Here is a 57,671-nt window from a genome sequence, read left to right as displayed (position 1 = left end):
GACGGAATCCGGTGGCCGTGACCACGGTGGTCGCGGGGCGGGCGAATTCGATGTCGTAAGGGTCCCGAAGGGCCACGAGCACGAGGGGGACGCCCAGTGCCTCCAGGGTTTTCAACAACCGGCGGTTCCCGGGTTGCAAGTGCGCGTCGTAGCAGAAAAAAACAACGGCGTCCGACCGGTTCGCCGCCGCGCGGGCGCGGGCGATGTCTTCGCGGCCGGGATCGATGGGCAGAAGGCGAAGGCGGGGGGCGGGGGGAAAGAGATCCGCCGGGTTTTGCAGTTCGGATTCAATGAAAATATTTTTCGCCAGGGGGCGCAGCCGAGGGAACAGGATCAGTGTTCTTGATGTCGCGGGCACCGGCAAGGGCGCGCGCCCGGGCCGTGTTCGGAGCCCGGCCCGTGCCACACGGTCCGCCAGGGCGACGCCGCCCCGCTCCGGGCGGGGCGTGCCGGGGGCGAAGCGCGGACGATGGGCGCCCCGGAGGGCGTCGATCCGCCCAACGGACCTTTCCAGATCGGCGGTTTTGATCTCCCCGGACCGCAGCGCCGCGGCGAGCGAGGAATAAACGTTCCGTTGCCAACCCGCCCGGTGGCAGCAGAGGAGGAGGTCGTGGCCGGCGCGGGCGGCGCGGACGGCCGAAGGGCCGGGACCGCCGAACCGCTTGAGAGCGCCCATTTCCAAATCGTCCGAAGCGATCACGCCGCGGAACCCCAATTCGCTTCGCAGGAGATCGTGCGTTAACCGTCTGGAAAAAGTGACCGGAATCCGCTCGCCGCCCGTGAGGCGGGGGTAGAGCGGGTGGGAGGTCATGACCAGATCGACCCCCGCGCGCAGGGCGGCCCGAAAAGGCGCGAGGGGACGACGGCGGAGCTCCGCCCAGCCCGTGTCGATGACGGGAAGGTCGAGATGGGGGTCCCGGGTGGCCGGGCCCAAACCGGGAAAGTGTTTGGCGCAGGCGCTCACGCCCTCGGCCTGAAGGGCCCGGATGCGGGCGGCGGCCAGGGCCCCGACGCGGCGCGGGTCGCGGCCGTAGGAGCGGATGCCGATGTTGGGGCTGAAGGCGTCCGTCAACACGTCGACGGTGGGGGAAAAGTTCACGTCGATCCCCAGCCGGCGGAGCTCCCGGCCCTCCACGCGCCCTTCGGCCCGCGCCCAATCCGCCCGCCCGGCGTTTCCGAAGGCCAAATTGTCGGGGAAAACGGTCACCCCTCCGCCGAACATGACGACGCGGCCGCCCTCGTGGTCGACGGTGACCAACAGACGCCGTTCCACGGCTTCTTCCAGGTCGCGGATCAAGGCGCGGATTTGCGCGGGGGAGCGGTAATTGATGCGGTAAAGGATGAGTCCGGAGGCGCCCGTGTCCCGGAAGAGGCGTTTGTCCGCGTCGGTCACGGTGGGGCCGGGGATTCCGAACACCAGGGTTCGGCCGATCAGCGCGCGCGTTGTGTCCACAAGATCTCCGTCTCAATAATTGATATTCTCACGCCATGAACGACCGCGATTACGGCCGAATTCCCACCGAACGCCCGCACGCGGGGTCTCGCGACCTGGACCGTCTGTCCCCTTCGCGGTTGTTCGACCTGATGAACGCCCAGGACGCCGCTGTCGTGCGGGCCGTCCGCCGCGCCAAGCGCGGTGTGCTCCGCGCCGTGGACATCGTGGTGGATCGTTTGTCCCGCGGGGGGCGCCTTTACCTTGTCGGCGCCGGCACCAGCGGCCGCCTCTGTGTTCTGGAAGCCGCCGAATGCCCGCCGACCTTCAACACGCCGCCGCGTCAAATCCAGGCCGTCATGGCCGGCGGGCGGTCCAGCGTTTTTCGTTCCCGGGAGGGGGCCGAGGACGATCCCGCCCCGGTCCGACGGTTGTTCGATCGCGTTTTGACCCCGCGCGACGCGGTGGTCGCGGTGGCGGCCAGCGGCGTCACCGCCCACGCCCGGGCCGCCCTGGCGGCGGCGCGCCGGAAAAAAGCGGCGGCCGTTTTCCTCACCGGAAACCCCGGCGCGCGGCCCCCCGCCGACGCGCGGGTGGTGTTCGCCACCGGTCCGGAGATCCTCACGGGGTCGACCCGACTCAAAGCCGGCACGGCGACCAAGATGATACTAAACATGCTGACGACGATGTCCATGGTGCGGCTCGGCAAGGTGCACGGCCAGTGGATGGTGGATTTGCAGCCGCGATCGCGCAAATTGGCGGCGCGGGGGCGGCGGTTGATCGTCGATTTGGGAGGGGCGACGCCGGCGCGGGCGGCGGCCTTGCTCCGTCAAGCGGGCGGGCGCACCAAAACCGCCATCCTCATGGCCGGACGAAGCGTGTCGCGGTCCGTGGCCGAAAAACGCCTTAAGGCCGCGGGGGGCCGTTTGCGGGAGGCGATGCGATGAACCGCCGAATCGCGGCGTTAACGGTCTTCCTGTTGGCGGGGGTTCTCCGCGCCGAGGTCAAGACCGGGCTGGATGTTTTGAAGGAACAAAATTTCGGACCCCTGCTGGGAAAACGGGTGGGGGTTCTCGTCAACCACACGGCCCAGGACCGCGACGGACGCCCCCTGGTGGACCTGCTGATGGAGGCCCCGGGCGTGACCCTGGTGGCGGTGTTCACCCCGGAGCATGGGTTGACGGGAAAGATGGAACACGGCGCGCCGGTCCCCGATTCGGTGTACCCGGGCACGGAAATCCCGGTGCACAGTCTTTATGGCGAGACGAAACGCCCGACCGCCGAGCAGATGAAAGACATCGATGTCTTGGTCTGCGATTTGCCGGACATCGGCACGCGCTTTTACACCTACGCGACCAGCATGGGTTACGCCCTGGAGGAAACCGCCCGCGGCGGCAAGGAGTTCGTGTTGCTCGACCGCCCGAACCCCCTGGGGGGAATGGCGATGGAAGGGTTGGTCCTTTCCTCCGAGGTCCGGCATTTCACGGCGTATTTTTCCGTTCCCACGCGGCACGGTTTGACGCTGGGCGAACTGGCCCGCTGGCACAATGAAAAAGCCGCTTTGAACGCGCGCCTGCTGGTCGTGCCCATGGAGGGGTGGCGGAGGTCCATGCTCTGGCCCCAAACGGAGATGCCTTTTTTGGCCCCCTCGCCCAACATTCCCACGCCCCGCGCCGCCCTTTTGTACAGCGGAATCGGGGCTTTTGAATCCACGAACGTGTCCGTGGGGCGGGGCACCCACACCCCCTTCGAAGTGTTCGGAGCCCCCTGGATGCGCAACATCACCGTTGCCCGCACGCTCTCGCGCCAACGATTGCCGGGACTGCGTTTTAAGCCCGTGACGTTCCGCCCGACGTCCGACCGTTATAAAGGCCAGGTGTGTTACGGTGTTCAGATCGTCGTGACGGACACGCGGCGCGCCCGGCCGGTGGACCTCTTCGTGCACGCCGCCTGCGCCCTGCGGGACTCTTCCCCCAAAGATTTCAAACCCCGGTGGGACGAAATGCCCCGGGTGGTGGGAACCCCGGAATGGAAGGATTGGTTCCTCTCGGGCGAGAAACCGGAACGGTTGTTGGAACGCGCCCGCGCGACCATTGATGTTTTTCGGATCGAGCGCTTGGGCATTTTGTTGTATTGATGAGCGGCGCGCGGGTGGTCTGGGGGGACTTGGCGGTTCTGGGCGCTCTCTTGGCCGTCACGGTGGGTCTGGGATTGTGGTTTCGGCGCCGTCAAACGTCCACGGACGAATTCTTCCTGGGCAACCGCCGGGTCCCGGGGTGGGCGGCCGCCCTTTCCTTCGTCGCCACCGAAGTGAGCGCCGTGACGATCATTTCGGTGCCCGCCACCGCCTACATGGAAAACTGGGAATACCTCCAGTTTTTCATCGGTTCGGCCGCGGCCCGTGTCGTGATCGCCTATTTGTTCATTCCCGCCTTTTACCGGTTTCATTGCACCACCATTTACCAATTCTTGGCGGCGCGTTTCGGGGTGCCCACACAGGTCGCGGCTTCTTGCTTTTTCTTCGTCACGCGGTTGTTGGGGTCCGGGGTGCGCCTCATGGCGGCGTGCCTGGCGCTTTCGGTGTTGTTGGGCGTGGACATCCGTTGGGTGATCGTCGTCTTCATCGCGGTGGGCGTTCTCTACATGGGGGCCGGGGGAATGCGCGCGGTCGTTTGGACCAACGTGCTGCAGGCGATTGTTTTCATCGGCGGCGGCCTGGCGGCGGTGATTTTCATAACGGGCCGTGTCGACGGGGGGGCGGCGGGGTTGTTGCGCGCGGCGACCGAGGGCGGCCGCTTGGCGGTGTTCGACCCGGGCCCGTCCTCCGGCGCGCCCGGGTTTTGGGCGGCGTTTTGGAAAAACCCGAACATCTGGTGGGTGGCGATATTGAACGGATTTTTCGGTTCCATGGCGGCCTTCGGAACCGATCAGGATTTGATGCAGCGTCTGTTGACCGTGGAAACGCGCCGAACCAGCCAACGGACCATGCTGGCGACCATCGGTCTGAGTTTGGGCGTGCTTTTGATTTACCTCTCGGTCGGCACGGCTTTGTATGGTTTTTTCACCACCCACCCCGGCTTGGCCCTGCCCGAAAAACTTGACGCGATCTTCCCGTTTTTTATCGGGGCCCACACCCCGACCTTGCTCAAAGGCGTCCTGGTCGCCGCCATCGTATTGGCCGGCATCGATTCCCCGCTGGCCTCTCTGGCGACCTCTTTCGTGACCGATGTCTACCGCCCCTGGCGGGCCCGTCGGGGGCTTTCGGTCGATGACGCGGCGCTCCTTCGCTTGTCCCGCCTTTGCGTGGGGGTGTTCGGCGTCCTTTTGGCCCTCTTGGCCTGGGCCTTCAGTCACGGGAAAAACATTCTGTGGCTGGCCTTTAAAATCGGGGGTGTCACCTTCGGCGCCCTGTTGGGGATTTTTCTGTTGGGCCTTTTGACGCAGCGCGGACGCAACCGGGGAAACATTTTGGCCATGTCGTTGAGCGCCGCGATCAATGCGGTGCTTTTGATCCTGTCGGAAGCCGGTCGAATCCCTCTCGGGTGGAGCTGGTTGGTGATTCTGGGAACGCTCGTGACTTTGGGGGTGGGCGCTTTGTGGCCCGCGCGCCGGTGATCACGCATTTCGTTGCCCTGATCGACGGGTTAAGCGGCAACCCCTGGGCGCTGCCGGTTTTCGTTGGTCTCTATGTGGCGGCTTGTTTTGTGGCGCCGGTGAGCCCTTTCCCCGTCGCGGGGGGAGTGTTGTTCGGCTTCGGGTGGGGATTGGTCATCAATTTGGCGGCCGTGCTCGCCGGAGCCAGCGGGCCCTTCTGGTTCGCTCGGCGGTTGGGGCACCGGCCCATGGCGGCCCTCCTTCGTCGATGGGGGAATCGCGGATGGGTGGGACTCCTTCGGCATCCCGGCCCCGGTCCCTTCGTCCTCCTGCGGTGGGTCGGTTTCCCGCCCTTTGTGATCATGAATTACTTGGCGGGGCTTTCGCAAATGACGTGGCGGCGGTTTTTGTGGACCAGTTTGGTCGGTCTTTTCCCGTGGACTTTTCTGATGACTTATTTCTCGGGGACGTTTTGGAGCATTTTGCGGGAGGCGGGCATCGCCGGATTCCGTCAAGCGGTGGTGGACCACCTGGGTCCCCTTCTGGCGGGGTTGGCGGTTCTGGCCTCGACCGCGTTGCTGGGGTTGTGGGCGCGACGGCGCCTCGGTTTAAGAAATCGCTGACGGCGCGCGGAGGCTGAGCAGGAAGCGCTCGGCTTCCTCCCCCAACCGGTCGAGGTGGCCGGGCGTCGCCGCGACGGAGAGCATGAACAAGTCGTTCCCTTGGTTCACGAAGACGATGCGGTGCCGAAGCGGAAGGGTTTGGATCGGGTCCTCGTAAATCAATTCAAAGGCGTCCCGACCGTCCGGGTAGCGGAACGGGCGTCTCTCCAGAATCAAGGTGCGGTCGCTTTTCGGCAAACGGAAAAGGAATCGATCGGCCCAGTCCCGGACGTCGGTCTTCCCGTCCCCGGGTTTCCGGGTCACGCTGAAAATCATGCTCTGGCTGAGCATGGACGGTTTAAAACTCAAAGTGATGGATTGGTCGGCGAGTTCGTTGACCGTCACCCAGCGGGTCGGGTGTTCCACGCGCCACCCCGCCGTGGGGTCCGTGTATACCGCGAATACCCCGTTGACTTGGAACGAACGCCGCCACAACACATTGTACCCCACAGCGCCCAACGATTCGTTGACGCTCACCAAAGAAAGCAACAAACCCAAAAAGGCCATCGGGCGGCCGAGATAGACGCGCGGGTACAGCGTGGCCCGCTGCGCCACCCAGAGGGCGGCCAAGGCCCCCACGGCGCCCAGAAGGATGGCCGCGCGGGGGCCGAACGCGACACGGGCGAGGATCGCGCCCCCGCCCAAGGCGAGCGCCCCAAAAGCGTACAAGGGCGGAAGGCGCGACCCAGCGCGATCCGCCCAAAGAGGTTTTCTTCGGTTTTTTGATCATGGCCTTATTCTATAGCAAGAAGCGGCCGCTGTCAAAAACAAAATTGAATTTTGTGGGGGAAGGGATCGCTTGTGGGGGGGCGCTCGATTTGCTAAATTCTCGACGGAATGCCATCGCCCTTGTTGACCAAACTCGCTGAAAAAGTCCGGCAGGCGACCGGAGAAATCCATCATTTGCGCAAGGAGCGGGAGCGGCTGCAGGCCGAACTGACATTGATGGGCGACGAGAGCCGCCGGGCCCGGCGCCTTTTGCGCGAACACGGGGAGTTGATCGAGGAGCGGGAACGCCTGCGGTCCCGGCTTGAGAAGATTTTGGACAAGCTGGATCGGCTCAAAATCGCGTGAATCCTCTCGTCAAAGACAAAATCCGGGTCAACATTTTCGGGATGGTGTACGAGCTCGATCCCGGGAACCTCACCCCGTTGGAAGCCAACCAGTTGGCCGCTTACGTCGATCAGAAAATGAAGGAAATTTCCGATAAACTCGGATTGGTGGACACCCAGAAAATCGCCGTGCTCGCGGCCCTCAACATCGCTTTCGAACTGGGGTCCCGCCAAAAGGCCAACGCCCAGGAGTTGCCCCCGGTGGACGAAGCCAAACTCAAAAGCCTTTTGGAGACGCTCGAAAAAGCGTTGGCGTGATGGACCTGTTCCAGGCCGCCGCGCCGGAAAGCATCGGGGACCACACCCCTTTGGCCGCACGCATGGCGCCGCGCGATTGGGGGGAATTCGCCGGGCAAGCCGACCTGGTGGCCCCCGGCGGTTTGTTGCGCCGGGCGGTGGAGGCGGACCGGCTGGGCTCCGCCATTTTTTTCGGCCCGCCGGGTTGCGGCAAGACGGCCCTCGCCCGCCTCGTGGCCGCCAAAACCCAAGCCCACGTGGAGCAAACCAACGCCGTCACCATCGGGGTGCCGGACATCCGCAAAATCCTCGCGGCGGCGGCCGACCGCAAACGGGCGCGGGGGCGGCGCACGTTGCTCATCCTCGACGAGATCCACCATTTCAACCGCACCCAACAGGACGCGCTGTTGCCCGACGTCGAGCGGGGGTTGGTGACCCTGATCGGCCTCACGACGGAAAACCCCTTTTTTTACGTCAACGCCGCCCTTATTTCCCGTTCCACGGTGTACGCCTTTAACGCCTTGGGCAAGGAAGACCTTCGCGGTCTGCTGCGCCGCGCCTTGGCCGACCCCGAGCGCGGCTTGGGCGCAAAGAACGCCGTGTTGGACCCCGACGCCGAAGACCATTTGCTCGCCGTTTCGGACGGGGACGCCCGGCGGCTCCTCAACGCTTTGGAACTCGCCGTCCTGACCACGACGACGGAAAAAGGGGCGGTGCGCGTTTCGCGGACGGCCGCCGAAGCCTCGACCCAGCGGCGGGCCCTCCGGTACGATAAATCGTCCGACGAGCACTACGACACGGTGTCCGCGTTCATCAAATCCCTCCGGGGATCCGACCCGGACGCGGCTCTGTATTGGATGGCCAAAATGCTGGCCGCCGGCGAGGACCCCCGCTTCGTCGCCCGGCGGCTCTTGATTTGCGCTTCGGAGGATGTGGGCAACGCCGATCCGCGGGCGCTCTTGATCGCCAACGCCGCCTTTGAAACCGTGGAAAAAGTGGGCATGCCCGAGGCGCGGATCCCCTTGGCCCAGGCGGCCGTGTACGTGGCCGTGGCCCCCAAATCCAACACGTCCTACGTGGCCATCGACCGGGCGCTCGCCGAGGTGGAACGGGGCCCGCGCCGCGAGGTGCCGCTTCCGTTGCGCGACGCGAACCGCGACGGCGAGGCGCTCGGCCACGGCGCCGGGTACAAGTATCCCCACGATTTCCCGGGACGATTCACCCCTCAGGAATACATGCCGCAATGGTCCCGTTTTTGGGAACCGGGGGACCTGGGCGATGAGAAACGGTTGAAGGAGCGTTACGAAGCCCTTTGGCCGGAACGGAAAAAAACATGATCGATTCGGATCTCCTGCGCCAAAAACATTTTTTACGATTGCATTTCATCGCCTTGAACCGGGACCGGCCCGTCGGTCTGCGTCGCCGGGACGCCCGCCGGGCGGCGCGCCGTTTGATGGCCCGGCCGGAGTGGCGACGGGCCGAAACGGTGGGACTCTTTTTGTCGCTGCCCCACGAAATCGACACCGCGCCCTTGATCCGCGCCGGCCGGGCCGCGGGAAAAACCATCGCCGTGCCGGTGGTCGCTCCGGAAACGCGCGGGATGCGTTTCGCCCGTCTGCCGAAAAGCCAAGGCGCGCTGCGCAAGAACGCGCACGGGGTTTGGGAACCCCGCGATCCCGAATGGGTCGAACGGCCGGATCTGTTGGTCGTGCCCGGGGCGGCCTTCACGAAGGGGGGGGAGCGCTTGGGCGCCGGCGGGGGGTATTTTGATCGTTACCTGTCCGAGACCCCCCGTTTGAAAACCCTCGGCTATTGTTTTGATCACCAACTCGCGGTGCGTTTGCCGGGCGCGGTCCACGACCGTCGGGTGAACGCCGTGGTCACCCCCGGGCGCGTTTTCGCCCGCCGATAACTGTTAGAATCGCAAGACTTTTCTAAACACTTCCCGGAGGACACAATGAATTCATGGATGCGCCTGCACCTGGTTGGCATGGGCCTGTTGACGGTCTGGGCCTGCAAGACCGTTCCCTTCAATCCCGCCACGAGCTCCGACGCCACCCCGCCCCGAATCGATCTGCGCGTCGACGCGTCGACCGTCACCGTCATCGTTTCCTCCGCGCCCCCGTCACGGCGCGAGGTGACGTCGTTGGTGGCCCATTTCGAGGTGTCGGCCCGGACCTCCGGTCGCGCGGGCGACATCACGGGGCAGGAAGTCCCCATCGAATCCTTGATCGAAGTGTCCGCCCTTTCGGCCGACGACGAGACGGGCATCCAAAAGCTCCAGTTGTTCGTGAACCGGTCGGTAACCTTCCGCGCGTCCAACGGGGCCTTGACCACGCATTTGTTCCCGTCGAAGGAAATCGGAACCATCGACCGGCCGTCCGCGACCGGGGCCGTCCCGACCGCGGGGATATTGGCGATCAAAACCAGCATCGGGGAACAGCGGCGGTTCGAAAGGACGAACACGCAGGGGCAAATGGAGACCGTCGTGGGCACCGGCGTGGTTCTGACTTATTACGCGGAGACCAAGAACTTCAACGGCCAAACGACCCAGAGCAACAGCATCACTTTCCGCAGCGGACTGTTGCAATAATAGAACCAAACCTATAACTAAGAAAAAGGCGGGCGGCCCGTGAGGGCCGCCCGCCTTTTGTTTTTAAGGGTTCGGATTAGTAGTGGAGGTTGAGACCGAGGGAGAGGAACGACACCCGGTCTTTTTGGTCGTACCGGGAACCTCCGTTGGTGGATACGGTTTGGGTCGGCCAAACCGCGCCCAGGTATTCCACCCTCAGGGAATAGCGGTCCGAAACCCGGTGTTCCAAGCCCACCCCATAAGCCAGGCCGAGGTTCTTGTTGTAAAACGTCGGCGTGCTGGAGCCGTTGCTGGGATTTCCATTGGCGATGAGGGAGTGCCTGATGTCACCCCGCGCCAAGCCCGCCGTCAGGTAGGCCAGCGCGTTGTCCACCGCGAGGCCCGCACGACCTCGCAGGGTCACGAGATGACGGAGCGCATCGGTTTTTTCCAGTACGGGGGGGAGGTTTCCCATATCGGTGTTGATGTAAACGTGGCCGGGGCGGTAATCCAATTCCCAGCCAATGACGGAGTTCCCTTTTTGGTTGTTATAGCCCCATTGAAGACCGCCGTTCAATTTGGACCGCCGTTGATCGACAGTGCCGCCGAACCAATCGTATTCCACATCGGTCCAGGCGGTCCGCAGGGTGGCAACGCTGGCGGTCGCGCCGACGTAGGGGCCGCTCCATTCTTGGGCTATCGCGGGGGCCGTTGACAGCGCCGCGATCGCGAGTGCTTTCAAAACGCTTTTCATGTGTGTTCTCCTCATGAGATTAATCGAATCCGCGACCATCGCCGTCGCTTAGAAGTGGAAATTCAATCCCAGGGACGCGCTGTCCAGGGATTCGGAAATTTCCATTTGGTAACCGTCTTGGTTGCGGTTTTTCGCGCCGGGAATTTCGGCGTGCAACCATTCCAGCCGGGCCGATAGCCGTTTCGACAATCGATGCTCCAAGCCGAACCCGTAGGCGAGGCCGAGGCGGTTGTTGTCGAGGCCGTACCAGCTGTCGGTGACGTCCCCGTCTTCAATCCAGTCGTGGTTCACGTCGGCCCGCGCCGCGCCCACGGTGCCGTAGAGAAGGCTTTCGTCCGCCGCCAGGCCGGCCCGAAGGCGCAAGGTCATGAGGGATTTCAATTCGTCGGTCTTGTACACGTCGTTGTCATACCGGGTCGAGCGTTTGGCTCCCGAGCGGTAATCCAGTTCGACCCCGTACACCACGCGATCGTATTGCCGGTTGTAACCGATTTGAGCCCCGGGAAGGATTTTGTCCTTCGCGTGGTTCAAGGAATGGCCATACCAATCGTAGTTGATGTCGGTCCATATTGTCCCGTAGGTCGCCGCGCCGAACTGGGCCCCCACGTAGAATCCGTTCCAATCCGATGCGGACAACGTCAGGGGAAGAACCCCCGCCGCGGCCGCTAAAATCAAAGCCAATCGTTTCATTGACATTCTCCTTTTCGTGGTCGAATCCGTCACGGCCGGTGGCCTTTTAGAAGTGGTAATTGAGGCCAACGCCGATGTGGGACAGGGTGTTGGAGACTTCGTAGTCGTACGAGAGACCGGCGGGAGGCCCGTCGACTCGGCGGGTGACCGAAGGGATGCGGGTGGCCAGATACTCCCCGCGCAGGGAAAGGCGGGCGCCGATTTTCCGTTCGTAACCGAACCCGTAGACCACGCCGATTTTGTAATTGCCGAACTTCGACCGGTTCGGGAGATCCTGCCAAGTGTGCCAGCTGTAGGCGCGGGCGGCGCCCAACGTGCCGTACAACAACCCTTCGTCGATGGCGAGCCCGAAACGGGTCCGCAACGTTATCAAGGATTTCAGTTCGTCTTTCAATTCCAGGCCATTCAGGTCGGAAAATTTTTCGATGTGTCCGGACCGGTAATCGACTTCGAGCCCGAGCACGGTTGCCCCCGATTGGAAATTCAAGCCCACCTGGCCGCCCAGGCTTTGCCCTGAACTGTGGGCACGAAAAGTGCCGCGGTTCCAGTAATCATCCTGATCGTACCAATCGCTCGCCATGGTCGTGACCCCGCCGTTGACGCCGGCGTACAAGCCGCTCCAATCCCCGGCGAAGCTGTGCGCTCCGGTCAGGGCCAAAAGGCACCCAAGCAACCATTTGCCTCTCATTCGATGGATCCTCCTCGTGTTTGGTGAAATCTTCCCAATGTGGAGAAGATATTGCGTGCGACGTTACCAGATGTTAAAGCCGATAGGCAAACGCATTCCGCGCAAGGGGTTTCTCTTTCCCTGGGTTTGCTATAATTACCCGTCTTAAATACCGAGGGGGACGGGTGCGCATTCTGTTCGTGGGGGACATTTTCGGGCGGCCGGGGCGCGAGGCCGTGGCGCATTTCGTCCCCGCCATTCGCCGCGAAGCCGGGGTGGATTTCGCCATCGGCAACGCGGAGAACGCGGCCGGAGGCCGGGGGTTGACCGAGCCGACCGCCAAGGCCCTTTTCGCCGCCGGGTTGGACGTCTTGACCCTGGGGAACCATACCTGGGACCGGCCCGAAACCGAACCGCTTTTAAAGGACCCGCGCGTGCTCCGTCCGGCCAACTACGCCCCGGGCGTGCCGGGGCGGGGACGGGGGCTGTACCCGGTGGGCGAAAAGAAGATCGCGGTGATGCAGTTGATGGGCCGCCACGGGATGGACGACATCGATTGCCCGTTCCGGACGGCGGACGCTTTGCTGAAGGACGCCGCCGCCGATGCCACGATCGTGGATTTTCACGCCGAGGCCTCCAGCGAAAAGCAGGCCATGGGGTGGTATCTGGACGGTCGCGTGGGGGCTGTTTTGGGGACCCACACCCACGTGCAGACCGCGGACGAACGGGTCCTTCCCAAGGGCACGGCGTACATCGGGGACGTGGGCATGGCCGGCCCCCGGGACAGCGTGATCGGCGGGCAAAAGGACGCGGCGTTGAAACGCTTTTTGACGGGCATTCGGGTGAGGTTGGAAGTGGCCGAGGGCGACGCCCTCTTTTGCGCGGTTTTGGTGGATCTCGAAAACGGCCGGGCCCGGGCCATCGAGCGCATTCAAAAAAGTTTTCCCAGGACGAGAGCTTGAATCAAACCGATTTGTTGAACGTCCTGCGCCGCTGGGGCGTGCGCGTGGACCGGGCCTTGAATAAAGTGTTGCCCCGCGAGCGCACCCCTCCCGCGGTGATCCACAAAGCGATGCGCTATTCCGTGTTCGCCGGGGGGAAACGGTTGCGGCCGTTCCTGTGCTTGACCGCCGCCGAGATCTGCGGCGGCCGGCCCGAAAGCGCGATGCCCACGGCGTGCGCTTTGGAGGTGTTGCACACCTACTCCCTGGTCCATGACGATCTTCCGGCCATGGACGACGACGATTTGCGCCGGGGACGGCCCACGAACCACAAAGTCTTCGGCGAGGGCATGGCCATCCTGGCCGGGGACGCCTTATTGACCCACGCGTTTCGGTTGATGGCCGAAAACGCCCGGGTGCCGGGCGTTTCGGCCGCCCGCGCGGTGGAGGTCGTGCGCGTCGTGGCCGAGGCGGCGGGCTCCCTCGGCATGGTGGGCGGGCAGGCGGTGGATTTGGCCTCGGCCGACGGGGCGACGCGGGGGGGGGGCCGCGCCCGCGTTTTGGATTTCATTCACCGCCGGAAAACCGGCGCCCTGATCAAGGCCAGCCTCGACGCGGGGGCGGTCTTGGCCGGGGGGACCTCAAAACAGCGGCGGGCCCTCGCGACCTACGGCGAACAGATCGGTTTGGCCTTTCAAATCGCCGACGACGTTCTCGATATCGTCGGCAACAAAAAACTTTTGGGCAAACGCGGGTCGGACCGGGACAACGGCAAGTTGACCTTCCCGGCGGTGTACGGTCTGGAGGAATCCCGCCGCCGGGCCGCCCGCGCGGTGGCCCGGGCGAAGGACGCCCTTTCTCTTTTTGGAAAAAAAGCGGAAACGCTCTCGGCCCTGGCCGACTACATCATCGAACGCGATCGTTGACCGCGCAAAGGAAAAGGACACGTCATGACCCTTCTTGACCAAGTGAACGGACCGGCGGATATAAAAAAAATCCCTCTCGATAAGCTGCCCGAGCTGGCCAAAGACGTTCGGGAAAAAATCATCGAGGTGACCTCCCAGGTCGGGGGGCATTTGGGCGCGGGGTTGGGCACGGTGGAGCTCGCCATCGCGTTGCACTACGTGTTCGACTCCCCGACGGACAAGATGGTTTGGGACACGGGGCACCAGGCCTATCCCCACAAGCTTCTGACGGGCCGCCGCGACCGCTTTCACACGCTGCGCCAGTTCGGCGGGATCTCCGGGTTCCTGACGCGCAACGAATCCGAGCACGACCACTTCGGCGCGGGGCACGCTTCGACGGCGATTTCCGCGGCCGTGGGGTTCGCCGCGGCGCGGGACGTTTTGAAACAGGACCACCACGTGATCGCGCTGGTCAACGACGGCTCCCTCACCGGGGGCATGGCCTTCGAGGGGTTGCAGAACGCCGGGCAGTTGGCCACCAACATATTGGTCATTCTGAACGACAACCAGATGTTCATTTCCCACCGGGTGGGCGCCTTCGGCGCGTTCCTGGCGAAGCTGACGACCCTGGGCATGGTCCGCCGGGCCGAGGAAAAAGTGGAAAAACTTTTGACCCGGATGAGTTACTACGGCGCGTACCTCCTGCGTTTGGCCAAGCGCGTGAAAGTGTTCCTGTTCCCCGGGGTGCTGTTCGAGGAAATGGGGTTCGGTTACCTCGGGCCCGTGGACGGGCACGATCTCCCGCAACTGATTGAAGTGTTGAAAGCCGTGAAACAATTGAAGGGCCCCCACGTGTTGCACGTGGTCACGAAGAAGGGGCGCGGCTACGAAAAGGCGGAAGCCGAGCCCATCAAGTACCACGGGGTCACGCGTTTCAATCCGGAAACGGGCGAGATGATGAAAGGAACCCCGGGGGCTCCCTCCTACACCCAGGTGTTCGGGGAGACGTTGGTCAAGCTCGCCAAGGAAGACACCAAGATCGTGGCCATCACGGCCGCCATGCCCGAAGGCACGGGGTTGGATGTGTTCCGCAAAGAACTGCCCAAGCGATTCTACGACGTGGGACTGGGCGAACAGCACGCGGTGACCTTCGCCGCCGGTCTGGCCTGCGGGGGGGTGAAGCCCGTGGTGGCCATTTATTCCAGTTTCCTTCAACGCGGCTACGACCAAATGATCCACGACGTCTGCCTGCAAAAACTGCCGGTGGTGTTCTGCTTGGACCGGGCCGGCCTGGTGGGCGACGACGGCCCCACGCACCACGGGGCCTACGACATTTCTTACACGCGCATGATGCCCCACCTGACGATCATGGCGCCCAAGGACGAGAACGAGCTTCAACACATGCTGAAGACGGCCTTGAATATGCCGGGCCCCTCCGTCATCCGTTACCCCCGGGGCGCGGGCGTGGGCGTGCCCATGGACAACACCCAAAAGCTTTTGCCCATCGGCAAAGGGGAGGTCCTGCGGGAGGGCGCCGACGCCACCCTGTTGGCCTTTGGCCAGCCCGTCCAAGTTTGTTTGGAGGCGGCCGAGCAGTTGGGCCGCGAAGGGCTGCGCGTCGGGGTGGTCAACGCGCGCTTCGCCAAGCCCATCGATCGGGATTTCATTTTGGAGACCGCGCGCCGGTCGCCGCTTTTGATCACCGTGGAGGAAAACACCTTCATCGGCGGGTTCGGCGACGCCGTGCGCGAGGCCCTCGAGGGGGACAATGTCCCCGTGCGGACCATCGCCCTGCCGGACAGTTTCGTCGAGCACGGCACCCAGGCCAAACTGCGCGACAAGGTGGGCCTCTCCGCCGCGAAAATCGCGGAGCGGGTCAAGGAGTTGCACCGGCAGCGGTTGGCGGTTAAGTAAACGAACCTGGAAAAAATTCGGCTGGACCAATTGTTGGTTCAACGGGGATTGGCGGAGACCGGAGCCCGGGCGCAGGCGTTGATCCTGGCTGGAAAAATCCGGGCCCCGGGCGTGAAAAAACTGAAACCCGGGGAGAAAGTGGCGACGGACCAACCCCTGGAGTTGATCGAGGATTTGCCCTACGTGTCCCGGGGCGGGTTGAAAATGCGGGCCGCCCTCGACGCCTTCGGCGTCGATCCGAAGGGCCGGGTGTGCGTCGACATCGGCGCGTCGACCGGCGGGTTCACCGATTGTTTGCTTCAAGCCGGGGCGAAAAAAGTCTTGGCCGTGGACGTGGGGCACGGCCAACTGCATTGGAAGCTGCGCAACGACCCCCGCGTGGTCAACCGCGAAAAGTGCCACGCGCTGAAATTGTCCCGGGCGGACGTCGACGCCTTCGCGGAGGGCGATCGGGCGGGGCTGGTGACGGTGGACGTCTCGTTCATCTCCCTGGAAAAAGTGCTGCCGGCCCTGGCGGCCCTGTTCGACGCGGGCACGGAGTTCATCGTCCTGGTCAAGCCCCAGTTCGAAGCGGGGCCGAAAGACGCCCCCAAAGGGGTGGTGCGGGACCCGGCGGTGCGGGAACGCGTGCGGCGGGAAACGACGGCCCGGGCGTTGGCGGCGGGATTCGCCGTGCGGGGCGACATCGACTGCCCGGTGCTGGGGCCCGAGGGCAACCGGGAAATGCTAATGCGTCTGGTGAGACAATGACCGAACCTTTTGATCCGAAGACCATCGAGCCCAAATGGCAGCGCCGTTGGGAGGAGTCCCGCGCCTTCCGCGCCGCCGAAGACCCGGCCAAACCGAAGCTCTACATTTTGGACATGTTCCCCTACCCGTCGGCCGCGGGGCTTCACGTGGGCCACCCCGAGGGTTACACCGCCACGGACATCCTTTCCCGCCTCAAACGCATGCAGGGCTTCAACGTGCTTCACCCCATGGGTTGGGACGCCTTCGGGCTGCCCGCCGAGAACCACGCCATCGCCACGGGCCAACACCCCCGCGCCGTGACCCAGGCCAACGTGGCCAACTTCCGACGGCAAATCAAAGCGCTGGGTTTCTCCTACGACTGGGACCGGGAAATCGACACCACCGACCCCGCCTATTACCAATGGACCCAGTGGATCTTCCTCCAACTTTTTAAAAGGGGATTGGCCGTTGAAGGCGTCGCGCCCATCAACTTTTGCCCGTCGTGCAAAACCGGCCTCGCCAACGAAGAGGTGCACCAAGGGGCCTGCGAGCGTTGCGGCACGGCCGTCGAACGACGGAATCTGCGCCAATGGATTTTGAAAATCACGGCCTACGCCGACCGTCTGTTGAGCGACTTGGCAGGTTTGGATTGGCCCGAGTCCACCTTGGCCATGCAACGGAACTGGATCGGGCGCTCCGAAGGGGCCGAAGTGAAATTCACGGGGGCCTCGCCGACCGCCGCCGTGGGTAAAGCGATGACGGTATTCACCACCCGTCCGGACACGCTCTTCGGGGCCACCTACATGGTGTTGGCCCCCGAGCACCCCGATGTGGACGCCTTCACGACCCCCGACCGGAAAACCGCGGTCGACGCCTACCGCCAGGCGGCGCGCCACAAGTCCGATTTGGAGCGCACCGACTTGGCCAAGGACAAAACGGGGGTGTTCACGGGCGGAACGGTGACGAACCCCGTGAACGGGGAAAAGATCCCCGTCTGGGTGGCCGACTATGTTTTGATCAGCTACGGCACGGGGGCCATCATGGCGGTGCCGGCCCACGATCAACGGGATTTCGAGTTCGCCAGAAAATTTGAGATCCCGATCCGAGTGGTTGTGGCTCCGGCGAGGGCCGGTCCCCCGCTTCCGGAAACAATGAAGGAAGCTTTTGACATCGAAGGCGTCGCCGTGAACAGCGGGGCCTTCGACGGTTTGACGACGGCGGAGTTTCGAAGAAAGATCACGGCCTGGTTGGCGGAACGCGGCGCGGGGCGGGCCGCGGTCAATTACCGTTTGCGGGATTGGGTGTTCTCGCGGCAACGTTATTGGGGCGAGCCCATCCCCATCGTGCATTGCGCGCGTTGCGGCGCGGTGCCGGTGCCGGAAGACCAACTGCCGGTGCGCCTGCCCGAGGTGCAAAAATACGAGCCGACGGGCACGGGCGAATCCCCCTTGGCCGCGGTCGAAAGTTGGGTCCAAACCACCTGCCCGACCTGCGGCGCCGCGGCCCGTCGGGAAACGAACACCATGCCCCAGTGGGCGGGCTCCTGCTGGTACTACCTCCGTTACCTCGATCCCCGCAACGCGCAAGCCGCCTGGTCGGCGGCGGCGGAGCGTTTTTGGATGGGAACGACGGGCGTGGACCTCTACGTCGGCGGCGCGGAGCACGCCGTGCTGCACCTGTTGTATTCCCGGTTTTGGCACAAAGTGCTGTTTGATCTGGGTCTTGTTTCGACGAAGGAGCCCTTCCAAAAGCTGCGGCACCAGGGCATGATTCTCTCCTACAGTTACCGGGACGCCCTGGGCGCCTACCACGGCTATGACGAGATCGATTTCGCGGGGGCCGCGCCCAAGTTGAAAGCCACGGGCGAGGTTCTGACGGAACTGAAGGAAAAGATGTCCAAATCCAAAAAGAACGTCATCAGCCCCGACGATGTCATCGGTCCACACGGCGCGGACGCCATGCGCCTTTACGAAATGTTCATGGGCGATTTCGAAGCGGAAAAGCCCTGGGACATGCGCACGGTGGAAGGCGTGACCCGCTTTCTTCAAAAAGCGTGGCGGGCGCTGGACGCGGCGACGGCGGCGGGGGACCCCCACGCGCGCCTGCGCCACCGCACCATCCGGGCGGTGACGGAACGGGTGGAGAACTTCAAATTCAACACGGCGATTTCCGCGCTCATGGAGTACGTGAACGCCCTCGCGGGCGGCGCGACGGCGGCGGATCGGGAAACCCTGGCGTTGCTGCTTTGCCCCTTCGCGCCGCACCTGGCGGAGGAAATGTGGGAACGCCTGGGGAAGAAGAGCCTCGCGTCGCTCGCGCCCTGGCCCCGGCACGACCCGTCTTTGGTCACGGAAGACCGCGTGGAGATCCCTGTGCAGATCAATGGAAAATTGAAGGACCGTTTGACGGTGGCCGTGAACGCGCCCCCGGCCGAGGTGCTGGCCGCGGCACGGGCCTTGCCGAAAATACGGGAGTCCCTCCAATCGCAAAAAGTCATCAAAGAGATCCACGTACCGGGCCGCATGGTGAGCTTTGTGACGGCCCCCATCAACGGAAACGGAGGCGACAAATGAAAAGATCCGTCGGCGTGTGGGCGGTGGCGGCCGGGTGGGCCCTCGCGGGATGCGGGGAGATGGCCGGTTATTCGGGCGGGGCGAACATCACGCTGCCCCCGCACATTCAGCGGGTGAGTTTACGGCCCTTCCAAAACCGGACCCAGTTTTTCGGTCTCGAGGACAAACTGCGCCTGCGCGTGGAGCAGGAATTCATCCGCGACGGCCGGTTGCCCTACGTGAGCACCGAAGCCACGGCCGACGGCATCGTGGAGGGGGAAATCGTCAATTACATCCGCCAAGTCACGACCTACGACGCCGCCAACCAACCTCTGGAATACCGCCTGTGGGTGATCATGGACGTGCGGTTCCTCGATCGGGTGGAAAAACGCATTCTCTGGGAGGAAAAGCGTTTGGAGGGGGATTACATTTACGTGGTGGAGACCCAACCCGCCGGGTTGACCGAAGAGGAAGCCCGCGAACGCCTGTGGGATTTGTTCGCCCGGGACATCGTGAAGCGGACCCTGGAGGGGTTCGGATCGGTCACGGGGGCGAGCGCCCGCAAAGTGCCCGAGAAAACCATTCCCGCCCCGGACGCGTCCTCCCCGGTTCCCGCGCCCCCGGAAGAAACGGACGTTCCTTCCCCGCCGCCGTATTGACCCTGTGATGGCTTTTAAAACCGACGCCGACGCCGGCGCCCTGGCGCGCGGCTGGGACAAGGGGGACTTCCACCGGGTTTACCTTTTCGCCGGGCCCGACACCCTCGCCCGCGATGAGACTTTCGAAAGACTCAAAACGGCGTTTTTGGGCGCGGACGGGGTCATGAACCTGGATTTGTTCGACGGCAACGAAGCCGACGCCGGAAAAATCCTGTCGGCGGCGGCGACGTTGCCGTTTTTCGGCGGTCGGCGGATGGTCGCCGTCCGGCGGGCGGACGGGCTCGGCACGGCGGACATGAACCGACTGGCCGACGGGGTCGACGGCCTTCCCGCCAGCAATTGCCTGGTCCTGCTGTGGGACGAACGGCCCGATCAGCGGACGGTTTTGGTCCAGGCCGTGAAAGGGGCCGGGGCCGTGGCGGTGTTTTGGCCTCCCTTTGAAAACCAATTGCCCCAGTGGGTGGCCGACCGGGCCGGGCGCTTCAAAAAACGCATGGACCGCGCGGCCGCGGACGCCCTGTTGGACGCCGTGGGCCCGTCCTTGCCCGATCTCTACCAGGAAATCGGGAAATTGGCCCTCTACGTCAAGGACCGGCCCGCCATCTCCGTCGAAGACGTCGGGGCCCTGCGCGGCGAGCGGGTGAGTTTCCAATTTATGGAGTGGGAGCGCGCCCTGTGGCGGCGCGACCGCAAAAAATCCCTCGGGGTCTTGACCGCGCAAAAGGAGCGGGGGGATTCGGTGGAGGGGTTGTTGCCCCAGGTGGTGCGGGCCGTTCAGAAAATTTGGATGGCGAAAGCGTTGTTCCTGGAGAAAAAAGGGGACGACCGGGCCATTTTTGAAACCCTGCGGGTCAAATCCCTCGATGTGCAGCGGGACCTGCGGGCGGCGGTGTCGCGGTGGTCCTGGGACGAACTCCTCGGCGCCACGGACGCGCTGGTCGAAGCGGACCACGTCCTGAAGACGGGGCGCAGCGATCCCGACGCGGATTTAACGCGCTTGGTGCTGTCCCTGACGAAGTCCGAGTTGTCCGATTAAGCGGAGAGGACTTTGCGCGCCGCGACGGAGAGCCGGGCGATCTTGCGGGCCGCGTTGGCCGGGTGGACGGTGTGACGGTTGCCCATCTTCTTCCACGAGGACATCGCCTTGGGCAAAAGGGTCTTCACCTGGGCGGCGTCCTTGGCCGCGATGGCGGCCCGGAGCTGCTTGGTCAGATCCCGCGTCACGGTTTTGGCCGCAACGTTCGCCCAACGACGGCGGTTCGCTTTACGCACTTCTTTAAGAGAGGACGTGTGACGTCCGGTTTTCAGCTTTGCCATAGGGCGAAAGTTTAACTTTTTCGGAACGGGGTCGTCAATTGAAGAATGCGCATCGGAGGGGCGGTTCGTGACGCCGCCCAAAATCCTTCGTCAGGCGGGCACGGTGTCCTTCGCGACGTTGTTGTCGCGTGTGCTGGGCTACGTCCGGGACGCGCTGGTGGCGGCCGCCTTCGGCGGCGGGGGGCTCACCGACGCCTTCTACGCCGCGTTCCGCATTCCCAACCTTCTGCGGCGCCTCTTGGGGGAGGGCCCTCTCACCGCGGCTTTCGTTCCTCTCTTTACCCACCGGCTGGAGACCGGCGAGGGGGGGGAGGCGCGTCGATTTTTCCAAACCCTTTTTTCCACCCTGGGTTTGTTGCTCACGGGATTGGTGATCCTGGGGATCGTGTTCGCCCCCCAGTTGGTCGGGGTGGTGGCCTGGGGTTTTCGGACGGACCCCGAGAAATTCGATTTGACGGTCCGACTCACCCGGGTGATGTTCCCCTTTGTCCTTTTTGTCTGCCTGGCGGCCGTCTCTTCGGGGGCGTTGAACGCCCTCGGGCATTTCTTCGTGCCGGCGCTGGCGCCCGCCATGTTGTCGGTGGCGGAAATCGCCTTCATCTTTTTCCTCTTCAAGCTTTGGACCAATCCCCTGGACGGATTGGCCGTGAGCGCTTTGGTGGGCGGCGTCCTGCACTTCGCCGTGTTGCTCCCCCTTCTGCACCGGGAGAAAATGCCCCTGCGCTGGCATTGGGAACCCCGGCACCCCGAGGTCCGGCGGGTGGGGTTGGCCCTTTTGCCGGCGGTGTGGGGGTTGTCGGTGGATCAAATCAGCGCTTTCATCGACACGCTCTGCGCCAGTTTCCTGATGGAAGGCTCGGTGACGGCCCTTTACAACTCCAACCGGTTGATGCAATTGCCCTTGGCCCTGTTCGGCATCGCCATGTCCACGGCGGCCTTGCCGTCGTTGTCGGCCAGTCTTGCCCGGGGCGACGCGCGGGAAACGAAAGAGACCTTGAACCTCTCCCTGCGGCTGGTTTTTTTCACCGTGGTGCCGGCCATGGTCGGGTTGATCGCTTTGGGCACGCCCATCGTCCAAATCCTTTTTGAACACGGCCGGTTCACGCCGCGGGCGACCGCGCTCACCGCCTCCGCCCTCGCCGGTTACGCCCTGGGTCTGCCGGCCTACGCGGCGGTGAAAGTCTTGGCGAGCGCTTTTTACGCCATGAAAGACACCCGGACGCCGGTTCGGGTGGCCAACATCAGCATGGGCGTGAACATCGCCGGCAACCTGATGTTGATGGGGCCCTGGGGGGTGGGGGGTCTGGCCTTCGCCACGGCGATCGCGTCGGTCGTCAACGCCGCGCTCCTCTTTTGGTTGTTGCGCCGGCGTTTGGGCTTATTGGGAGGGCGTCGATTGGCCCTGTCCTTGGCTCGCGCGGCGGCGGCCTCCCTTTTCATGGGCTTGGCCGCCTGGGCCTGGACCCGGTGGGGTTTCGGCCCCCTGGCGCTGCGCGTGACGGTGGCCGTGGCCGGCGGCGCCGCCCTGTATTTCGCCCTGGCCCGTCTCCTCCGGTCCGAGGAGAGCGTTCATTTGACGGGTTTGTTCCGTCGCGCGTGACCGACGCCTTCGCCCGTTCGCCGGACCGCCTGCCCCACCGGCCGGGGGTGTATTTGATGCGCGACGCGGCCGCGCGCATCGTTTACGTCGGCAAGGCGATCGACCTGCGAAAACGGGTCGCGAATTACTTCCGGTCGGACCTCGAACCCAAAATCCGCGCCCTCATGGCCGAGGTGCGCCACATCGATTACATCGCCACCCAGAGCGAGCGCGAAGCCCTGGTGGTGGAACAGCGCCTCATTCAGCGCCACCAGCCCCTGTACAACACCATGTGGAAGGACGGGAAGTCCTACCCTTTTGTGAAGTTGACGGTCGGTGAGGATTTTCCCCGGTTGCGTTGGACCCGTCGGCGTTTGCGGGACGGCGCGTTGTATTACGGGCCCTACCCCAACGTCCGCGGCGTGCGGGGCCTGTTGGATTGGGTGTGGAAGACCCGGTTGTTCCCTTTGCGGCCCTGCGATTTGGAGATTCACGAAGGCCGCCCGCGGGACTACGACGAGGTCCGCTCCTGCCTCTATCTTCACACGCGGCAATGCCCGGCGCCGTGCCTCGGGCGGATCGGCAAGGCCGACTACGCGCGGTCGGTGGCGCAGGCGCGGCTTTTTTTCGAGGGGAAAAACGCGCCGCTCCGCCGGGCTTGGCAGGGGGCGATGCGGGCGGCGTCCCGCCGCATGGAATTCGAGGCCGCCGCGCGCCTGCGGGACAACCTGGCGGCCCTGGACCACATGAACGAGCGCGTCACGTTCCGCGCGCTGCGCGAGGAGGACGTGCGGGGGCGCCTGCAAACCAGCCAGGCCCTGCAAGCCCTCCAGGCCGCCCTGGGCCTGCCCCGACCCCCCGCGCGCATCGAGTGCTTCGATATTTCCCACGCGCAGGGCGCGGCGACCGTGGCGTCGATGGTGGTGTTCGAAAACGGCCGTCCGTTGAAGAGCCATTACCGGAAATTCAAGATCAACACCGTGGCGGGGGTGGACGACTTCAAATCCATGGCCGAGGTGGTGGCCCGCCGCTACCGCCGGGTCCGCGACGAGGGCGCTGCCTGGCCCGACTTGATTTTGATCGACGGGGCCCGGGCCAGTTGAACGCGGCCCGGCGGGCCCTGTCGGGGGTGACGGCGCGCCCGGTGCCCCTGGCGTCCCTGGCGAAACGGGACGAGGAGGTGTTTTTGCCGGACCGGACCGAGCCGGTGCGCCTGCCCAAAGATTCGCCGGCCCTGCAAATTCTCCAGCACGCCCGGGACGAGGCGCACCGTTTCGCCGTGGGTTTTCACCGCTCCCGCCGCGACAAAATCATTTTTCAAGGAGACCCCCATGCCTCTGCCTAAAAAAATCACGGACGCGATGCGCTCCCACCCCGCGTTTTACCAGGCCGTTTGGAAAGCCTGCGCCGAGATCCCCGCCGGGGAAGTGCGCACCTACGGCTGGCTCGCCGCGCGGATCGGCCGCCCCGGCGCGGCGCGGGCCGTGGGCACCGCCCTGGGGGCCAACCCTTTCGCGCCGGTCGTGCCCTGCCACCGGGTGGTCCGATCGGACGGGGGGATGGGGGGGTATTCGGGGCCTGGGGGCGTGGGGACGAAACGACGTTTGCTCGCGAAAGAAGGGTGGGCATCTGCTAAAATATCGCGCTCATGATTCAATCCATCCTTAAACTCTTCATTGGAACCCAGAACCAGCGAACGCTCAAAACCATCGCGCCGCTGGTGGCGTTGGTCAACGCCCGGGCGGCGGAGACCGAGGCCCTCGACGACGCCGCGCTCAAGGCCAAGACGCCCGAATTCCGCGAGCGTTTGGCGCGGGGGGAAACGCTGGACGACCTTTTGCCCGAGGCCTTCGCCGTCGCCCGCGAAGCGGCCAAACGGGCCATCGGGTTGCGCCCCTACGACGTGCAGATCATCGGCGGCATCGTCCTCCACCAGGGAAAAATTTCCGAGATGAAAACGGGCGAGGGCAAAACCCTCGTCGCCACGCTGCCCGTCTATTTGAACGCGCTCGCCGGCCGGGGCGTGCACGTGGTCACGGTGAACGACTACCTCGCCAAGCGCGACCGCCAGTGGATGGGCCCGGTCTACGAATTCCTCGGCTTGACGGTCGGCCACGTCCAGCACGACATGCGCAACGACGACCGCCGCCGGTCCTACGCTTCCGACGTCACCTACGTCACCAACAACGAGCTGGGGTTCGATTACTTGCGCGACAACCTGGTGCGCGACGCCCGCCACCGGGTGCTCCGCCCCTTCAATTTCGCGATCGTCGACGAGGTCGATTCGATCCTCGTCGACGAAGCCCGCACGCCCCTCATCATTTCCGGCCCCGGCGAGGCGTCCAGCCAGCGCTACCAAATCGTCAACCGCCTGATTCCCCAGCTCAAGGGCCGGATGATCACCGAGTCGGAGGAGATCGCGGCCAAGTACAAGGGCATCGATTTGGGCGTCGGCTTCGATTACATCGTCGATGAAAAAGCCCACAGCGCGATCTTGACGGAGCAGGGGACCGTGAAATGCGAACACCTCCTCGGCGTGCGCAGCCTCTACGACGATATTTCGGGCGAATGGGTGCACCACATCACGCAGGCCATTCGCGCCCACAAGCTTTATCAGAAAGACGTGGACTACGTCGTGAAGGACGGCGAGGTGGTCATCGTCGATGAATTCACCGGCCGCTTGATGCCGGGCCGCCGCTGGTCGGACGGACTGCACCAGGCGGTGGAGGCCAGGGAAGGCATTCGCGTCGCCGAGGAGAACCAGACCCTCGCCACCATCACGTTCCAAAACTTTTTCAAGTTGTTCAAGAAATTGGCGGGCATGACGGGCACGGCCATGACCGAGGCCAAGGAATTTTGGGAAATTTACAAGCTGGACGTGGTGTCCATCCCGCCCAACCGGTCGGTCACCCGGTTGGACCACGCCGACCGCGTTTACCGCAGCGAGCGGGAAAAGGTCAGCGCCATCATCGACGAAGTGGAAGATTGCTGGCGGCGCGGGCAACCGATCCTGGTTGGAACGCGGTCCATCGAGAAATCGGAGCGGCTTTCCGCCGCCCTCCGTCAAAAGGGCGTTCCCCACAGCGTTTTGAACGCCAAATACCACGAGCAGGAAGCCCAGATCATCGCCCAGGCCGGGCGCAAGGGGGCCGTCACCATCGCCACCAACATGGCGGGTCGCGGCACCGACATCATTTTGGGGGGCACGCCCCCGGACCCGGCCGACGCCGAACGGGTTAAAACAGGGTCGGTGTTTTTCGCCCTGGGGGATTTCAACCTTTACGGTTTTGAGAAATTCGCCAAGAAACCCCGCCCGGTCGATCAAGCGATCCTCGACGCCCTCGGGATCAAGGCCGAGGCCTGGGAAAAAGCCAAGGAACGGGACGTCGTCGCGGTCCTGAACCGCTTTTTGGATGACCCCGCGTTTCCGGAAAAAGCGGGGGTGACCGCCCCGCCCGCCGGCCGCGAAGAGCTCTGGGGCAAGGTTCACGGTTCGACCGACCCCGCCCACACCGACGACCGGCGCGAGTTGCACCGGGCGATTTGGGAATCCCTTTTTGAGCCCGACATGCTTTCGCGGGAGCGCCGCGGGGGCTTGCACATTCTCGGGACCGAACGGCATGAGTCGCGCCGGATCGACAACCAGTTGCGCGGCCGGGCCGGCCGTCAGGGCGACCCGGGGTCCTCCCGCTTCTATCTCGCCCTCGACGACGAACTCATGCGCCTCTTCGGCAACACCGAACGCGTCCAGCATTGGATGGGCCGCGTCGGCATGCAAGAGGGGGAAAGCATCGAGGCGGGCATCATCAACCGGGCCATCGCCCACGCGCAGAGCAAGGTCGAGGCCATGAACTTCGACATTCGAAAACAGCTCCTCGATTTCGACAACGTGATGAACAAGCAGCGGGAGGCCATTTACCGGTTGCGGAACGCCGTCCTGGAGGGCGAGGACCAGTCGGCCCTTTTCGACCGCATGGCCCGGGAGTCTCTGGAGGAGAAGTTGACCCTTTGGGCGCCCGAAAAGGCGCACCCCGAAGAATGGGACCTGCAAAGCCTGGGCGCCTGGCTGCTTCGAAGTTTCGAAATCCGTTTAGATCCCGAAAAGGACCGCCCGGCCAACGTCGGGGAATTGCAGGAGAATCTGAAGGAGGCGCTGTCGTCCGCTTTCGTCCGGCGGCGTGAACAGCTGGGCGACGAGAGTTTCCAACGCTTGGGGCGCATGGTCCTTCTTCAAGTCATGGACACGGCCTGGGTGGAGCACCTGACGTATTTGGAACAACTGCGGAAGGGAATCTTTTTGAGGGCCTACGGCCAAAAAGACCCGTTGATCGAATTCCAAAAGGAAGGCTACAATCTCTTCGAGGCGATGATGCAGCGGATCCGGGAAGAGACCTTGGAGTTCCTCTTCCGCATCGAGGCCGCCCCGGCCGATGAGGCCGCCGAGGAAGAGCGGGCCATGACGGCGGAAAAACCCGAGGCGCCCGAAATCATCACGGGCGCGGCGCCGCGCCCGGCCCCGGCCGCGCCCCTCATCCGCACGGCGCAGGCCGCCCGCCCGGCCGGAGACCGTCCGGGGGCCGCCGTGGCCGAACTGCCCGACGTGAAAAAAATTGGACGGAACGACGCCTGCCCCTGCGGCAGCGGAAAGAAGTACAAAAAATGCTGCGGCAAATAATCGAACCGGGTTTTTGGATGGGGTTTTGGGTTGGCGCCGGCTTGGCCATCGTCATCGCCACGATGGTCGTGGTGGTCCTCTTGGATCGGCGCTTCAACCGGGTGCACCGCCTGCGCGTGGCGGGGCTTTATCCGGCGGTCGGAGAGCCCGTGACGGACCATCATTATGTCGCCCTTCTGCGGGCCGGGCATGTGAAATGCGCGGCGCGGCTCTACAAAAAAACCCAAAAAGTCAGCGGCAAGGAAGCGGCCGCGGCGGTTGAACGCATGGCCGCGGCGCTTCGATCAATCTGAAATCCGTCCTTCCGCGTCTGGGCCCCCTGTTTTCGGGGGTGTTGCTGGTTTTGTGTTTCCCCGGGTTTAACCTTTCGTCCCTGGCGTGGGTGGCCCTGGTCCCCCTTCTCCTTTCTCTCCCTCGCCTTTCCTTCTCATCGGCCGTCCTCTGGGGTTTTGCGGGCGGTTTACTCCACCACGCGGCCTCTCTGTATTGGATCTATCCCACCTGCCGTTGGGGAGGAACCTCGGCGCCCGTGGCCCTTTTGGCGCTGGCGGCCTTGTCCGGGTATCTGGCGGTCTATTGGGCCCTCTTCGCGGCCTTGGCGTCGCGATTGTCTGTCGGAAGGGGGGCGCGGCCCTTTGTTTTGGCGGCGGCCTGGGTGACCACGGAGTATCTGCGGTCCCACGTCGCGACGGGATTCCCCTGGCTGTTGGTCGCGCACAGCCAATGGAACGTCCCCAAACATTTGTCCCTGGCCCAATGGGGCGGCGTGTACGCCGTTTCATTTTTGGTGATCCTGTTCAACGCGACCCTGGCCGCCGGGGTGGAAATATTTCTTAAAAAACCGCGCCGATGGAAACCCTTCGCCGCGGGGACCCTGGCCCTGGTGGGCCTGACCGCGACCAGCGTTTTCCTGTGGCGGCGCACCCCGGCCGAGCCCGGGGCCGTCCGCGTGGCGGTGGTTCAGGGCAACATCGATCAGTACAAGAAATGGGATGAGGCCTACGTCCAGGAGATCCTGGACGGGTACTCCCGGGGAACGCGGGCGGCGTTGGGGCAAAAACGGGATTTGGTGGTGTGGCCCGAAACCTCGGTGCCGGGGTGGTACCCCAACGACGGCCGGGTGGTCGACTGGGTGGCGGGCCTCGCCCGCGAAGGGGGTATCCCCTTGTTGGTGGGCGCGCCCACGCGCGGCGACGGGGACTATAATGCGGTTTTCTTGGTATCCGGACAGGGGGAAACCGCCGGGGTTTATCGCAAGAGGCACTTGGTTCCTTTTGGGGAATACGTCCCTTTTCGATCGGTTTTGGGAAGGCTCTTTTCGGTTCTCAACGCGTTGGGGACCTTTGACGCGGGCGCCTCCGCCGAGCCCCTGCCGGGGCCGGCGCCCCTCGGGGTGAGCATTTGTTTCGAGGGGTTGTTCCCGGCGCTGAGCCGGGAGAGCGTGCGGGCGGGTGCCGCGATCCTGGTGAATGTCACCAACGACGGGTGGTACCGCGACACGGCCGCCCCGGAGCAACATTTGGCGGCGACGGTGTTTCGGGCGGTGGAAAACGGCCGCTGGCTCGTGCGCGCCGCCAACACGGGGATTTCGGCCTTCGTCTCTCCCCGGGGGGAAATCGTCGGCCGCACGCCTCTGTTGGCCCCGGCGGTGCTCGACGGGGCGGTGGCCCCGCTGACCCACCGCACGCCCTACGCCCGTTGGGGGGACCTGTTCGCCGTGGCCTGCGCCCTCTCGGCTTCGGCCGCGCTGGGGATCGGTTTTGCGCGCGCGAAAGCGGACCCCTCTTAAACCCTGTCAAGATGAAGGCGAATAATTTACAACTCCGTTTCAATACTTAAAGAATTTGTCTTTTTTGTTTTTCCGAAGAGGAAATGCCGGGGCCTCCCGAAACTCCCCGCAAAACGCCGGACCAGGACCGGCGTCCGGGGGAGACCTCCAAGAACCGTTCTATAATATCCCCATCGTTTTTATCCGTTGTGATTATAAAGAAGGCCTGTCCATGAAAAACCTCACAAAAATTTCCTCAAACCAAAAATCCGTCTGGCGCGCCCCGATGGCTGTGTTTTTGGCGGGGCTCCAACTGTCGATGGCGGCGGTTCCCGCGCGGGGGGGCGAGTTTACCGTTTTTGAAAAATCCTATGAGCGGGGAGCCCCTCGGGCCGATCGGCGGGGGCGTGGGGGGGAAGAGTTTCAGGATCGGTTTTCGGTGTTGAACCCCAAGGCGAAGTGGCGCGTTCAGACGACGGTGGAAGGGCGCGAAGCGCCCCCGCGCATGGAACTGAACGATCGGCGGCTTCCGCCGCGCACGCCGGAGGAGGGGGCGCCGGTTCGATTGAATGGGTTGAACGATGTCTCGGTCCGTTTCGAGAGGCGCGGCGCGGACAGCGCCGGGGTGCGGGTTTTTGGTTTTGACGATGTGAAACCCACGGCGGCCTGGGAAAGCCCCGCCGCCGGGAGCGCGTCGACCGGGACGGTCGTGGCGGTGTTGCGGGTGGGGGACGACCGTTCGGGGGTGGGGCCGGGGGGCGTGGCGATCACGCTGGACGGCGTGGACGTGCGAAATCTTTTCACGGGGCCGACTTCGGCCGTGTTGTCCGGGAAATTCCAGGCGGCGCTGGCGGTGGCGGGGGGAGCCCATCGGCTGGAAGCGCGGGTGACGGACGGGGCGGGGAACGAGACGACGGCGGCGGTGAATTTTGGGGCGAACACGAACACGGCGCCGGTGGCGGAGGCGGGAGCGGCGGTGACGGTGACGGTGGGGGACGTGGTGGCCTTGGACGGCAGCGGGTCGAGCGACGCGGAGGGGACGCCGCTGACTTATGTATGGGACTTTCAAGAGCGTCCGGCCGGAAGCACGGCGACGTTGACGGGGGCGGACACGGCGACGCCGATCTTTACGGCGGACCGGGCGGGGATCTATAAGGTGCGGCTGGTGGTGTCGGACGGGTCGTTGACGAGCGGGCCGGACACGGTGGACGTGACGGCCCGGGCCGCCAACACGGCGCCGGTGGCGGAGGCGGGGGCGGCGGTGACGGTGACGGTGGGGGACGTGGTGGCCTTGGACGGGAGCGGGTCGAGCGACGCCGAGGGGGCGCCGCTGACTTATGTATGGGACTTTCAAGAGCGTCCGGCCGGAAGCACGGCGACGTTGACGGGGGCGGACACGGCGACGCCGATCTTTACGGCGGACCGGGCGGGGATCTATAAGGTGCGGCTGGTGGTGTCGGACGGGTCGTTGACGAGCGCGCCGGACACGGTGGACGTGACGGCCCGGGCCGCCAACACGGCGCCGGCGGTGAACGCCGGGGCGGACCAGCGGGTGACGGCGACGAACGCGACCTTGAACGGGACGGCCACGGACGACGGGTTGCCTGTGGGGGGGGCTTTGACGGTGGCGTGGACGGCCGCGGGGGCGGGGGTGACTTTTGCCAACGCGGCGAGCGCGGGGACGACGGTTCAGTTTTCCACGGGCGGGGTGTACACCCTGCGGCTGACGGCGACGGACGGTGCTCTGACGGCCTGGGACGAGACGGTGGTGACCGTGGACTTGACCCCCGTGGACCCGACCCTGCCGCCGGACCCGGTCACGGTGGCGCCGCCCATCGACCCGACGGTGGCGACGGACCTGGCGCAAACCACGGCATTCCTATATAGGGGGGCGAACCCCATCCAAACCGGCGTTTCCTCCACCACGTTCCGGCCGGAGCACGCGGCGGTGGTTCGGGGTCGTGTGCTGAAGCGGGACGGGGGGCCGTTGACCGGGGTGACCGTGACGGTGTTGAACCATCCGGAGTTTGGAGCGACCAAGAGCCGGGCGGACGGGGGGTACGACTTGGCGGTGAACGGCGGAAGCCTCCTGACGCTGACGCTCGCCAAAGAAGGGTTTTTGCCGGTGCAGCGGAAAGTGCAGGCGAACTGGCGGGATTGGTCGGTGGTGGAGGACGCGGTGATGATCCCGGTGGACGGCGCGGTGACGACGGTGTTCTTCGGAACGCCGGAATCCTCGATCGCCCAGGGAAGCGCGGTCACCGATGGGCGGGGAACGCGGCGGGCCGCTCTCTATTTTCCGCCGAACGTGGGAGCGTTCGTTAACCAATTTCCTCTTCCTCCGCAGCCGATGATGGAACTGAACATTCGCGCGACCGAATACACCGTGGGGGACAACGGCCCGGCGGCCATGCCGGGAGAACTGCCCCCGACCACGGGGTACACCTACGCGGCGGAACTGAGCGCGGACGAGGCGGGGACGTCGAACGTGGAATTCACGCAACCGGTGTATGTGTACGTGGATAATTTCTTGAATTTCCCCATTGGCGAAACGGTGCCGTCGGGCTATTACGACCGTGAAAAAGGGGCGTGGGTGGCGTCGGACAACGGGCGGATCGTGAAGGTGTTGGGCGTGACGGGCGGGCTGGCGGATTTGGACGTGGACGGGAGCGGGGCGCCGGCGGACGAGGCGAAACGGACGGCGCTGGACGTGACGGATGACGAACGGCGCCGGTTGGGGGAGACCTACGCGGCGGGGCGGAGTTTGTGGCGGGTTCCGATCAAGCACATGACGCCCTACGATTTCAATTGGCCGGTGGTTCCCCCGCCGGGAGCGGAAGCCCCTGGAGAAGGACCGACGGCGGCGGCGGCGCCGAAGAACCCGGATGAAGGTTTGTTGGACAATCCATGCAAGGAACGGGTCGCGTCTTGGGTGGATTGTGAAAATCAGTCGTTGGGGGAAGCGATCCCCGTGGCGGGGACGCCGTTCTCGTTGGTCTACCAGAGCGACCGCGTGTGGGGGCGCAACGCGGCGCGGACGATTGAGATCCCGTTGACGGGGGCGGTGTTGCCGGGGGGCGGGGCGAAGCGTGTGGACGTGGAGGTCCTCGTCGCGGGGGTGAAATGGAATCGGAGTTTCGCGCCGGAGGTGTCGAAGTCGACGGCGTTCGTGTGGGACGGGAAGGATCGGTACGGTCGGCCCGTGCGGGGATACCAAGCGGCGGAAGTGACGGTGTCGTACGTGTACGACACCGTGTACATGAGCGTGGGCGACCGGTTGCGGGCGTTTGGGGAACGGGGGGCGTCCTCCGTGGCGTTGACGGCGGCGCCGGTGGAAATATTTAAATCGCGGAAGACCCTGGTGCCCGTTTACGCGATGCCGCCGGCGTCGGCCGGACTGGGCGGCTGGGCGATAGAGCCCCATCACGTCTATCAAAGCCACAACCAAACGTTGTTGTTGGGGGATGGCCGCCGCCGAACGACCCAGGGGATTTCAATGAGTTTAGCCGGAGAAATCGGCCGGATCGCAAGTTCCGTCTTCTCGTTTGAAGAAGGATACGGGCTGGCGGCGGACGAAGCGGGCGACGTCTATTTGCAGGGCCTGTCGGACGCGAAGAAGCTTCAAAGGGACGGGAGCGCTGGTTATCTTTTCGGTTCTTTGGGGGGAGGGATCTATGTGCCGGGTCTTCCCCAGCCGCCGATCCCCGGAGTGGCCGTGGTCCGGCCCGAGGAGTATTACGTCGCGGACGTGATGAATCACCAGGTTCTTAAGATCGCCCATGGATCGATCCAAAAGCGCCTGGGCTGGCCGGGCGCGGCGGGCTACACGATCACGGACAACGAGACGTTTAGTTGGACGGTGTTTTCGTTGCAGGACATGGCCTACGTTTTTGACGCGTTCCTGCGGCAACCGATCTTCCCCTTCGATACGGATTATGAAAAGTTGCGGAAAGTCCTTCTGGCCATGGGGTACGCGCCCGAACAAGTGGGCGCCTGGCCGGACGGCTTTGCGCTTGTCGACGCCTATTACGCCGTGGCCGGGGGTTACGGCGGGGACGGCGTCCCCGCCGAAGGGGCGAAGCTTCTTTACCCCATGGGGTTGGCCGTGGACGCGGGAGGGAACCTGTACATCGCCGACACGGGCAACCACCGCGTGCGCCGCGTGGACGCGGACGGGGTCATCACGACGGTGGCGGGAAACGGGAACGGCGCCTACGCCGGCGACAACGGGCCGGCGACGCAGGCGAACTTGAACCATCCGATGGGCGTGGCGGTGGACGCGGAGGGGAACCTGTACATCGCGGACACGGACAACCACCGCGTCCGCAAGGTCGACGTCGAAGGCGTTATCACGACGGTGGCGGGGGACGGGCAAAGCGGATTCTCGGGGGACGGCGGACCGGCGACGCTGGCGCGGTTGAACCGCCCCACGGCGGTGACCGTGGACCGGGAGGGGCACCTGTACATCGCGGATTACGACAACAACCGCGTGCGGCGGGTGATGGACGGGACCATGCAAACGGCGGGTCTGTTCAATAAGCCGACCGGGGTGGTGGTGGACGGGGACGACCGGCTTGTCGTCGCCGATCGCGGGCTCGCCAACGGGTTCGGCTACGGGTTCGCCAAGAAGCTGTTACCGCCGTTGCCCGGCTACAAAACGGGCGATTTCTACATTCCGTCGGAAGACGGCGGCGAGGTCTATTTGTTCAGCGCGGCGGGGCGGCATTTGAAGACGCTGGGAGCCAAAACGGGCGCGCTGATCCACGATTTCACGTACACCCCCGACGGGTACCTGTCGAAGGTGACGGACGGCGACGGGAACGAAACGACCATCGAACGGGACGGCGCGGGGAACCCGACGGCGGTCGTGGCGCCCTACGGGCAGCGGACGGAACTGAAAACCGATCTGAACGGTTGGCTGACGGAGGTGGCGGACCCCGCGGGCGGAAAGACCGCCATGGCCTATGGGGAAGGCGGGCTGATGACGTCGTTCGCGGACCCGAACGGGCACAGGGGGACGATGGCGTACGACGCGCTGGGGCGGCTGGCGGAGGACAAGGGGGCGTCGGGGAAGACCTGGACCTCGGCGCGGGCGGCGTTGTCGTCGGGGCACGAAGTGTCGATGACGACGGCGAAAGGGTTTGTGAGCCGCTACACGGTAGAACCGCAGGCGACGGGGGAACTGAAGCGTGTGATCACGTCGCCGTGGGGGTCTGTGAGCGGGATTTTGCGGCGGACGGACGGCTCGACGCGCGTGGAAACGGCGGACGGGACGGTGCGGGAGGGAACGAAGACGGCGGACCCGCGGTGGGGCGCGGCGGCGGCGCTGCCGGCGGGGACGGTGACGCTGGGGTCGGGGCTGACGCGGGTCACGGGCGTGACGCGGCAAGCGACCACGGCGGACGCGAGCAACCCGATGAGCCTGTTGACGGAAACGACGACGTTCACGGTGAACGGGCGGAATTACGTGATGGTGTACAGCTCGGCGACGCGGACGGTGGAAGAAATCACCCCCGGGTCGCGGCGGCTGGGGAAGACGCTGGACGGCCGGGGGCGGGTGGTGGAAGAGCGATACCGGTCGTTGGCGGCATTGAAATACACGTACGATGTGCGTGGGCGGATGTCTGTGGTGCGGCAGGGCCCGCGGGAGACGCTCCTGGCCTACAACGCGGGGGGCTATTTGTCGGGGGTGAGGGACGCGGTGGGTCGGCAGGTGACGTTCGCGACGGACGCGCTGGGGCGTGTGACGCGGCAGACGATGGCGGACGGGCGGCTGGTTGACTATGGCTATGACGCGAACGGGAACGTGACAGCGTTGACGCCGCCGGGGCGTGGGGAACACCGGTTTACGTACGGGGCGGGAGACCTGCCGGGGACGTACGTGACGCCGCTGGGAGCGACGACGCGGTACGACTATGACGAAGACGCGCAACTGAAGACCTTGACGCGGCCTGGCGGTGACACGGTGACGGTGACGCGGGACGCGGCGGGGCGAATGGGGAGCATGACGACGGGGGCGGGGGCGACGACTTACGCCTATGACGCGGCGGGGCGGTTGGGGAGCGTGACGGCGCCGGGGGGCGTGGGGCTGGCGTACGCCTATGACGGGGACCTGGTGACGGGGGCGGAACTGACGGGCCCCGTGGCGGGGCGTGTGGATCGGACGTACGACGCGGACTTCCGGACGGCGGGGGTGTCTGTGAACGGGGGGGGAACCACCGTGTACGCCTACGACGTGGACGGGCTGTTGACTGCGGTGGGGGCGATGACGCTGGCGCGTGACGCGGCGAACGGGCAAGTGACGGGGACGACGCTGGGGGTGGTGACGGACGAGCGGACCTACAACGACCACGGGGAACCCACGGGCTACCTGGCGCGGGCGGGGGGGACGGCGGTGTTGGAGCTGGCTTATACGCGGGACGGTGTGGGGCGGATGACGGCGAAGACAGAGACGATCCAAGGGACGACGGCCAATTACGCCTATTTCTATGACGTGGCGGGGCGGCTGGTGCGTGTGGAGAAGAACGGTGTGGGGGTGGAGCAATACACGTACGACGCGAACGGGAACCGGACGAGCGGGACGGTGGGGGGGACGACCCTGAACGGGACCTACGACGGGGACGACAAGGTGGCGGTGTACGGGGGATCGGCGTACGCGCACGCGGCGGGGGGCGAATGGCGGACGGTGACGGAAGGCGGGGAAACGACGACGTACGACTATGACGCGGTGGGGAACCTGCGTGGGGTGACGCTGCCCAGCGGAACAACCCTGGAGTACGTGATCGACGGTCGCAACCGGCGTGTGGGGCGGAAGGTGAACGGCACACTGACGCAAGGGTATCTGTACGACGGGCAACTAAGGATCGTGGCGGAGCTGGACGGGGCGAACAACGTCACGGCGCGGTACGTGTACGGGACGCGCGTCAACGTGCCGGAGTGGCTGGAGAAGGGCGGAGGGACGTACCGGATCATCACGGACCATCTGGGAAGCCCCCGGCTGGTGGTGAACGCGACGAGCGGAGCCATCGTGCAGCGGATGGACTACGACAGCTGGGGGAACATCACCAACGACACGAGCCCCGGGTTCCAGATATTCGGCTACGCGGGGGGGTTGTACGACCAAGACACGAAACTAACCCGGTATGGGGCGCGGGACTACGACGCCCACACAGGACGATGGACGGCGAAGGACCCGATTGGGTTTAATGGGGGTGACACAAATATATATGGCTATTGTACAAATGACCCATTAAATAAAGTCGATATCGATGGTCGTATTGTTGCGGCAGTTGACGCGGCGTTGCTCACGCTTATGGCTGCCCTTTTATTCGCTGTTGCAACCAATCCATCATTCCGGGATTCTATCGGGCAAGTCATTGCAGGATTGTCTGGGGCATTCGACAGCATTTCGTTAGAGAATGAAGACAATGAAAAATGGGGACAGCAATATCCCAAAGCGCGAAACCTTCCTACAGGGGGTCAATGCCCTTTCAAACCCAAAAAACAGAAAGGTGAGAAACTTCAAAAAGACAAAGAGGGTGGGTTTATTGATGAAAAGGGAAACTCTTGGCAATGGGATCCTAGAAAGCAGGAGTGGGATGTTCAACATGATGACGGCAGCCATACCAACGTTGGAACACATGGGAATATAACCCATGGCCCCAACAATTTTTAGGAGGCGCAAATGGAAGACATTGTCGCGGTTCGAATTGAAGATCGAACCAATGGGAAATTCTTTTTGTTAACCTGGGGGAGAATATTTGATCGCATCGACCCAAAGCCATTGCTTGATGCGATTGAAAATAATTTAACGAAATATGGCATTTCCAACGTGTCAAAGATTACGCTTTGTGAAAGCCTACAAGACGCAGCGGCACACAAGTTTTTTTATGAGACATTTTTCCTGATGGCTCAAAAACTGATTCCGTTTGGAAAAAAGAAGTACCCCAAATGGAGAGCACAAATAAAAAAACGCATTCTTAAAGGTGAGGAAATTTATTGGTTGAGGTGAGCATATCCCCCTCAGTCCATGATGATCGGACAGATTTTCCGCGTGGGTGCCGGGTTTTGGCAGAGTACGGAATCCCCTATGAAGGCTCGGATCTCGCTCGTTACTTAAGGTTTTCCCGCAGTTCATTGACAAATCCCATATCCAAAACCTAACCCACCCCCGCCTACGACGCGAACGGGAACCGGACGAGCGGGACGGTGGGGGGGACGACCCTGAACGGGACCTACGACGGGGACGACAAGGTGGCGGTGTACGGGGGGGCGGCGTACACGCACGCGGCGGGGGGCGAATGGCGGACGGTGACGGAAGGCGGGGAAACGACGACGTACGACTATGACGCGGTGGGGAACCTGCGAACGGTGACGCTGCCCAGCGGAACGACCCTGGAGTACGTGATCGACGGTCGGAACCGGCGTGTGGGGCGGAAGGTGAACGGCACACTGACGCAAGGGTATCTGTACGACGGGCAACTAAGGATCGTGGCGGAGCTGGACGGGGCGAACAACGTCACGGCGCGGTACGTGTACGGGACGCGCGTCAACGTGCCGGAGTGGCTGGAGAAGGGCGGAGGGATGTACCGGATCATCACGGACCATTTGGGGAGCCCCCGGCTGGTGGTGAACGCCACGAGCGGAGCGATCGCGCAGCGGATGGACTACGACAGTTGGGGGAACATCACCAACGACACGAACCCCGGGTTCCAGATATTCGGCTATGCGGGGGGGCTGCACGACCCAGACACGAAACTGACGCGGTATGGAGCGCGGGACTACGACGCGCGGACGGGGCGGTGGACGGCGAAGGACCCGATTGGGTTTGAGGGGGGGGATGTAAATGTGTACGCGTATGTGGAAAATGACCCGGTCAATATGGTTGATTTGTATGGTGAGGATGCGATGTCCAGTGCCCTTTCCCTGGGCGCGGGATTGGTTCTCATTGATGGGCCACTTCCTGTAGGGGATATAGTTGCGGCTGCAATAATTGCAGGTACTTGGGGTTATGTTGTCTGGGATTGGATGAACGATGAAGATGACTCCATCCCTCTCGTCTTGGAGGATCAGGCGACGCCTCTCGTATGTAATTATAAAGAACACTCGAAAAACCAAAGGCCGAGTAATCTTCCCAAACATGAGCGAGGAGAAGCCCGTCGAAAAAAAGATAGGCCGGGTGGTGAAAAAGGGGATGAGAGACGAGATCCTTACGGAAAGAGGCCACCAGGATGGAAGGGCCCTTGGCCCCCTAAGTAGAAAAATTATTGGAGAGAGAACTAATGGATAAAAGAATTGAAAGCAATTCTAAATTTATTCGATACATTCGCTATTTAGCGAATGAAGGTGAACCTGGGGCACAATTCGTCCTGGTTTATTACCTTTCTTCTCGGGCCAAGGCGGGTAAGTACAGGGGCTTATGTCTTCGTCTGCTTCAAAAATTATCCAAACAGGGGAATAGTCTGGCCGATTATGCCCTTGGAAATTGGCACATCCATGGGCTAGGTGTTCGAAAGAATTATGGGAAAGCTTTTCGCTATTTCCTTTCAGCGGCCCAGAAAGGTCATCCTTCGGCTCAATACGACGTTGGAGTTTCCTATGAGAAGGGCGTGGGTACGAAAAAAAATCTCAAGGAGGCTTTCAATTGGTATAGACGATCCGGTGAACAAGGAGATCCCGCTGGACAACTTGAATTGGGTTTGTGCTACCAACACGGTTGTGGTGTCGGGAAAGACCTTGTTAAGGCCAAATTTTGGATAAAGAAGGCCGCTTTGAATGGCAATGATGAAGCCAGAAAAATTCTAGCTTCGGAGTTTGGGCGAAAAGGAAAATCCGGTTATCTTTGAGAATTCATCAGCCCAGGATGACTGGATAGCCACTCCGCCAGGCTGTCAAATTTTTTCTGCCAACATAAACTCCTAGTAAGATTGAAAGCTCCTCCGTCACCCCGATTTCCCTGCAGTTCTTTGACAAATCCCAGACCCCAAACCTAACCCCCCCCCACCTACGACGCGAACGGGAACCGGACGAGCGGGACGGTGGGGGGGACGACCCTGAACGGGACCTACGACGGGGACGACAAGGTGGCAACCTACGGGGGAGCGGTGTACACCCACGCGGCGGGGGGCGAATGGCGGACGGTGACGGAAGGCGGGGTGACCACGACGTACGATTATGACGCGGTGGGGAACCTGCGAACGGTGACGCTGCCCAGCGGGACGACCCTGGAGTACGTGATCGACGGTCGCAACCGGCGTGTGGGGCGGAAGGTGAACGGCACGCTGACGCAAGGGTATCTGTACGACGGGCAACTAAGGATCGTGGCGGAGCTGGACGGGGCGAACAACGTCACGGCGCGGTACGTGTACGGAACGCGGCCCAACGTGCCGGAGTGGCTGGAGAAGGGTGGCCAAACGTACCGGATCATCACGGACCATCTGGGAAGCCCCCGGCTGGTGGTGAACGCGACGAGCGGAGCCATCGTGCAGCGGATGGACTACGACAGCTGGGGGAACATCACCAACGACACGAGCCCCGGGTTCCAGATATTCGGCTACGCGGGGGGGTTGTACGACCAAGACACGAAACTAACCCGGTATGGGGCGCGGGACTACGACGCCCACACAGGACGATGGACGGCGAAGGACCCGATTGGGTTTAATGGGGGTGACACAAATATATATGGCTATTGTACAAATGACCCATTAAATAAAGTCGATATCGATGGTCGTATTGTTGCGGCAGTTGACGCGGCGTTGCTCACGCTTATGGCTGCCCTTTTATTCGCTGTTGCAACCAATCCATCATTCCGGGATTCTATCGGGCAAGTCATTGCAGGATTGTCTGGTATGTTAAACGGTATTTCGTTGGGAAGTGATAACAATGGCGGTGATGAAAAAAGTACAGAACCAAAAGTTTGCCCATTGAATGGTCGACGAAACTTGCCCAAAAAAGGGATTCCGAATAGTACGGATGTTAATGATAAAGGGGATGGAAAAGGGCAAATAAGAGATTACGATAATCTTGGAAATGCCAGAAAAGACATAGACTTTGGCCACGACCATGGGGCCGGAGACCCTCACGCACATGACTGGGATTGGAATGATTTAGAGAATCCTATGCGAGGTCCCGGAAGACCTATAGGCCCAGGAGATTAAAATGAGAAATTGTATATATGGGTACAAAGAACTTCTCGAAATTAAAGATTTGATTGATGGTCTAAAAGAAAAGCTGATCCTCACGAATTGGCTATTTGTTTGTATTGATTCCAATCGAGATGAAAAACTCTTTAGGGCGGTAGAAAGCTGTGGGATTCTGAAGAATGCTCGTTATGGATGTAAAATTGGTAACGGAGGCCTGTGGATTCCAGGCGAGAATCTCATGGCCATGAACAAAGAAACAAATACTATTGTGCCTTTCAGCGCAGCGTACCTATTCTCAACACCTATAAAAAAAGATGCAAATCCGAGTTACAATTTGACAAGCGAGAGTAAATTATTTTCAGAAAATGTTCCTGAAAAACTTCTTACGGAGATTTATAACAACGGAGCATTAGGCTATGTTTCAGATGGATGCGGCTTGAATTATTATTTTAAAGAAAACCGCCTTTTTTCATTTTCCATGTTGAATGCGATTTTGGATGCTGGCGGGGATGTCGATAGGTAAAAAATAACAAGGGTGAACGGAAACGGGACGGTCTTACCTAATTACCTATTTGGGTGTGGTGGTCATCTGAAGATTTGGAGTCCGCCCTCAATGCGATTTCCTCTGCAGTTCTTTGACGAATCCCAGATCCAATACCAACCATAAAGACGCTGGACGGCCGGGGCCGGGTGGTGGAAGAGCGATACCGGTCGTTAGCGCCTTTGAATTACACCTACGATGGGCGCGGGCGGATGTCTGTGGTGCGGCGTGGCCCGCGGGAGACGCTCCTGGCCTACAACGCGGGGGGCTATCTATCGGGGGTGACGGACGCGGTGGGTCGGCAGGTGACGTTCGCGACGGACGCGCTGGGGCGTGTGACGCGGCAGACGATGCCGGACGGGCGCGTGGTGGACTATGGGTACGACGCGAAGGGGAACGTGACGGGGTTGACGCCGCCGGGGGGTGGGGAACACCGGTTTACCTATGGGGCGGGAGACCTGCCGGGGACGTACGTGACGCCGCTGGGAGCGACGACGCGGTACGACTATGACGAAGACGCGCAACTGAAGACCTTGACGCGGCCGGGCGGTGACGCGGTGGCCGTCACGCGTGACGGCGCGGGGCGTGTGGGGAGCATGACGACGGGGGCGGGGGCGACGACTTACGCCTACGACGCGGCGGGGCGGTTGGGGAGCGTGACGGCGCCGGGGGGCGTGGGGCTGGCGTACGCCTATGACGGGGACCTGGTGACGGGGGCGGAACTGACGGGCCCGGTGGCGGGGCGCGTGGATCGGACGTACGACGCGGACTTCCGGACGGCGGGGGTGTCTGTGAACGGGGGGGGAACCACCGTGTACGCCTACGACGTGGACGGGCTGTTGACGGGTGTGGGGGCGATGGCACTGGCGCGGGACGCGGCGAACGGGCAAGTGACGGGGACGACGCTGGGGGTGGTGACGGACGAGCGGACGTACAACGAACACGGGGAGCCGACGGGCTACCTGGCGCGGTCGGGGGGGACGGCGGTGTTGGAAGCGGCGTACACGCGGGACGGTGTGGGTCGGATGACGGCCAAGACAGAGACGATCCAAGGGACGACGGCCAATTACGCCTATTTCTATGACGTGGCGGGGCGGCTGGTGCGTGTGGAGAAGAACGGTGTGGCGGTGGAGCAATACACGTACGACGCGAACGGGAACCGGACGAGCGGGACGGTGGGTGGGACGACCCTGAACGGGACCTACGACGGGGACGACAAGGTGGCAACCTACGGGGGGTCGGTGTACGGGCACGCGGCGGGGGGCGAATGGCGGACGGTGACGGAAGGCGGGGAAACGACGACGTACGATTATGACGCGGTGGGGAACCTGCGGGGGGTGACGCTGCCCAGCGGGACGACCCTGGAGTACGTGATCGACGGTCGGAACCGGCGTGTGGGGCGGAAGGTGAACGGCACACTGACGCAAGGGTATCTGTACGACGGGCAACTAAGGATCGTGGCGGAGCTGGACGGGGCGAACAACGTCACGGCGCGGTACGTGTACGGAACGCGGCCCAACGTGCCGGAGTGGCTGGAGAAGGGCGGCCAAACGTACCGGATCCTGACGGACCATTTAGGGAGCCCCCGGCTGGTGGTGAACGCCACGAGCGGCGCGATCATCCAGCGGATGGACTATGATAGTTGGGGGAACATCACCAACGACACGAACCCCGGGTTCCAGATATTCGGCTATGCGGGGGGGCTGTACGACCAAGACACGAAACTGACGCGGTTTGGAGCGCGGGACTACGACGCGCGGACGGGGCGGTGGACGGCGAAGGACCCGATTGGGTTTCGGGGAAGGGATAGCAACCTCTATTCCTATGTATTCAATAACCCAACAAACGGTGTTGATATAACCGGAACGGATACGTATAAGCAAAATCGTGATATTGGGCAAGATGAAGTAACCGCAAATTGGGATCCGATTTCACATACTTTTGTTTTTACAACAAACCCTGATGGAAGTTTGAAAGATACCTACAGTTGGGGAAATGCTAACAACCCAAAAGGGTGGAGTAAAAATCAATCCGAAGATCGAAAAGCCGCTGAAGATGCACTTAAAAAATCTGTGAATGATCCAAACTACCTTAATCGCATTGGAGATAGCAGTTTGGATCAATATATCGAAGATGCTTATACGGAATTGGATGTTCCAGAAAATGAACACTTAAATTTTGGGGTAGCGCTAAATTGCAAAACCGAAGCTAATAAATTATCCAAACTGGCTAAGAAGAAGCGGGAGGTCCAATGATTATCGCAACAAAGTGTTTTTTAATCGCTGTTGGGCAAATCGTCTTTGGGTTGGTTTTATATAAATCCCGTATAGAGAAAATATTAAATCTCACCAGATCAGACCTGGTGGTGTTTGGTTTGCCAATTTTAATGGGTGCAATCGGTTATTGGTGTATAATTTCAACCGAAAAAATATCACTTGATTTTAAACTATTTAATTCATTTCCATTTCGAATGTTTGTGGTGATGTTTCTTGCTTTTGTAGTCCAGTTAATTACGTTCATTATTGCCGCAAATATATATGGAACATAGCTCTGCATGCTCTCCAATAGTCGAATGAGTGCCTTGGAGAGCGTCAATCCCGCGCGGGAAACCCGGCGGGATTTTTTATTGCAAGTTTTTGGGCGGCGGCATTGAACGGGGGGACGGTGACGCTGGGGTCGGGGCTGACGCGCGTGACGGGCGTGACGCGGCAAGCGACCACGGCGGACGCGAGCAACCCGATGAGCCTGTTGACGGAAACGACGACGTTCACGGTGAACGGGCGCAATTACGTGATGGTGTACAGCTCGGCGACGCGGACGGTGGAAGAAATCACCCCCGGGTCGCGGCGGCTGGGGAAGACGCTGGACGGCCGGGGCCGTGTGGTGGAAGAGCGATACCGGTCGTTGGCGGCATTGAAATACACGTACGATGGGCGCGGGCGGATGTCTGTGGTGCGGCAGGGCCCCCGGGAGACGCTCCTGGCCTACAACGCGGGGGGCTATCTATCGGGGGTGAGGGACGCGGTGGGTCGGCAGGTGACGTTCGCGACGGACGCGCTGGGGCGTGTGACGCGGCAGACAATGCCGGACGGGCGGCTGGTTGACTATGGCTATGACGCGAACGGGAACGTGACAGCGTTGACGCCGCCGGGGCGTGGGGAACACCGGTTTACGTACGGGGCGGGGGACCTGCCGGGGACCTACGTGACGCCGCTGGGAGCGACGACGCGGTACGACTATGACGAAGACGCGCAGCTGAAGACCTTGACGCGGCCCGGCGGTGACACGGTGGCCGTCACGCGGGACGGCGCGGGTCGAATGGGGAGCATGACGACGGGGGCGGGGGCGACGGCCTACGCCTACGACGCGGCGGGGCGGTTGGGGAGCGTGACGGCGCCGGGGGGCGTGGGGCTGGCGTACGCCTATGACGGGGACCTGGTGACGGGGGCGGAACTGACGGGCCCTGTGGCGGGGCGTGTGGATCGGACGTACGACGCGGACTTCCGGACGGCGGGGGTGTCTGTGAACGGGGGGGGAACCACCGTGTACGCCTACGACGTGGACGGGCTGTTGACTGCGGTGGGGGCGATGGCGCTGGCGCGTGACGCGGCGAACGGGCAAGTGACGGGGACGACGCTGGGGGTGGTGGCGGACGAGCGGACGTACAACGAACACGGGGAGCCGACGGGCTACCTGGCGCGGGCGGGGGGGACGCCGGTGTTGGAGCTGGCTTATACGCGGGACGGTGTGGGGCGGATCACGGCGAAGACAGAGACGATCCAAGGGACGACGGCCAATTACGCCTATTTCTATGACGTGGCGGGGCGGCTGGTGCGTGTGGAGAAGAACGGTGTGGGGGTGGAGCAATACGCCTACGACGCGAACGGGAACCGGACGAGCGGGACGGTGGGTGGGACGACCCTGAACGGGACATACGACGGGGACGACAAGGTGGCGGTGTACGGGGGGTCGGTGTACGGGCACGCGGCGGGGGGCGAATGGCGGACGGTGACGGAAGGCGGGGCGACCACGACGTACGATTATGACGCGGTGGGGAACCTGCGGGGGGTGACGCTGCCCAGCGGGACGACCCTGGAGTACGTGATCGACGGTCGCAACCGGCGTGTGGGGCGGAAGGTGAACGGCACACTGACGCAAGGGTATCTGTACGACGGGCAACTAAGGATCGTGGCGGAGCTGGACGGGGCGAACAACGTCACGGCGCGGTACGTGTACGGGACGCGGCCCAACGTGCCGGAGTGGCTGGAGAAGGGCGGGCAGGCGTACCGGATCCTTACGGACCATCTGGGGAGCCCCCGGCTGGTGGTGAACGCGGCGAGCGGAGCCATCGTGCAGCGGATGGACTACGACAGTTGGGGGAACATCACCAACGACACGAACCCCGGGTTCCAGATATTCGGCTACGCGGGAGGGCTGTACGACCAGGACACGAAACTGACGCGGTATGGAGCGCGGGACTACGACGCGCGGACGGGGCGCTGGACGGCGAAGGACCCTTCCGGATTTTCCGGGGGAGACACGAATCTCTACTCATACGTTCACCAAGACCCCATTAATCTTGTCGATCCCCGAGGACGGTTTGCGATACCAGTCACTTCCTTATTGATAGCAGGTGCCGTTATGGCGCTATTTATTGCAATAAACTCCCCAATGGGTAAAGATCTCAATCGAGTTATTGGGGATGCGCTATCACAAAGCCTTGATTGGAATTGGGCAAATGAGGATAAGGGAAACAGCACTGGCAAACCTTGTCCTCGCCCAAACCAAAAATATCCTAAAAGCCATCTTCCTACAGGGGGAGACTTCCCCTATAATCCTCCTGATTATAATGGTGCACCCGAAGTAGTGCCAAACCCCAAAGGTAAAGGCTATCTGGATGACGAAAATCAGGTTTGGCAGTGGGACCCCAAAAAACAGGAATGGGATGTTCAACTTCCTGGAGGTGGTCATAGAAATGTCAACACGGATGGCGAAATAACTCACTAATATTGATTTCGCCCCCCGCATTTCTTTAAAGACGATTTTTCACGGAGGAATAAATGGCTGACAAATCTTGTAATAAATGTGGAAAGCAAGATCCTCTAGGCGTAGATATCCATGGGCTCTGTGTAGAATGTCGAGAAAAGTCTGGGCTCGGTCCCGATTTGACATGTGCAATGCTTGGAAGAGGAGAACGTGGTTTTGATGTCATTAAAGGAGTAAATCGTCAGGGGAAGGTGGTTGGTTGTTGCCCTGAATGTCATCAAGAATACCAAGTTGGAGAAGTGCTCGACAAAAATGGTCATTGGATTGAGACGTGTTGTTTTGTCCGTCGCACTATCGAAAATATGGGTAGATTAAAGTGGTCTCCGTTTAGCTCTGTTGTTCATTAAGAAGATGACGACGTTCCCCCGCTTTTCAGGCCATTGGCAATTGGTATTTCTCGGGTGCTGAATCCGTCTTGTGCTTCTCTGCAAACTCGCTGGGCGTGAGCCCATTCAGCGAGCCATGCGGCCGTTTCTCATTGTAATCTTTTCTCCACGCCTCGATGACCGTCTGCGCCTCGACCATTGTCAAGAACTGGTTATCGTTAAGGCACTCCTCCCGTAACCGCCCGTTGAAACTTTCGATGAAGGCATTCTCGTTCGGCTTGCCCGGACGGATGAAGTCCAACCGCACGCCCTTTTCGTAAGCCCAACCGTCCAGCGCGTTGCCCGTAAATTCGGGGCCGTTGTCGCAGCGAATCCCGCCGACCTTCCCGCGGGATTCCATCAACCCTTCCAGCGTTTGCGCCACCCGGCGGCCATTGATCCCAAAGTCAACCTCGATGGCCAGGCACTCCCGGGTAAAATCGTCCACCACCGTCAGCATCTTCACCCGTCTTCCGTTTCTCAGCATGTCCCATACGAAGTCCATCGACCACGCCTGATTTGGCCCGGTCGGTTTCGCCAAAGGCACACGAACCACCGCCGCTTGCTTCTTGCGCCTTTTCAACCTCAAAGAGAGCCGTTCTTCGACGTAAATCCGATGCACCCGCTTATGGTTGACCTTCCAACCCTGCCGATCCAGCATGAGCCATATCCGCGGCGCTCCGAACCGCCGCCTCTGCGCCGCCAGTTCCCGTATCCGCGCGCGAAGCGCCACGTTTTCAGCCGATTCAGGCTTCGGCACATATTGCCACGTCGCTCGGCACAATCGCGTCAACCGGCACGCTCGTCTTCCCGTCAGGCCCAAGACTTCCACCGCGTGTTTCGCCGCCGCACGCCTTGCCTTGGGCCTTACCAGTTTTTTGAGAGCAGCTCCTTTGCCGCGTCCAGGTCCATCGTCAATTCCCCGATTTTCCGCTTGAGCTTCAGATTCTCATCCTCAAGGGATCGGAGTTTCCTCACGTCCGGGACCGTCATCCCGGTGAATTTCGTCCGCCACGCGTAGAACGTATTGCGGTTGACCCCGTACTGCCGGCAAATATCGTCTGTCTTCGCGCCCGCCGCCGCTTCCTTCAGAATCGCTACGATCTGCTCTTCGGTGTATCGCTTCCGAGCCATTTTTGGGCCTCCATTTGGTCTATACTAGCACCTAGGAATCCCAATTGCGTTTGGCCTGGTTTACCGGGGGAACGTCGAGGGGATGGAAAAGGGCAAATAAGAGATTACGATAATCTTGGAAATGCCAGAAAAGACATAGACTTTGGCCACGACCATGGGGCCGGAGACCCTCACGCACATGACTGGGATTGGAATGATTTAGAGAATCCTATGCGAGGTCCCGGAAGACCTATAGGCCCAGGAGATTAAAATGAGAAATTGTATATATGGGTACAAAGAACTTCTCGAAATTAAAGATTTGATTGATGGTCTAAAAGAAAAGCTGATCCTCACGAATTGGCTATTTGTTTGTATTGATTCCAATCGAGATGAAAAACTCTTTAGGGCGGTAGAAAGCTGTGGGATTCTGAAGAATGCTCGTTATGGATGTAAAATTGGTAACGGAGGCCTGTGGATTCCAGGCGAGAATCTCATGGCCATGAACAAAGAAACAAATACTATTGTGCCTTTCAGCGCAGCGTACCTATTCTCAACACCTATAAAAAAAGATGCAAATCCGAGTTACAATTTGACAAGCGAGAGTAAATTATTTTCAGAAAATGTTCCTGAAAAACTTACGGAGATTTATAACAACGGAGCATTAGGCTATGTTTCAGATGGATGCGGCTTGAATTATTATTTTAAAGAAAACCGCCTTTTTTCATTTTCCATGTTGAATGCGATTTTGGATGCTGGCGGGGATGTCGATAGGTAAAAAATAACAAGGGTGAACGGAAACGGGACGGTCTTACCTAATTACCTATTTGGGTGTGGTGGTCATCTGAAGATTTGGAGTCCGCCCTCACTGCGATTTCCTCTGCAGTTCTTTGACGAATCCCAGATCCAATACCAACCATAAAGACGCTGGACGGCCGGGGGCGGGTGGTGGAAGAGCGATACCGGTCGTTGGCGGCATTGAAATACACCTACGATGTGCGCGGACGGATGTCTGTGGTGCGGCGTGGGACGCGGGAGACGCTCCTGGCCTACAACGCGGGGGGCTATTTGTCGAGGGTGACGGACGCGGTGGGTCGGCAGGTGACGTTCGCGACGGACGCGCTGGGGCGTGTGACGCGGCAGACAATGGCGGACGGGCGCGTGGTGGACTATGGGTACGACGCGAAGGGGAACGTGACGGGGTTGACGCCGCCGGGGGGTGGGGAACACCGGTTTACCTATGGGGCGGGGGACCTGCCGGGGACGTACGTGACGCCGCTGGGAGCGACGACGCGGTACGACTATGACGAAGACGCGCAACTGAAGACGTTGACGCGGCCTGGCGGTGACACGGTGACGGTGACGCGGGACGCGGCGGGGCGAATGGGGAGCATGACGACGGGGGCGGGGGCGACGACTTACGCCTACGACGCGGCGGGGCGGTTGGGGAGCGTGACGGCGCCGGGGGGCGTGGGGCTGGCGTACGCCTATGACGGGGACCTGGTGACGGGGGCGGAACTGACGGGCCCCGTGGCGGGGCGCGTGGATCGGACGTACGACGCGGACTTCCGGACGGCGGGGGTGTCTGTGAACGGGGGGGGAACCACCGTGTACGCCTACGACGTGGACGGGCTGTTGACTGCGGTGGGGGCGATGGCGCTGGCGCGTGACGCGGCGAACGGGCAAGTGACGGGGACGACGCTGGGGGTGGTGGCGGACGAGCGGACGTACAACGAACACGGGGAGCCGACGGGCTACCTGGCGCGGGCGGGGGGGACGGCGGTGTTGGAAGCGGCGTACACGCGGGACGGTGTGGGTCGGATCACGGCCAAGACAGAGACGATCCAAGGGACGACGGCCAATTACGCCTATTTCTATGACGTGGCGGGGCGGCTGGTGCGTGTGGAGAAGAACGGTGTGGGGGTGGAGCAATACGCCTACGACGCGAACGGGAACCGGACGAGCGGGACGGTGGGGGGGACGACCCTGAACGGGACCTACGACGGGGACGACAAGGTGGCCCTGTACGGGGGAGCGGTGTACACCCACGCGGCGGGGGGCGAATGGCGGACGGTGACGGAAGGCGGGGAAACGACGACGTACGACTATGACGCGGTGGGGAACCTGCGTGGGGTGACGCTGCCCAGCGGGACGACCCTGGAGTACGTGATCGACGGTCGCAACCGGCGTGTGGGGCGGAAGGTGAACGGCACGCTGACGCAAGGGTATCTGTACGACGGGCAACTAAGGATCGTGGCGGAGCTGGACGGGGCGAACAACGTCACGGCGCGGTACGTGTACGGGACGCGGCCCAACGTGCCGGAGTGGCTGGAGAAGGGCGGGGAGACGTACCGGATCATCACGGACCATCTGGGGAGCCCCCGGCTGGTGGTGAACGCGGCGAGCGGAGCCATCGTGCAGCGGATGGACTACGACAGTTGGGGGAACATCACCAACGACACGAACCCCGGGTTCCAGATATTCGGCTACGCGGGGGGGCTGTACGACCAAGACACGAAACTAACCCGGTTTGGAGCGCGGGACTACGACGCGCGGACGGGGCGCTGGACGGCGAAGGACCCGATTGGGTTTAATGGGGGGGACGAGAATCTGTACGCGTATGTGAAGAACGACCCCATCAATAGAATCGACCCGCTAGGGTTGTATGATTTGCTCGAGTTATTAAACGACGCCTCTAACGTCAGCGCGGGTTTTGGAGACACGATTACATCCGGTTTCGGGCTATTTGATAAAAGCTTAACCGAGTGGGTTCGGGAGAAGTGGGGCGCAGATGGAACTGTGGATCCTTGTGCGGGTTGGTATAAAGCGGGAGAGATTGGGGCTTATGCTTGGGCCGCTGTTATGTTACGCCAGGGTGTTCAGCCTGGCGGATGGCTCAATAGCAATAGGTTTTTGCGCATTAGGTTCGGAAGGCGTAGGGGCAATAGAGTGTTTAGAATTGCAGGAAAAATTATAGAGCAAATAGTTGAAAAGGGCACTTGGATATTTGGACAGGAGGAGCACTATAATTTATGAGTTTAACAATGAACGATTTTCAAACCAAATGCATTAATCAATGCAAAGTTTTATTCGCGCAGTATCCTTTTTTAGGCGAAAGTAACTTTGAGCCCATTCAAGGTAGTAAAGAGAGCTATTTTAAGGCTGAATTTTCGATACAAGATCGTCGATTGCTTGAAGTTTTATCTATGAAGATGAAGCTGGTTTTATGGTCGGTGGCAAAGAATGGACAATTTGCGAAACCCGACTACTCCTCCCCGGGATCATCTCATTAGTGGGTTTATTGAAAAAATCAATAAAAAGTTATCTGAGCATAACCCGAGATCATTGGACACCCAGTAAGCGATAATGGCGGCTGACGGAAGACCAGTCCGCCTCGCTGTAAAAAAGGACGGTCTTACCTAATTACCTGTAATGTGCTCCCCACGTGTTAACCTAGTCAGACAAAGGGTGATATGAAATGAAAGATTATGGGAGGATTATTCTTGATCGGGTTTGTTTTCGCCGTGGGCGTTCTGGGCTTGAGCGCGGCGGCCGCTAAAGCCGAAAATCAATCCGCGGGGGGTTTTGTCCTTCCGGAGGGCTGGCAGCCCCGGATGAAAATAAACGAAGCGGCGCCGGATAAAGAGTTGGGGTTAGCAAAAAGAGGCGCTGATCCGCCGAAAAGTTTTCAACCTCTTAAGAAAAAAGAAGTTTGATGAGCTGCAATCTCTTTTATTGGGACTTCAAGCGGAGATGGAGAAGGATATCTCCAGGGAAACCCCGCTGGTTGACGCTTTTGAAGGGTTTGAAATACCAGATCCTGCCGCCTATTCATTATTCTCTGATTGGTTAAAAGAATACCCCGACCAATGGCCGGCGCTTGCGGGGCGGGGCGCCTTCTACGCAAATTTGGGGTTTGAGGCCTGAAACGGGACGGTCTTACCTAATTACCTATTTGGGTGTGGTGGTCATCTGAAGATTTGGAGTCCGCCCTCACTGCGATTTCCTCTGCAGTTCTTTGACGAATCCCAGATCCAATACCAACCATAAAGACGCTGGACGGCCGGGGGCGGGTGGTGGAAGAGCGATACCGGTCGTTGGCGGCATTGAAATACACCTACGATGTGCGCGGGCGGATGTCTGTGGTGCGGCGTGGCCCGCGGGAGACGCTCTTGGATTATAACGCGGGGGGGCATCTGTCGAGGGTGACGGACGCGGTGGGTCGGCAGGTGACGTTCGCGACGGACGCGCTGGGGCGTGTGACGCGGCAGACGATGCCGGACGGGCGCGTGGTGGACTATGGGTACGACGCGAAGGGGAACGTGACGGGGTTGACGCCGCCGGGGGGTGGGGAACACCGGTTTACCTATGGGGCGGGAGACCTGCCGGGGACGTACGTGACGCCGCTGGGAGCGACGACGCGGTACGACTATGACGAAGACGCGCAACTGAAGACCTTGACGCGGCCTGGCGGTGACACGGTGACGGTGACGCGGGACGCGGCGGGGCGAATGGGGAGCATGACGACGGGGGCGGGGGCGACGACTTACGCCTATGACGCGGCGGGGCGGTTGGGGAGCGTGACGGCGCCGGGGGGCGTGGGGTTGGCGCACGCCCATGACGGGGACCTGGTGACGGGGGCGGAACTGACGGGCCCGGTGGCGGGGCGCGTGGATCGGACGTACGACGCGGACTTCCGGACGGCGGGGGTGTCTGTGAACGGGGGGGGAACCACCGTGTACGCCTACGACGTGGACGGGCTGTTGACTGCGGCGGGGGCGATGGCGCTGGCGCGTGACGCGGCGAACGGGCAAGTGACGGGGACGACGCTGGGGGTGGTGACGGACGAGCGGACGTACAACGAACACGGGGAGCCGACGGGCTACCTGGCGCGGTCGGGGGGGACGGCGGTGTTGGAAGCGGCGTACACGCGGGACGGTGTGGGTCGGATCACGGCGAAGACAGAGACGATCCAAGGGACGACGGCCAATTACGCCTATTTCTATGACGTGGCGGGGCGGCTGGTGCGTGTGGAGAAGAACGGTGTGGGGGTGGAGCAATACACGTACGACGCGAACGGGAACCGGACGAGCGGGACGGTGGGGGGGACGACCCTGAACGGGACCTACGACGGGGACGACAAGGTGGCAACCTACGGGGGAGCGGTGTACACCCACGCGGCGGGGGGCGAATGGCGGACGGTGACGGAAGGCGGGTGACCACGACGTACGATTATGACGCGGTGGGGAACCTGCGGACGGTGACGCTGCCCAGCGGAACGACCCTGGAGTACGTGATCGACGGTCGGAACCGGCGTGTGGGGCGGAAGGTGAACGGCACGCTGACGCAAGGGTATCTGTACGACGGGCAACTAAGGATCGTGGCGGAGCTGGACGGGGCGAACAACGTCACGGCGCGGTACGTGTACGGAACGCGCGTCAACGTGCCGGAGTGGCTGGAGAAGGGCGGGGCAATGTACCGGATCATCACGGACCATCTGGGGAGCCCCCGGCTGGTGGTGAACGCGGCCAACGGAGCCATTGTCCAGCGGATGGACTACGACAGTTGGGGGAACATCACCAACGACACGAACCCCGGGTTCCAACCGTTTGGGTATGCGGGAGGGCTGTACGACCAAGACACCAAGCTGACGCGGTTTGGAGCGCGGGACTACGACGCGCGGACGGGGCGCTGGACGGCGAAGGACCCGATTGGGTTTGAGGGTGGGGACGAGAATCTGTACGCGTATGTGAAGAACGACCCCATCAATAGAATCGACCCGCTAGGGTTGTATGATTTGCTCGAGTTATTAAACGACGCCTCTAACGTCAGCGCGGGTTTTGGAGACACGATTACATCCGGTTTCGGGCTATTTGATAAAAGCTTAACCGAGTGGGTTCGGGAGAAGTGGGGCGCAGATGGAACTGTGGATCCTTGTGCGGGTTGGTATAAAGCGGGAGAGATTGGGGCTTATGCTTGGGCCGCTGTTATGTTACGCCAGGGTGTTCAGCCTGGCGGATGGCTCAATAGCAATAGGTTTTTGCGCATTGGGTTCGGAAGGCATGGGGGCAATAGAGTGTTTAGAATTGCAGGAAAAATTATAGAGCAAATAGTTGAAAAGGGGCACTTGGATATTTGGACAGGAGGAGCACTATAATTTATGAGTTTAACAATGAACGATTTTCAAACCAAATGCATTAATCAATGCAAAGTTTTATTCGCGCAGTATCCTTTTTTAGGCGAAAGTAACTTTGAGCCCATTCAAGGTAGTAAAGAGAGCTATTTTAAGGCTGAATTTTCGATACAAGATCGTCGATTGCTTGAAGTTTTTATCTATGAAGATGAAGCTGGTTTTATGGTCGGTGGCAAAGAATGGACAATTTGCGAAAAACCTGACTACTCCTCCCCGGATCATCTCATTAGTGGGTTTATTGAAAAAATCAATAAAAAGTTATCTGAGCATAACCCGAGATCATTGGACACCCAGTAAGCGATAATGGCGGCTGACGGAAGACCAGTCCGCCTCGCTGTAAAAAAGGACGGTCTTACCTAATTACCTGTAATGTGCTCCCCACGTGTTAACCTAGTCAGACAAAGGGTGATATGAAATGAAAAAGATTATGGGAGGATTATTCTTGATCGGGTTTGTTTTCGCCGTGGGCGTTCTGGGCTTGAGCGCGGCGGCCGCTAAAGCCGAAAATCAATCCGCGGGGGGTTTTGTCCTTCCGGAGGGCTGGCAGCCCCGGATGAAAATAAACGAAGCGGCGCCGGATAAAGAGTTGGGGTTAGCAAAAGAGGCGCTGATCCGCCGAAAAGTTTTCAACCTCTTAAGAAAAAAGAAGTTTGATGAACTGCAATCTCTTTTATTGGGACTTCAAGCGGAGATGGAGAAGGATATCTCCAGGGAAACCCCGCTGGTTGACGCTTTTGAAGGGTTTGAAATACCAGATTCTGCCGCCTATTCATTATTCACTGATTGGTTAAAAGAATACCCCGACCAATGGCCAGCGCTTGCGGCCCGGGGTGTATTTTTTACTCATTTGGGTTTTGAAGCGCGCGGGAAAAATTGGGGGATAATTACACCGCGGGAAAAAATCGATGGAATGAAATGGTTTTTTGAATTGGCAAAACCCGATTTGGAAAAAGCAATCGAGTTGAAACCATCTTGTGTCCCGGCTTTACGGAGTTTGATCGCCGTAGAATCTGCCCTCGGTGACGCTCTGGGCGCAATCGCGCAATACGGTGACAAAAATCCCGAGTCCTACCGATTGAGAGCTCAAGCGATTCATTTCCTTTGTCCGCGCTGGGGAGGAAGCTATGAGGCGATGGCGGCGTATATTGGGGAAAGCCAACGATTCACGAACGCTAATCCTCGATTGCTGAATCTGGATGGCTATGGTCTGTTTGATAAAGCCGACACGCTTTTAAGAATCAAGAAATATGAAGAGGCATTGGGATTAATCCGAGAAGCAATTTCCATGTCGGGCAACTGGCTGTACCCCGTTTTGGAGGGGCGGATATTATTGGCGATGAAAAACCCCGGGCAGGCCCTGGCTTCTTTTGACGAAGCCGTGAAGGGGCGGCTGAACGGGGAGACGATTTCATGGCGGGCCACTGCGTTGATGGAGTTGGAGCGTTATGAAGAGGCTTTGGCGGATTTGGACCGGGCGAGGCAGATTGACCCTTTCAACGAACGGGCGTTGTCCGGCGTGGCCAGGGGAGCTCAGGAACTGATTCAAAAAGGCCGGGCGGCCATGGAGTCGGGAGATTTTAAACGGGCGGAGAATTATTTGAAAATTGCGCCGAAATTCAGCCCGGGTTCCGCCCAGGTGCATTTTTTAATGGCCCACACGCTGATCAAACAAAACCGTCTTGCCGACGCGGAGCGGGCGGCCCGACGGGCTGTGGGCCTGGATCCCCGGAAATTTGACTACACGTTGTTGTTGGATTGGCTGTTGGCCCAGCGGAAAGACTGGGAAGGGATAGTGGGGGCGTGGAACGAATTTTTGCGTTTGGAACCCCGGAACGGCAAAGCCTACATGGAGCGGGCGGGCGCTCGCCGCCGCAACCGGCAACCGGCCGAAGTGATCGCGGATTTGAAAAAGGCCTGCGAGTTGGGCGTCGCGGAGGCGTGCGCGTTGGTGCGATGACGGATTGACAACGAAAGGGGGAAATTGTCCACTTTACCTGCCCGCGTGGGCAAAGCACGCGCTGGAGGCCCCGATGAAAACCCTTCGTTTTTCCCTGTTCTTCTTCCCACTGCTGTTTGCGTTCGCTTCGTCTTCGTGGAGCGACGACTATTCCATCAACGTCGACGCGTCCAGCGACAGCGGCTCACTAAACCGTTTTTGGCAGCGGAGCGTGGGATCCTGCCGCATTGGGATGGTGAACGGGTCCCACTACCGGGACCCGGACACGGGCATCGCGCTCAACCACCGAAAGGCGTACCTGTTGGCGGCGAAAGAGCTGGGGTTCAAAGGCGTGCGGGCGCACGGCATCCTGATGGACGACGTGGGCATTTATCATGAGGACAGCCAGGGCCAACCCGTCTATTCCTGGGAGAAGTACGACGAACTGATGGACTTCATCGTTCAAGAGTGCGGCATGAGGCCCATCGTGGAATTGAGCTACATGCCGGTGGACTTGGCCAGCGACCCCGGGGCCAATTACGCCTTTTGGTACGGCGGTAACACGTCGATTCCCAAGGATTACGGCAAGTGGCGGGAATTGATCGGGCAAATCGTCAGCCACAGCGTGGCGCGCTACGGGAAGGCCGTGGTGGACCAGTGGCATTGGGAAGTGTACAACGAACCCAACTTGTCCTTTCCCGGCGGTTGGTCGGAATACGCGAAGCTCTACGACTACGCCGTGGAAGGCGCGGTGGCGGCGGACCCGGACATCAAGATCGGCGGGTCGGCCATGGACGCGTCGGGCACGGACGGCTACTTCTATAGCTTCCTGGATCATTGTCGTGGCGGGACCAATTTCGCCAACCAGCGGACGGGAACGCGGATCAACTTCTTTTCACATCACGTATATCCGGACAATTACGGCTCGGTCGGCGACGCGCGCTTTTATCGCGCGCGGCACAATTTTTTCTCCGATGAGATCGGGCGGTATTACTCCACCCTGGGCTTGGAGCAGATGATCACGGAGACGGGGACCAGCTTTTACGTTTTCGGCCACAACGACGGTTTTTGGGAATCCCACGATTCGGGGCAGTCGGCGTCGTTCGTGGCGCAGGCGGTGCAAACGCTGCTCTACAACAGCGTGCCGCCGCCGTCGGCGTGGTCCTATTGGGTGATCTCGGACCTGTGGGAGGAGGGGTTTCAGCGACCGGGGGACAAGCTCTCGTATTACGGCATCATGGGAGCGACGCTGCGCAAAGACAACATCTTTAAGCCCGTTTACCACGCGCTGAAGATGCTCTCCCTGTTGGGGGACCGCCTGTTGCCCGTGACCGGCGGCAGCGCCCGCGACGACTACAAAGGCGCCAACGCCATCGCCACCAAAAGCGCGGACGGCAATCAGGTTCAGGTGTTGGTGTACAACCAGGACTACTACACGGGGGTTTCCCACCCGGACGACACGCAGTCGGACGGGGTGTCGGTGACGGTGAACAACCTGCCGGCGGGCTGGACGCGGGCGCACGTGCAACTTTTCGGCGTGGACAAGACGCGGAGCAACTCCTACAGCGCGTGGGTGAAGGCCGGGTCGCCGGAATACCCCACGGACAAAACCTGGGCGGACATGAAGCGGGACCAAAACATGGTCTCCGTTAAAGAGCCGTTTACGGCGTCGCTCAATAACGGGGCGTTCAGCGATTCTTTCACCGCCCTGCGGACGGGTGTTTATATGTACGTCTTGACCAACCCGGACGCCGGGCCCGCTAAAAAGTGCGATTTGGCCGTGACCGACATCACCTGGACGCCCCGATTTCCCGCGCCGGGAACGCCGGTGGTGTTCAGCGCGGTGGTGAAAAACCAGGGGGCGTTGGGTAGCCCCACCGGGATGCATCACGGTGTCGCCTTTTACGTCAACGGCGTGAAAAAAACATGGTCGGCGGTGCGGAACACCTCGATCCCGCCGGGGGCGGCGGCGGTGTTGACGGCCTCGGACGGGGTGGACGGCGCTGCCTGGACAGCGACGGAGGGGACCTACCGCGTGAAGGCCGAGGTCGATGACGTGGGGGGCATCCCCGAGGAACGAGAGGACAACAACTCTCTGACGCGAGCGCTGGAGGCCGGCGCCGCGGTCGATTTGCCGGACGGATGGCACAACACCGACGTGGGGAGCCCCGCCGCGCGCGGCGCCGCGGGATTGCACGCGGGCACCTTTTACGTGACCGGGTCCGGCACGGACATCGGCGACGCGTTCCACTTCGCTTTCAAGCGGGGGGCGGGCAACGCGACCGTCTCCGCGCGGGTGGAATCCCTGGAGAACACCAGCGTCACCGGGTGGGAAAAGGCGGGCGTGATGATCCGGGAGTCGGAGAAGAGCAACAGCAAGTTCGCCGCCGTTGTCGTGACTCGGACGCACGGGGTGGTTTTCCTCTGGCGGTCCGTGAATGGCGGCAACGTCTCCTATCGATTGTCGAGCCCCCCGGGCTACGGTTCCGCGCCGATTTACGTCAAATTGACCCGCCGGGGGAAGTCCCTCGACCCCTTCTATTCCAGTGATGGGACCACCTGGTTTTCAATGACCGGTGC

General features: G+C 61.7%; 49 protein-coding genes (2 of these 49 cut by a window edge). 42 read left to right on the top strand and 7 right to left on the bottom strand.

The annotated features are described in order from the left end of the window. A protein-coding gene (nagZ, locus tag IPI56_07165; protein ID MBK7545506.1) for a beta-N-acetylhexosaminidase crosses the window boundary here: on the bottom strand, window positions 1–1,453 show its 5' portion. 44 nt of this gene lie to the left of the window's left edge; 1,453 of the gene's 1,497 nt are visible here — the first part of the coding sequence; the start codon lies at window positions 1,451–1,453; the stop codon falls past the left edge of the window. A gap of 35 nt (window positions 1,454–1,488) precedes the next feature. Between nagZ and IPI56_07160 the strand changes: the two genes are divergently transcribed. The 4 genes from IPI56_07160 to IPI56_07145 are packed head-to-tail and all read left to right on the top strand — an operon-like array spanning window position 1,489 to window position 5,649. After that, window positions 1,489–2,379 carry an N-acetylmuramic acid 6-phosphate etherase gene (locus IPI56_07160; protein MBK7545505.1) on the top strand — a complete coding sequence of 297 codons (891 nt, stop codon included), beginning with the start codon at window positions 1,489–1,491 and terminating at the stop codon, window positions 2,377–2,379. Then, window positions 2,376–3,569 (top strand): DUF1343 domain-containing protein, encoded by a 1,194-nt coding sequence (locus tag IPI56_07155; protein ID MBK7545504.1) that lies wholly within the window; start codon window positions 2,376–2,378, stop codon window positions 3,567–3,569. Before IPI56_07160 ends, IPI56_07155 begins: the two co-directional genes overlap by 4 nt. Beyond that, a complete protein-coding gene (locus IPI56_07150; GenBank protein ID MBK7545503.1) occupies window positions 3,569–5,047 on the top strand; it encodes a hypothetical protein in 1,479 nt (492 codons plus the stop codon). The genes IPI56_07155 and IPI56_07150 overlap by 1 nt, the downstream gene beginning before the upstream one ends. Next, the gene (locus IPI56_07145) at window positions 5,029–5,649 is read left to right on the top strand and encodes a VTT domain-containing protein (protein ID MBK7545502.1); all 621 of its coding nucleotides are present in this window, start codon (window positions 5,029–5,031) and stop codon (window positions 5,647–5,649) included. Before IPI56_07150 ends, IPI56_07145 begins: the two co-directional genes overlap by 19 nt. On the opposite strand, the gene IPI56_07140 is transcribed toward IPI56_07145, so the two are convergent. Continuing rightward, window positions 5,635–6,333, bottom strand: coding sequence for a hypothetical protein (locus IPI56_07140; protein ID MBK7545501.1), 699 nt, complete (start codon window positions 6,331–6,333; stop codon window positions 5,635–5,637). The genes IPI56_07145 and IPI56_07140 overlap by 15 nt on opposite strands. A gap of 192 nt (window positions 6,334–6,525) precedes the next feature. Between IPI56_07140 and zapB the strand changes: the two genes are divergently transcribed. The 5 genes from zapB to IPI56_07115 are packed head-to-tail and all read left to right on the top strand — an operon-like array spanning window position 6,526 to window position 9,630. Then, a complete protein-coding gene (gene zapB / locus IPI56_07135; protein ID MBK7545500.1) occupies window positions 6,526–6,762 on the top strand; it encodes a cell division protein ZapB in 237 nt (78 codons plus the stop codon). A 41-nt stretch (window positions 6,763–6,803) separates the two neighbouring features. After that, a complete protein-coding gene (locus IPI56_07130; GenBank protein ID MBK7545499.1) occupies window positions 6,804–7,058 on the top strand; it encodes a cell division protein ZapA in 255 nt (84 codons plus the stop codon). Next, window positions 7,058–8,374, top strand: coding sequence for a replication-associated recombination protein A (locus IPI56_07125; protein ID MBK7545498.1), 1,317 nt, complete (start codon window positions 7,058–7,060; stop codon window positions 8,372–8,374). Before IPI56_07130 ends, IPI56_07125 begins: the two co-directional genes overlap by 1 nt. After that, window positions 8,371–8,949, top strand: a complete 579-nt coding sequence (locus tag IPI56_07120) for a 5-formyltetrahydrofolate cyclo-ligase (GenBank protein MBK7545497.1) — start codon at window positions 8,371–8,373, stop codon at window positions 8,947–8,949. Before IPI56_07125 ends, IPI56_07120 begins: the two co-directional genes overlap by 4 nt. Window positions 8,950–8,994: 45 nt before the next feature. Next, on the top strand, window positions 8,995–9,630 hold the full coding sequence (locus tag IPI56_07115; protein ID MBK7545496.1) for a hypothetical protein: 636 nt from the start codon (window positions 8,995–8,997) through the stop codon (window positions 9,628–9,630). 76 nt (window positions 9,631–9,706) lie between these two features. Here the strand turns inward: IPI56_07115 and IPI56_07110 are convergent, their stop codons facing one another. Genes IPI56_07110 through IPI56_07100 form a run of 3 tightly spaced genes read right to left on the bottom strand, consistent with a single transcriptional unit; the run spans window position 9,707 to window position 11,741 of the window. Further along, a complete protein-coding gene (locus IPI56_07110; protein ID MBK7545495.1) occupies window positions 9,707–10,363 on the bottom strand; it encodes a porin family protein in 657 nt (218 codons plus the stop codon). Window positions 10,364–10,411: 48 nt separating this feature from the next. After that, window positions 10,412–11,053: a porin family protein gene (locus tag IPI56_07105; GenBank protein ID MBK7545494.1), complete on the bottom strand. Its 642-nt coding sequence runs from the start codon at window positions 11,051–11,053 to the stop codon at window positions 10,412–10,414. 46 nt (window positions 11,054–11,099) lie between these two features. After that, a complete protein-coding gene (locus IPI56_07100; GenBank protein ID MBK7545493.1) occupies window positions 11,100–11,741 on the bottom strand; it encodes an outer membrane beta-barrel protein in 642 nt (213 codons plus the stop codon). Window positions 11,742–11,905: 164 nt separating this feature from the next. On the opposite strand from IPI56_07100, the gene IPI56_07095 reads away from it, so the two are divergent. The 7 genes from IPI56_07095 to holA all read left to right on the top strand — a co-directional run bounded on the left by IPI56_07095 (window position 11,906) and on the right by holA (window position 20,456). Then, window positions 11,906–12,682, top strand: coding sequence for a TIGR00282 family metallophosphoesterase (locus IPI56_07095; protein MBK7545492.1), 777 nt, complete (start codon window positions 11,906–11,908; stop codon window positions 12,680–12,682). A 110-nt stretch (window positions 12,683–12,792) separates the two neighbouring features. Continuing rightward, window positions 12,793–13,587 carry a polyprenyl synthetase family protein gene (locus IPI56_07090; protein ID MBK7545491.1) on the top strand — a complete coding sequence of 265 codons (795 nt, stop codon included), beginning with the start codon at window positions 12,793–12,795 and terminating at the stop codon, window positions 13,585–13,587. Between the two features lie 24 nt (window positions 13,588–13,611). Then, window positions 13,612–15,480, top strand: a complete 1,869-nt coding sequence (locus IPI56_07085; GenBank protein MBK7545490.1) for a 1-deoxy-D-xylulose-5-phosphate synthase — start codon at window positions 13,612–13,614, stop codon at window positions 15,478–15,480. 6 nt (window positions 15,481–15,486) lie between these two features. Then, a complete protein-coding gene (locus tag IPI56_07080) occupies window positions 15,487–16,230 on the top strand; it encodes a TlyA family RNA methyltransferase (GenBank protein ID MBK7545489.1) in 744 nt (247 codons plus the stop codon). Next, window positions 16,227–18,782, top strand: a complete 2,556-nt coding sequence (locus IPI56_07075; protein ID MBK7545488.1) for a leucine--tRNA ligase — start codon at window positions 16,227–16,229, stop codon at window positions 18,780–18,782. The genes IPI56_07080 and IPI56_07075 overlap by 4 nt, the downstream gene beginning before the upstream one ends. Continuing rightward, a complete protein-coding gene (locus IPI56_07070; GenBank protein ID MBK7545487.1) occupies window positions 18,779–19,420 on the top strand; it encodes an LptE family protein in 642 nt (213 codons plus the stop codon). The genes IPI56_07075 and IPI56_07070 overlap by 4 nt, the downstream gene beginning before the upstream one ends. Window positions 19,421–19,427: 7 nt before the next feature. Further along, window positions 19,428–20,456, top strand: a complete 1,029-nt coding sequence (gene holA / locus IPI56_07065) for a DNA polymerase III subunit delta (GenBank protein ID MBK7545486.1) — start codon at window positions 19,428–19,430, stop codon at window positions 20,454–20,456. Here holA and IPI56_07060 read toward each other — a convergent pair. Next, a complete protein-coding gene (locus IPI56_07060; protein MBK7545485.1) occupies window positions 20,453–20,737 on the bottom strand; it encodes a 30S ribosomal protein S20 in 285 nt (94 codons plus the stop codon). The two genes, holA and IPI56_07060, sit on opposite strands and share 4 nt — an antisense overlap. A gap of 67 nt (window positions 20,738–20,804) precedes the next feature. Here IPI56_07060 and murJ point away from each other — a divergent pair, with 67 nt between their 5' ends. From murJ to IPI56_06980, 16 genes are all read left to right on the top strand, one after another. Continuing rightward, the gene (gene murJ / locus IPI56_07055; GenBank protein ID MBK7545484.1) at window positions 20,805–22,337 is read left to right on the top strand and encodes a murein biosynthesis integral membrane protein MurJ; all 1,533 of its coding nucleotides are present in this window, start codon (window positions 20,805–20,807) and stop codon (window positions 22,335–22,337) included. Next, window positions 22,334–23,419 (top strand): GIY-YIG nuclease family protein, encoded by a 1,086-nt coding sequence (locus tag IPI56_07050; protein MBK7545483.1) that lies wholly within the window; start codon window positions 22,334–22,336, stop codon window positions 23,417–23,419. The genes murJ and IPI56_07050 overlap by 4 nt, the downstream gene beginning before the upstream one ends. Continuing rightward, complete coding sequence (locus IPI56_07045; GenBank protein ID MBK7545482.1) at window positions 23,416–23,661, top strand: hypothetical protein; 246 nt, start codon at window positions 23,416–23,418, stop codon at window positions 23,659–23,661. Before IPI56_07050 ends, IPI56_07045 begins: the two co-directional genes overlap by 4 nt. Continuing rightward, window positions 23,648–23,968: an MGMT family protein gene (locus tag IPI56_07040; protein ID MBK7545481.1), complete on the top strand. Its 321-nt coding sequence runs from the start codon at window positions 23,648–23,650 to the stop codon at window positions 23,966–23,968. The genes IPI56_07045 and IPI56_07040 overlap by 14 nt, the downstream gene beginning before the upstream one ends. After that, window positions 23,965–26,991 (top strand): preprotein translocase subunit SecA, encoded by a 3,027-nt coding sequence (secA, locus tag IPI56_07035; protein ID MBK7545480.1) that lies wholly within the window; start codon window positions 23,965–23,967, stop codon window positions 26,989–26,991. The genes IPI56_07040 and secA overlap by 4 nt, the downstream gene beginning before the upstream one ends. Continuing rightward, window positions 26,976–27,284, top strand: coding sequence for a hypothetical protein (locus IPI56_07030; GenBank protein ID MBK7545479.1), 309 nt, complete (start codon window positions 26,976–26,978; stop codon window positions 27,282–27,284). Before secA ends, IPI56_07030 begins: the two co-directional genes overlap by 16 nt. A gap of 41 nt (window positions 27,285–27,325) precedes the next feature. Beyond that, window positions 27,326–28,780 (top strand): apolipoprotein N-acyltransferase, encoded by a 1,455-nt coding sequence (gene lnt, locus IPI56_07025; protein ID MBK7545478.1) that lies wholly within the window; start codon window positions 27,326–27,328, stop codon window positions 28,778–28,780. A 211-nt stretch (window positions 28,781–28,991) separates the two neighbouring features. Beyond that, the gene (locus IPI56_07020; GenBank protein MBK7545477.1) at window positions 28,992–36,434 is read left to right on the top strand and encodes a hypothetical protein; all 7,443 of its coding nucleotides are present in this window, start codon (window positions 28,992–28,994) and stop codon (window positions 36,432–36,434) included. A 9-nt stretch (window positions 36,435–36,443) separates the two neighbouring features. Next, the gene (locus tag IPI56_07015) at window positions 36,444–36,770 is read left to right on the top strand and encodes a hypothetical protein (protein ID MBK7545476.1); all 327 of its coding nucleotides are present in this window, start codon (window positions 36,444–36,446) and stop codon (window positions 36,768–36,770) included. Between the two features lie 197 nt (window positions 36,771–36,967). Then, window positions 36,968–38,017, top strand: a complete 1,050-nt coding sequence (locus IPI56_07010) for a hypothetical protein (protein ID MBK7545475.1) — start codon at window positions 36,968–36,970, stop codon at window positions 38,015–38,017. Window positions 38,018–38,040: 23 nt separating this feature from the next. Then, window positions 38,041–38,604 carry a sel1 repeat family protein gene (locus tag IPI56_07005; protein MBK7545474.1) on the top strand — a complete coding sequence of 188 codons (564 nt, stop codon included), beginning with the start codon at window positions 38,041–38,043 and terminating at the stop codon, window positions 38,602–38,604. Between the two features lie 309 nt (window positions 38,605–38,913). After that, window positions 38,914–39,915: a hypothetical protein gene (locus tag IPI56_07000; GenBank protein MBK7545473.1), complete on the top strand. Its 1,002-nt coding sequence runs from the start codon at window positions 38,914–38,916 to the stop codon at window positions 39,913–39,915. A 1-nt stretch (window position 39,916) separates the two neighbouring features. Next, window positions 39,917–40,423: a hypothetical protein gene (locus IPI56_06995; protein ID MBK7545472.1), complete on the top strand. Its 507-nt coding sequence runs from the start codon at window positions 39,917–39,919 to the stop codon at window positions 40,421–40,423. Between the two features lie 170 nt (window positions 40,424–40,593). Continuing rightward, window positions 40,594–42,696: an RHS repeat protein gene (locus IPI56_06990; protein MBK7545471.1), complete on the top strand. Its 2,103-nt coding sequence runs from the start codon at window positions 40,594–40,596 to the stop codon at window positions 42,694–42,696. Continuing rightward, complete coding sequence (locus tag IPI56_06985) at window positions 42,693–42,989, top strand: hypothetical protein (protein ID MBK7545470.1); 297 nt, start codon at window positions 42,693–42,695, stop codon at window positions 42,987–42,989. The genes IPI56_06990 and IPI56_06985 overlap by 4 nt, the downstream gene beginning before the upstream one ends. 101 nt (window positions 42,990–43,090) lie before the next feature. Beyond that, on the top strand, window positions 43,091–45,448 hold the full coding sequence (locus tag IPI56_06980; GenBank protein MBK7545469.1) for an RHS repeat protein: 2,358 nt from the start codon (window positions 43,091–43,093) through the stop codon (window positions 45,446–45,448). 411 nt (window positions 45,449–45,859) lie between these two features. On the opposite strand, the gene IPI56_06975 is transcribed toward IPI56_06980, so the two are convergent. Beyond that, window positions 45,860–46,986 (bottom strand): IS3 family transposase gene (locus tag IPI56_06975; protein ID MBK7545468.1). Its coding sequence is split into 2 segments (ribosomal slippage): window positions 45,860–46,734 and window positions 46,734–46,986, totalling 1,128 coding nucleotides; the frame shifts between segments, so codons are not numbered across the junction. Between the two features lie 250 nt (window positions 46,987–47,236). Between IPI56_06975 and IPI56_06970 the strand changes: the two genes are divergently transcribed. The 10 genes from IPI56_06970 to IPI56_06925 form a co-directional block, all read left to right on the top strand. Next, on the top strand, window positions 47,237–47,740 hold the full coding sequence (locus IPI56_06970; protein ID MBK7545467.1) for a hypothetical protein: 504 nt from the start codon (window positions 47,237–47,239) through the stop codon (window positions 47,738–47,740). Between the two features lie 170 nt (window positions 47,741–47,910). Further along, a complete protein-coding gene (locus tag IPI56_06965) occupies window positions 47,911–49,998 on the top strand; it encodes an RHS repeat protein (GenBank protein MBK7545466.1) in 2,088 nt (695 codons plus the stop codon). An 8-nt stretch (window positions 49,999–50,006) separates the two neighbouring features. Then, window positions 50,007–50,255: a hypothetical protein gene (locus IPI56_06960; GenBank protein ID MBK7545465.1), complete on the top strand. Its 249-nt coding sequence runs from the start codon at window positions 50,007–50,009 to the stop codon at window positions 50,253–50,255. A gap of 231 nt (window positions 50,256–50,486) precedes the next feature. Further along, the gene (locus tag IPI56_06955; GenBank protein ID MBK7545464.1) at window positions 50,487–50,678 is read left to right on the top strand and encodes a hypothetical protein; all 192 of its coding nucleotides are present in this window, start codon (window positions 50,487–50,489) and stop codon (window positions 50,676–50,678) included. A 37-nt stretch (window positions 50,679–50,715) separates the two neighbouring features. Beyond that, the gene (locus tag IPI56_06950; GenBank protein MBK7545463.1) at window positions 50,716–50,889 is read left to right on the top strand and encodes a hypothetical protein; all 174 of its coding nucleotides are present in this window, start codon (window positions 50,716–50,718) and stop codon (window positions 50,887–50,889) included. 149 nt (window positions 50,890–51,038) lie between these two features. Beyond that, window positions 51,039–52,181, top strand: a complete 1,143-nt coding sequence (locus tag IPI56_06945) for an RHS repeat protein (GenBank protein MBK7545462.1) — start codon at window positions 51,039–51,041, stop codon at window positions 52,179–52,181. Beyond that, complete coding sequence (locus IPI56_06940; GenBank protein MBK7545461.1) at window positions 52,154–53,119, top strand: hypothetical protein; 966 nt, start codon at window positions 52,154–52,156, stop codon at window positions 53,117–53,119. Before IPI56_06945 ends, IPI56_06940 begins: the two co-directional genes overlap by 28 nt. Before the next feature lie 15 nt (window positions 53,120–53,134). After that, entirely contained in the window at window positions 53,135–53,452 is a 318-nt protein-coding gene (locus tag IPI56_06935) for a hypothetical protein (protein MBK7545460.1), read from the top strand. A gap of 181 nt (window positions 53,453–53,633) precedes the next feature. Next, window positions 53,634–55,112, top strand: a complete 1,479-nt coding sequence (locus IPI56_06930) for a tetratricopeptide repeat protein (GenBank protein ID MBK7545459.1) — start codon at window positions 53,634–53,636, stop codon at window positions 55,110–55,112. Between the two features lie 73 nt (window positions 55,113–55,185). Continuing rightward, a protein-coding gene (locus IPI56_06925) for a carbohydrate-binding protein (GenBank protein MBK7545458.1) crosses the window boundary here: on the top strand, window positions 55,186–57,671 show its beginning. 2,812 nt of this gene lie beyond the right edge of the window; 2,486 of the gene's 5,298 nt are visible here — the first part of the coding sequence; the start codon lies at window positions 55,186–55,188; its stop codon lies beyond the right edge, outside the window.

It is taken from the genome of Elusimicrobiota bacterium, assembly GCA_016706425.1.
Classification (GTDB): domain Bacteria; phylum Elusimicrobiota; class Elusimicrobia; order FEN-1173; family FEN-1173; genus JADJJR01.
The sequence above is the reverse complement of the archived record's forward strand: the minus strand, read 5'-3'. Positions and strand labels throughout refer to the sequence as shown.

Coding starts and splice junctions, on each gene's coding strand:
- IPI56_07060 (MBK7545485.1), bottom strand. CDS start 20,737: ATGGCAAAGCTGAAAACCGGACGTCACACGTCCTCTCTTAAAGAAGTG.
- IPI56_06940 (MBK7545461.1), top strand. CDS start 52,154: ATGGCGGACGGTGACGGAAGGCGGGTGACCACGACGTACGATTATGAC.
- IPI56_07015 (MBK7545476.1), top strand. CDS start 36,444: ATGGAAGACATTGTCGCGGTTCGAATTGAAGATCGAACCAATGGGAAA.
- IPI56_06995 (MBK7545472.1), top strand. CDS start 39,917: ATGAGAAATTGTATATATGGGTACAAAGAACTTCTCGAAATTAAAGAT.
- holA (MBK7545486.1), top strand. CDS start 19,428: ATGGCTTTTAAAACCGACGCCGACGCCGGCGCCCTGGCGCGCGGCTGG.
- IPI56_07115 (MBK7545496.1), top strand. CDS start 8,995: ATGAATTCATGGATGCGCCTGCACCTGGTTGGCATGGGCCTGTTGACG.
- IPI56_06950 (MBK7545463.1), top strand. CDS start 50,716: ATGGAGAAGGATATCTCCAGGGAAACCCCGCTGGTTGACGCTTTTGAA.
- IPI56_07070 (MBK7545487.1), top strand. CDS start 18,779: ATGAAAAGATCCGTCGGCGTGTGGGCGGTGGCGGCCGGGTGGGCCCTC.
- secA (MBK7545480.1), top strand. CDS start 23,965: ATGATTCAATCCATCCTTAAACTCTTCATTGGAACCCAGAACCAGCGA.
- IPI56_06970 (MBK7545467.1), top strand. CDS start 47,237: ATGAGAAATTGTATATATGGGTACAAAGAACTTCTCGAAATTAAAGAT.
- IPI56_06985 (MBK7545470.1), top strand. CDS start 42,693: ATGATTATCGCAACAAAGTGTTTTTTAATCGCTGTTGGGCAAATCGTC.
- IPI56_07150 (MBK7545503.1), top strand. CDS start 3,569: ATGAGCGGCGCGCGGGTGGTCTGGGGGGACTTGGCGGTTCTGGGCGCT.
- IPI56_07090 (MBK7545491.1), top strand. CDS start 12,793: ATGCGCTATTCCGTGTTCGCCGGGGGGAAACGGTTGCGGCCGTTCCTG.
- IPI56_07020 (MBK7545477.1), top strand. CDS start 28,992: ATGAAAAACCTCACAAAAATTTCCTCAAACCAAAAATCCGTCTGGCGC.
- zapB (MBK7545500.1), top strand. CDS start 6,526: ATGCCATCGCCCTTGTTGACCAAACTCGCTGAAAAAGTCCGGCAGGCG.
- IPI56_07130 (MBK7545499.1), top strand. CDS start 6,804: ATGGTGTACGAGCTCGATCCCGGGAACCTCACCCCGTTGGAAGCCAAC.
- IPI56_07155 (MBK7545504.1), top strand. CDS start 2,376: ATGAACCGCCGAATCGCGGCGTTAACGGTCTTCCTGTTGGCGGGGGTT.
- IPI56_07125 (MBK7545498.1), top strand. CDS start 7,058: ATGGACCTGTTCCAGGCCGCCGCGCCGGAAAGCATCGGGGACCACACC.
- IPI56_07085 (MBK7545490.1), top strand. CDS start 13,612: ATGACCCTTCTTGACCAAGTGAACGGACCGGCGGATATAAAAAAAATC.
- IPI56_07120 (MBK7545497.1), top strand. CDS start 8,371: ATGATCGATTCGGATCTCCTGCGCCAAAAACATTTTTTACGATTGCAT.
- IPI56_07160 (MBK7545505.1), top strand. CDS start 1,489: ATGAACGACCGCGATTACGGCCGAATTCCCACCGAACGCCCGCACGCG.
- IPI56_07075 (MBK7545488.1), top strand. CDS start 16,227: ATGACCGAACCTTTTGATCCGAAGACCATCGAGCCCAAATGGCAGCGC.
- IPI56_06935 (MBK7545460.1), top strand. CDS start 53,135: ATGAACGATTTTCAAACCAAATGCATTAATCAATGCAAAGTTTTATTC.
- IPI56_07100 (MBK7545493.1), bottom strand. CDS start 11,741: ATGAGAGGCAAATGGTTGCTTGGGTGCCTTTTGGCCCTGACCGGAGCG.
- IPI56_06960 (MBK7545465.1), top strand. CDS start 50,007: ATGAACGATTTTCAAACCAAATGCATTAATCAATGCAAAGTTTTATTC.
- IPI56_07030 (MBK7545479.1), top strand. CDS start 26,976: ATGCTGCGGCAAATAATCGAACCGGGTTTTTGGATGGGGTTTTGGGTT.
- IPI56_07005 (MBK7545474.1), top strand. CDS start 38,041: ATGGATAAAAGAATTGAAAGCAATTCTAAATTTATTCGATACATTCGC.
- IPI56_07040 (MBK7545481.1), top strand. CDS start 23,648: ATGCCTCTGCCTAAAAAAATCACGGACGCGATGCGCTCCCACCCCGCG.
- IPI56_07110 (MBK7545495.1), bottom strand. CDS start 10,363: ATGAAAAGCGTTTTGAAAGCACTCGCGATCGCGGCGCTGTCAACGGCC.
- IPI56_07105 (MBK7545494.1), bottom strand. CDS start 11,053: ATGAAACGATTGGCTTTGATTTTAGCGGCCGCGGCGGGGGTTCTTCCC.